Source organism: Acinetobacter sp. 12966, assembly GCF_031196995.1.
Taxonomy (GTDB): domain Bacteria; phylum Pseudomonadota; class Gammaproteobacteria; order Pseudomonadales; family Moraxellaceae; genus Acinetobacter; species Acinetobacter geminorum.
Map to the genome: position 1 here is coordinate 115343 of NZ_JAVIMC010000089.1, position 56367 is coordinate 171709.

A 56367-nucleotide genomic window follows, 5' to 3' on the forward strand; every position below is an offset into this window, starting at 1 on the left:
CCAATGCAAAATATCGAGCGATCTATATTGATTTGAAGGCAAATGGTTTGCCTTTGCCAAATGAAGATAGTAGTCATCTTCTAAAGTTTTTTAATAGTACGGACTATAATATTAATCTTGAATCTGTTGGAACAGGATTGATAGACGACAAAGTTACAAGCACGAAAAAAGACGATAAACTTTTTTGTGAATGGAATAGTGCTTTACAACAAATTATATTCTATCGGTCGGATGATATTACTACCCAAGCTGGTGATTACAATTATTGTAAATATACGGTTAGTAGTAAAGATGGTTCTATTCAATCATCTGGTCTTTTAGAAGCACGATTTGATAATGTTGCACCTGTAGCAAGTGATAGTAAAGTTGTATTTCAGTATTTAGCAAATGAAATCATTCCATTAAACTTACTTAAATATGCAAATGATGATGGAGATGGTCCAGCTAATACACTTATTACAAAGCCTAATAAACCCCAGTTTGCAGACTTGCCTATCTATTTGCCAAGTAAAAGCTCAAAAGATGGAATTTTTACGGTCGTGAAGGCAGACAGAGAAGGCCCTTGCCCAGGTGAAGATAAGGATAATACTTGTTATGGTGGTAATATTTATATTCAAGCTAAAAATAGTTTTAATAACTTCAATGATACATTAACTTATTACGTATATGATGCTGATAATAAAATTTCAAATGCTGGTACTATCAGTTTAGTGAGTAGTAATACTACTGCTGGAGGTGGTAATAGTGGAGGCGGCGGTGGTAGCTTAGGAATTTTGTCTTTAGCATCCTTACTTGGTTTAGCAGCTTATAGACGCTACCGTAAATAAACATAAAGAATAAAAAAGGCCTCCAATTGGAGGCTTTTTTATAAGAAATGAAATCAAAATAATTGAGCGATTAGTGTCTTATTTTTGCTAGCTAAATAACAAATTAGTGTTCCAAATACTTATTCATGTATTCTTCACGAATTGCTGTTCTTTCTTCACCATTCGCTTTAAGCATCCGCTGACGTAAGTCTTTTCGCTCTTGCGTACTCATTTTTTGCCATGCTTCACGCATTTTTTGTTTTTCAGCTTCAGGTAGTTGAATAAACCAGTCCATACGTTGCTGTAAGTTCGTGCTTTGATTCGCTGGTAGCTCTTTTAAACTCTGGTAACGCTTAATGACTGCACGTTGCTCTTCTTCGGAAAGGGCATCCCATGTGTCATCGACTTGTGCATTGGCATCTTTAGAAAAAATCCAAAAGCGTTCAAAACCTGCAAAACTTGTCTGCAAGAAACTTAATGAACACAGGATAAGCGCTAATTTTTTAGCTGCCATGTTGTACTTTATCCTCACCCAACACCATTAACATCTCTAAATCTTCCACCATTTGTGGAGATAATTTAGGATTTACGATCACTTGATTTTGTGGCTTATCCACAATCTCGACTGAGTTAGGCAGAATTACAAAACCTGTAATTGCTGCGGCAAGTGCGAAACCAGTCATTTTCCAGACACTATAATAAGAGGCTGGTTTTTGTTGAATATGGTCAAGCACATGATTCATGACCACTGTTTTATTTTTATGGTGATCTGCCAAACTATCAAGTTTGGATGTCACCTTTTTAGTGAAATCATCATGATTCATCAGAACCTCCCAAGGGATTTAAATGTGCCAAGTATTCTCTAAGTCCCTGAATTGCTCGGTGATAATGGGTTTTCACACTACCTTCGGTACAGTTCATGATCTGAGCTGTTGTATGGGTGTCAAACCCTTCCCACGCACGTAACATAAATGCCTGTTGTTGACGAACAGGTAGTTTTTCAATCGCTTCCCGAATTTCCTCTATGGTTACCGCTTGATCGAGAAAATCTGCAGGATTAATGGCTTTTTCATCAACTACATCGATAACTTCGTCGTCGTCATTATCCAGACTAACTTTTTTGAAGAATGAAAATGGGTTTGCTCTACGAGATTCTTTGCGGCGCCAATCCTGAAGTTTGTTATTCAAAATAGTGTAAAACAGGGGATACCATTCTTCAGTACTTTTATCGGCGTAAGATTTGTGTAAAGCAATAAATGCTTCTTGAACCAAATCCATCGCAATACCTTGTTGACCTTGGGTAGCACTCTCCATCATTACCAAAGCACGACCAGTAACATCTTGCATGAAAACTTTCAGGCGTTGCTCAGCCGTGCTGGCATGAGCACTAGATGTTTCCGATCGAGACTTTTTCGGTGCTAAATCCATGGAGATGGAAAATCCTGTCATTGGACATACCCACCTTATCTTCAATATATCTCTTATATAACGTTGAAAAGAGGTGGGAGGTTGACAACAATCGGTTATTTTTTACTAGTGTAATTGATTTTTTTCACAAATATGTGCGATGTAAAATAAATTAACGTTTTATTGGCGCTGGCGGACCATCTCAAAAAAACAAATAGATCCTGCAATTGCCACGTTTAATGACTCTTGTCCACCCGGTTGAGGAATAGTCACTGATTGTGCGTGATCTAATGCATAATCACTAGCACCTTGTCCTTCATTTCCTAAAATCCACACACACGGTTTAGAAAGGTCTTTTGAATAAAGACTGGTTGAGCGATGAGAGCTAGTAACAAAAACCGGGATTTGAAATTTCGGAAGGATATCTGTCAGCTGGAAGTTTTCAAAACAATGTAAGCTAAAATGAGCGCCCATACCTGCTCTTAAAACTCGTGGAGACCAAAGTGAGGCAGAGCCTTGTGTGCAAATAATTTGTTTAATATTTGCTGCTGCTGCTGAACGTAGCAGCGTACCTACGTTACCTGGATCCTGAATATTTTCAAGAATTAAGGTATCTACTTTATAGTCGATGGTTGAGGCAGTTTTAGGTAGATCAATAATCGCTAAACAAGGTAAGCTTGTGCCTAATGTGCTTAAATCTCTATATAAAACTTCGCTAATAACAAAGATATGGCCTCGATGTAGCTCTGTTATTTTCTTTAAATCTTCGTGTTCTAATGCTTGTTCTGTAGTAAATAAAGAAAAAATCTTTTTTTGCTGTTGCAACCAAGCCAAGCAAAGATGCGTACCTTCAAGAACTGTTTGTTGGTGCTTTTTTCGGGCGTTACTGAGTTCGATTAATCCACGCAAATGTTTGATTTTTGCATTGTCTTTTGATTCTAAAAAAATAACCGCCATAAGAAAATATCCAACAAAAGGGCACCATCATACTATGATGCCCTAAGTAATTAAAATTATTAGTGGTAGCTTGTTACGCGTTCAACTTCATTTTTAGAACCAATGATTACAGGAACACGTTGGTGAAGCTCGGTTGGTTCAATGTCTAAAATACGAACACGACCTGTAGTTGAAGCACCACCAGCTTGTTCAATGAGCATACTCATTGGGTTTGCTTCATACATTAAACGTAAACGACCTGCTTTTTTCGGATCTTTTAAGTCATATGGGTAAAGGAAAATACCACTACGACATAAAATACGGTGAATATCACCCACCATACATGCTACCCAGCGCATATTAAAATCTTTTTCACGAACAGATGTCTTGCCTGCGAGTAATTCATTAATATATTGTTTTACGGGTTGTTCCCAATGACGCTGGTTGGATGCGTTAATAGCGAATTCTTGAGTGTCTGCTGGAACTTGTACATTCTCATTAGTAAGCAAGAAGGTTTGAGTTTCTGGATCTAAAGTAAAGAATGCTACGCCATTTCCTACAGTCAACGCCATCATAGTTGATGGGCCATAAAGTACATAACCAGCAGCAACTTGCTGTGTACCCGCTTGCATGAAATCGTTTGCTTGTGTTACTGCATTTTTTGCAGGCAAAATAGAGAAAATCGTGCCTACACACATATTGATATCAATATTACTTGAGCCGTCTAATGGGTCAAATAAAACGAGGTATTTACCATTTTCTTGTGCAGGTGTGAACTCATCAAGTTCTTCCGAAGCAAGACCACCTACGTGTGGGTGTACTTTTAAAGCATCAATTAAGTAGTCATTAGAAATCACATCAAGTTTTTTCTGTGTTTCACCCTGAACATTTTCATTACCAGCACTACCTAAAATACCAGCCAGAGCACCTTTTTGTAATGCTTGGTCGATTGTTTTACAGGTCGTGGCAATAGTATCGATGACTTGAGCCAACTCAGGTGTTAGATTCCCTTTTTGTTGTTGTAAAAATTGGGACAAAGTGAGGTTGGACATAAAAAACGCTCCTGTGCTTCAAGCATCAAAATGAGTCAGATAAATACGTGGCATATTCTAGATGAGAATGTCACAAAATAAAAATTATCTTACTTTATTTGTGTTGGATTTATGCTTACAAGACCCAATTAAAATGGTATGTTGATTGCATTACAAAGGATTGTATATTTTTAGGAGAATCGAAATGACAACAAAGAAGTTTGATGCGACCCCCACGGCAGGTGAACCAATCAATCTAGATGAAATTTCGAAAGAAAATGTTCAGGAAGCTTGGAAAGATTATGAAGCAAAACCTGAATATAAAGATTTTAATAAGCATGATTTGATTGAGTCCATGCAACATCCTGAAGAAGAAAAGAAATCTTCTTAAGTAATAAAAAAACGCTCATATTATTATGAGCGTTTTTTTATGCATATCCCTTATTTTAATAAAGGAGGGACTGCTTCGTAATTAATCTCAACGCGGCGATTTTCTTTCCACGCTGATTCATCATGTCCCGCATTAACAGGAGCTTCTTTACCATAACTTACAGCTTCAAGTTGCTGTGGGTTTACACCATTGGTAATTAAATAGCTTTGTACAGCTTTAGCACGACGCTCACCTAAAGCCATGTTGTATTCACGTGTACCACGTTCATCTGTATGGCCCGTTAATGCAACTTTTGAATTTGCATTTGCGATAAGGAACTGAGCATGAGCTTGAAGTGTTTGGTAGTCTTCAGTAGATAAATCGCTGCTGTCATAATCAAAGTGAACAACGCGTTTAGCCAAAGCCGCTTTATTTGCTTCAGTTACACCTTTAGATGAAGCACCTGCCAAATTTTGAGCATTTAATGCAGCATCTTCACTTAAACCAGAAGTGTTTACCGTACTTGGATTTGTACCAGTCGTGGTAGTCGCTGCAGGTTTACGGCTAGCACAGCCTGTCATTACGAGTGCTACGCTAAGAAAGGGTAGAGCTAAATATTTGATTGATTTCATGATCATCTCCGTCAATGGAATTAAAAGTTATTTTGGTGCCCAGGCTGGTTCACGTACTTCACCTTGTTCGCTTGGTAAATTCATACGGAAACGTCCATCAGTAGACATAATAGACAACAAGCCACGGTTGCCTTCACGAGTTGCGTAGACCACCATTTGCCCATTTGGTGAGAAACTTGGTGATTCATCTAAACTAGTTGGGGTAAGAATATTGGTGATGCCAGTATTAATGTCTTGAATTGCAACTTTATAACTGCTGCCACTTGGGCGATGAACAAGTGCAATCTTTTTGCCATCTGCACTTAGAGTTCCACGTGCATTAAATGACCCTTTAAATGTTAAACGCTTTACTGAGCCATCAGCAAAGGTATAACGATAAATTTGGGCAGAGCCACCACGGTCAGAAGTGAAAATAAAGGATTTTCCATCTGGTGTATAACGTGCTTCGGTATCAATTGCCGAGTCATTTGTCATACGTTTGACTTGGCGAGTTGATAAATCCATTTGATAGATTTCAGGGTTGCCATTCATAGATGCTGTAAAAAGCATTGATTGGCCATCTGGTGAGAAACTTGGTGCGCCGTTTAGTCCTCTGAAACTGGTAAGAACTTCACGTGTTCCAGTTGATAAATCCTGTAAATAAATTGCTGGACGTTTAGTTTCAAAAGAAACATAAGCAATTTTTTTAGCATCCGGTGTCCATGCCGGAGAAAGAATTGGATCACGAGACGATAAAACAGTCTTTGGTTGTTCACCATCCGTATCTGCAATTTGTAGGGTATAACGCTCGGCAGGTGTTGTAGGATTTCTTAGGACATAAGCAATACGGCCACTAAAGTCGCCAGGAATGCCAGTAAGCGCTTGGAAAATAGCATCACTTACCATATGGCCAGCTTGACGTATGCGTGTAGCTGGTACATTTAAAAGTTCATTTAGAATGTATTGTTGCTTTTGTACATCATAGAGTTGGTAGTGAACTTCAAAACCTGTCGCAGTTTGTTTAATTTGACCCGTCACTACATATGGAATACCTGCAGTTTGCCAGTCAGAAGCTTGAATCTGATTGATTGCAGCATTGGCAGGTAAGTTTTTAGATGAGCTTGTAAAGCGCCCAGAACGGTTTAAGTCTGTTTCAACAATAGGATAGAGCCCATTGTCATTGCTAAACGGGACAATAGCAATTTTGGGGGCCTGATCTGGTGCTTTGGCAATTTCCAGATATAACTGGGCAAAAGCAGTTGTAGAGGCAATAGGGCTTAAGGCTGTGATCAGTGCTAAAGATAGCAGGTGTTTGCGGCTCGTATTCATAAGTTTAAAGTCATAGCAGGTATTTTTGTGACTGTTGATTTTGTAGCATAGTTACATGCCTTAAACTATTTAAAGCATGTAACTCTTTCAAAATTATTGCGCTCTAAATGTAGAACTAACACTTCTTGCTTCACGTCTTGCATCTGGATCTGATGGCATAGGATATGGCGCTGCGGCTTGAATTGCAGCTTTAATACTTGCGTCTAAAGCATCGTCACCGCTTGAACGCGTGATAACAATAGAATTAACGCTTCCTGAATCGGAGAGAGTGAAGCGAACACCAACTGTTTTACCACTACTGCCAGTTGGGACATCCCAAGAGCGTCGAATTTTTTGCTCAAAATCGCGTCTAGCTGAAGAAGCAACCTTTTTAGCTTCAGCTTTCTTCTGAGCTGCCTCTTCTTTTGCTTTTTGAGCAGATGCAGCTTTTGCTTCAGCCTCCGCTTCTGCTTTACGTTTAGCCTCATCAGCAGCTTTTTGCTGCTTGGCTTTAGCATCTGCTTCAGCTTTGCGTTTAGCGTCTTCAGCTTTTTGTTGCTTAGCTTTAGCGTCAGCTTCTGCTTTGCGTTTAGCCTCGTCAGCAGCTTTTTGCTGTTTGGCTTTTGCATCGGCCTCAGCTTTACGTTTAGCATCGTCATTGGCTTTTTGCTGTTTGGCTTTTGCATCGGCTTCAGCTTTACGTTTAGCATCATCATTAGCTTTTTGCTGTTTAGCTTTAGCTTCAGCTTTGCGTTTAGCCTCGTCAGCAGCTTTTTGTTGCTTAGCTTTAGCATCAGCTTCGGCTTTTCGCTTAGCTTCTTGTTGTGCTTGAAGTTTAGCTTTTTCAGCCTTTTGAGTTTCACGTTTTAATTTTGCATCAGCCTCAGCTTTACGTTTAGCGTCTTCAGCAGCTTTTGCATTTTGTTCAGCCTTACGTTTTTGTTCGGCTTCTGATTTTGCTTTAGCCTCAGCTTGGCGTTTAGCTTCAGCCTGCTGTTTTTGAGTTTCCTCTATGCGTTGCTGTTCTGCTGCTTGTTTCGCTTTCGCAGCTTCTTCAGCTTTACGCTTTTGCTCAGCTAACTTGGCTTGCTGGGCCTGTTCGGCCTTTTGCTTTTGAGCAGCAAGTTGTTGAGCTGTTGGAGGAGGAGGCGCAACTGGAAGATTTTGAGGAAGCGTTTCATCCACAATAGGGGCTAATACCTCTTTTGCTTCATTTGTAGCTGTAGTCTCTTGTTCAATTTCTTTGGCTAAAGGAGGAGGTAAATCTTCTGGCTTAACTAAAATAGTCGTTAGCTTTTTTGGCTGTTCAGGTGGTTTACTCAAGCCTAAAAAAAGCAAGCCAACAATGGCAATTGCATGAACTCCGAGTGTAAAGCTCAATGCAATCGCATTTTGTTTAAAGGGCGGCTTTTGATTTTTGTTCATAGCTTATTTTAAAGGCTCTGTCAGAAGGCCAACTTGAGTTAAGCCTGCTTCTTGTAAACTTGCCATTAATGATACGACTTCTCCATAAGGACGAGACTTATCACCATTGACTAAAACTGTGAGTTGTTTGTTTTCTTGTTCGGCTTGTTTTTGAGCATTGCTTAAAACTTCTTCAAGCTTTTCACGAGATAATGGTTCATCATCTTTGTACTCTTCATACTGAAGATAAATATTGCCATCTTTGCCAATTGTTACCATGGCTGGCATATCTTTTGATTCAATTGGATGGTTATTTGCTTGAGGTAAATCAACCTTGATACCACTGGTAATCATAGGGGCAGTTACCATAAAAATAACCAAAAGCACAAGCATAACGTCAATATAAGGTACGACGTTCATATCACTTTTTAATGGTTTTTTTATGCGCTCAAAGCGCCCTGAACGCTGAATTGCCATTATGCATCTTCCTGTGATGAACCCACAGATTGACGTTGCAATAAAGCAATCATCTCTTCAGCAAATAAAGCGCGATCAGAATAAACACTTTCACTTTTAGCAGTGAAATGGTTAAAAGCTAATACAGCAGGAATTGCGGCAAACAAACCAATTGCAGTTGCAATAAGTGCTTCGGCAATACCCGGTGCAACAGTTGCTAGAGTTACCTGATCAACCGCAGCTAAACCGATAAAGGCATTCATAATACCCCAAACAGTACCGAATAGACCGATGTACGGGGCCACAGAACCAATACTTGCTAAAGTCCCTAAACCATATTCTAAATGGCTTTGATCACGGCTCAAACCTACGCGTAAAATACGCTCCGTGCCTTCAATTGTTTGAGAGACAGGAGCTTGACGTTTTTTGAGTTTAAAAAACTCGCTCAACCCTTGATAAAAAATATCTTCAAGCCCTGAACGCTTTGAGTTGAGTTGAGCATTGTTGTAAAGCGTATTGAGTTCAGCACCAGACCAGAACATTTTTTGGAAATGTTCATCGTCTTGATGTGCTTTTTTATAACTCATATGTAACTTGGCAATCAGATACCAACTAAAGATCGATGCTAACAATAAAATTAGCATGACCAACTGAACGACTGGACTTGCTTGTAAAATAAGGTCAGAAATATGCAGGGTTGATTCAATGTTTGTTGCCATAGGTTACATATGCCGGTTGTTTTTTTAGTCTTGTTCCAATTCTTTACGAATAAGATCACGTATTTCTTCTGGAAGACGACGAGCTACAAGTTCTTTACTTAAACATGCCAACTCAACCTCGCCAGAAGCAAGCAAGATTTCACCACGATAAATATTTTGTTGCAACACAAATGACGCAGCTTTACATGAAACTACACGTGCTGTAACAGTAATTAAATCATCCATTAAAATAGGACGCATGTATTTTACGTCAATTTTGTGTACGACAAAGTTGTAGTCTTTTTGATGCCAGTAATGATCAACGCCAGAAGCACGGAGCCATTCAGTACGGGTACGTTCCATATAGCGAATATGGTTGGCATGGTAAACAATACCACCTGCGTCCGTATCTTCAATATAAACACGAATGTTGAATTCAAAATGATTCGCCATGAGAGTATTCCGTTTTTAGTTCACTATAGAGCTTTATATTTAAAATATGGCTTCGAATAAAACATTGGTTCTATTCAACAGCCATACATCTGCTTTTAAATACGGGGCAGTTTAGCAGATTGCATACTAAGTCCTATGGCACAACCTTTCAATTGCGGTTGCTGTGTTTCTAATCTAAAAACGCTATATCTTATAGCTAGCAAGCTTTTTAAGTTAAGAGGGCTTCCATGAAGTTTGAACTTGTTTTGATATATTCGGATAATCTAATACGAATCTTACATGTAGCTCGGTCCCTGTTTTTAAGGCCTTATTATCTACAATAAAATAAGGACTATGATTTGGTGCCGCCTGAGTTAAGTCCTGATTTTCTGGTGTTGCCCCTAAGAAAACAAAAAATGAGGGCATTAACTTGCCATAATAGGCAAAATCTTCACTAGCGCTTGCATTATGATCTAAAACATGGAGTTTTGAATCGCCAACAACTTTGGCTAGGGTTGGCTGAATAAACTGAGTGAGCGCTTTGTCGTTCATGGTTACTGGAGCATAAGGAGCAATTTCAACTTTGGCAGTCACGTCGTTGGCTTGAGCGTTATGCTCTATCATGGTGGGTAAACTTTTTAAGATATTTGCTCGTATCTGTTCGTTGTTAGAGCGAATGGTTCCGATCATATTGACTTGTTCCGGAATTACATTTCCTGCCGTACCACCTTGAATATTACCGATAGTGACTACGCCCATGCCTTGGGTGAGGTCGGTTCTTCGGCTAATAAGACTCTGTAAATTATTAATCATTTGTGCAGATGCATAAATTGGATCTCTGCCTAACCATGGGGTCGAGCCGTGAACCTGCTTACCGTTAACCTGAATACGCAAGTGATCTGCGCTATTTAAAATGGCACCATCTTTATAATAAAGGTGCCCACTTTGCATACCAGATATGACATGTATTCCAAAAATAGCTTCGGGTTTATAATCTTTAAATGCACCGTCTGTGATCATTTTTCTTGAGCCGATTTGATCACTCTGCTTAAAGTTGTCTATATCTGCTCCACCTTCTTCAGCGGGTTGAAAAACAAAGACAACGGTACCCGATATTTTATCTTTATTCGCAGCTAGAATTTTTGCTGCGCCTAATAGCATTGCTGTGTGTGCATCATGTCCACAGGCATGCATCACATAAGTTTCTTTACCTTGATAAATTGCTTTTTGTTTACTAGAAAAGGGAACTCCGCTTTTTTCTTCCATAGGTAGCGCATCCATATCTGCTCTAAGCGCGATAATAGGGCCGGGTTTATTACCTTTTAAAATGCCAATAACCCCTGTTTTTGCATAACCTGTTTTGACTTGAATGCCATAAGACTTCAATTCTTTTTGAACCAGTGCTGATGTTTTAAATTCCATGTTGCCGAGTTCAGGATGCTCGTGAATATGTTGTCTTAATTGAATCACCTGATTTTCATTTTGTTGTGCAGCATCTTTTACCCAATCTGCTAGGCTCAGTTGACTCATTAGAGCAAGTGGAAAAATTAAAGCGGTTTTTTTGTACATGTCCTTATCCTAAAAATATTATTGTTCATAAGATTTGATATCTACATTTCTTATAATGCAGTTTTTTAAAATATTAAAAAATCAATAAGGTATAAAAATAGACTTAAAAGGTATGGAGTGGCTAATTTATTGATAAGACGATTATTATTTCATTAGATAGAGAGATTAAATTAAAAAAGGAAGAGAAAATTCTCTTCCTTTGATTAGTTTTTAGGCTCAGGTGGTGTCATTCCAAACTGTAAATAAGATTGATTGGTTGCAATCCGACCTCGTGCGGTACGCATGACATAACCCTGTTGAATTAAATAAGGTTCAATCACATCTTCAAGCGTACCGCTGTCTTCAGCCATCGCTGCTGCAAGCGCTTCAACTCCAGCAGGACCGCCATCAAAACGTTCGAGTAGCATGCTCAAATAACGTCGGTCTAGGGTATCTAAGCCAGCTTTATCAACATTAAGCATATCAAGCGCACGCTGCGCCATTTCATGGGTCACTTCGCCTGTGCCTTTCACTTGTGCATAGTCACGAACACGTCGTAATAAACGGTTAGCGATACGAGGTGTTCCGCGTGATCGACGAGCTACTTCTTCTGCGCCTTCAACTGTAATGGGTACATCCATTAAGTTTGCAGAGCGCGACACAATGTGAGTCAAGTCTTCTACAGAGTAAAACTCAAGACGTTGCACAATACCGAAGCGATCACGTAGTGGTGAGGTCAACAAGCCTGCACGTGTGGTGGCAGCGACGAGTGTAAAAGGTGGCAAATCGAGTTTAATTGAACGAGCAGCAGGGCCTTCACCAATCATGATATCTAATTGGTAGTCTTCCATAGCTGGATACAGAATTTCTTCAATCACTGGAGAAAGACGATGAATCTCATCAATAAACAAAACATCGCCTTCTTCAAGGTTAGTCAGCATTGCTGCTAAATCACCCGCACGTTCTAATACCGGTCCTGAAGTAGATTTGAGGTTACCACCCATTTCTCGGGCAATAATATTAGCAAGTGTGGTTTTACCTAAACCCGGCGGACCAAAAATCAGCGTATGGTCGAGTGCTTCGCCACGGCCACGAGCAGCACCAATGAAAATTTCCATTTGCTCGCGTACGACCGGTTGCCCAATATAGTCAGCAAGAGAAGTTGGTCGAATAGCCCGATCAAAATGATCCTCTGGTTTTTCTGTTCCACTGATTAGACGGTCTTGCATAAGTGTTTTACTTCATCATGGATTTAAGAGCAGCACGAATAATATCGGCTGATTCTGTGTAATCGGCTTTAACCGCAGCAACAGCTTTTTGTGCTTCAAGTGGCTTATAACCTAAAGATTGCAAAGCAGCTTCTGCTTCTGCAACAGGAGAGTTTGCAGCAAATTGAATTTGAGGCATGGTCGCCGTAGTTGACGTGCCTTGAGCCAATGTTTTGAAGCGATCACGGAGTTCGATCATTAAACGTTCAGCTGTTTTTTTGCCAACACCCGGAACTTTGACTAGCGTATTAATATCATCATGTTCAATGGTTTGAACTAATAACTCAACACTTAGCGTCGATAAAATACCCAATGCCATTTTTGGACCGACACCGTTTACTTTTAATAAGGTACGGAAAATTGTTTTTTCTTGAGCATCGCTAAAACCGTAGAGCTGCTGTGCATCTTCACGGACAACCAAATGCGTCCATAACGTAACTTTCTGGCCCTTTTGTAATTGGCAAAATGTTGAAAGTGGCGTATCAATTTCATAGCCCACACCATTTACATTCAGTAAGACAGTAGGGGCTTCTAAGGCAAACACTTCGCCAATTAAACATCCGATCATAGCGTAATTTCACTTATTCGTAACTGTAAATCTGGTCGTTCTAAAATGAATTGAAAACGACACTGGTTTTATTTCTTTCTATATCAAGCCAGCTTAAAACAAGCCAATTTTATTACCTTGCAACTCTTGCGCCAAGCTATAAGCCTGATGATCTGAGAACTTACTAATAATATCGAGGACTTGCATGATATTGCTGTAGTGATTATTGCTAAAGCTAGCACCATATAGATTAAGGATAGACATTAAACGTTGTTCTTTAAAGCTTAAAGATTTATGTGGTGTTGTAAGTGGAACAAATGCATCCAAAATCGTTTGCAAACTTTGATGCGCAATAATTTCTAAACCAGACTTTTGTGGGTGCTCAAAAATTTTATCACGTGCCAGATTCTTGGCAGTTTCGATACCAATTGCAATATCTGGAGAACAATATTGCAAAAGATTGCCTTTAAGCTGACCTGTAATGATTTCATAGTGATTTTTGGCAAAAGCCGTAGTGACTTCATCAACAAGACGTTTCATGACTCGGCCACGTAATGCCGAGATCTTTTGTTGCCATGTACTATTTGGATGAGACAACTCTTCAGGTTGACCATAGTCGGCAATAAGATTTAGGAATATTGGTTCAACTTCTTGGTAACTCAGCATATTTAAGACAATGCCATCTTCTAAATCAATTAATGCATAGCAAATGTCATCGGCAGCTTCTAGTAGATAGGTGAGTGGGTGACGACAATAATGATATTCCCCGAGTTGAATCAGCCCGAGCTGTTCCGCAATCTGTTTTAAAATTTCTTTTTCAGACTGATAACAACCAAACTTTGCTCTTTGATGGGAAGGGCGGTCACCCTGCGAAGCAATTGTTTTTGAAAGCCATGGATATTTTAGATAAGCACCTAAAGTTGCATAAGTTAAGCGCATACCGCCATCATTTGGATGATAGTCAATGCGACTTAATAGACGTAATCCTTGAGCATTACCTTCAAACTGACGAACGTCAGCTTCTTCTTCAGGACTGAGTTTTTTCAAAAAATCATCATGTGAGGCATCATCGAACCATTCGCGAATTGCATATTCACCCGCATGTCCGAAAGGGGGATTACCTATATCGTGGGCCAGACAAGCTGCTTGAATAATTGCCCCGACATCGGCAGGTGAAATCCACACTGGTAATTCATCTTTTATTTTTTCTGCGGCAAGCATGCCCATTGAGCGACCAATGCAGGAAACCTCAAGGGAGTGAGTTAAGCGGGTATGAATGCCATCATGCTGTGCTAGAGGGTGAACTTGCGTCTTACGGTTTAACTGACGAAAACTTTGAGAAAATATAATGCGGTCATAATCTTTATGGAATGGGCTACGAGCCAGTTCTGTACTACTTTTTTTGCTACCTAAACGAACTGCGGAAAGCAGCTCTAACCAACGCATTTGTTCCATTTATCATTATTCAAAACTATAAAACCTGATCATGCCAAAAAAAACTTAAAAGCACTAGCTTGGTGCGACATAGTTTGTCTTAGTTCGGGTTTTATTATGTTATTGAATAAACATGCAACAATTTATTTTTAGCAAGAATGACTAAAAAAATGATTTTGAACAAAAAACAAATCACTTCTTGCAGAATTAGGTTACAGAATACTGATTCTACATCTAGCTGATTTTAGCAAGAAGCAGTAGAATATGCGCTCTCTCTAAAGTCACATTGCGGTAAGGTTCACAAGACCTGCCCGTGGAGCCAAAATCAACATGTTTATCGTGGCCGGTGCAGCAGCACATTCTTCTTTTAAGAAAGCTCAACTATTAACACGTTTATCGTCAATTAGTTCTGTTCAATCTTTTGACAGCCAATGGGTCTATTTGTTTGATCAAGCGCTCAACGAGCAGCAACATCAATCTGCTTTGCAATTATTAAATGACGGTGAGTCTTTTGAACTTCGTCAATCTGCAAGTGATGAGATTCAGATTTTAGTTACACCACGTGTGGGTACTATTTCACCTTGGTCTTCTAAAGCAACTGATATTTTCAAAAACTGTAATACACCAGTACACCGTTTAGAACGTGGTCTTTTATTCACGTTAAAAGGTGTTACTGAAATTACTAATGAAGTTAAACAAGTACTTCATGACCGTATGACAGAAACAGTTTTTGCTCAAATTGAAGATGCAAAAGCATTATTCTCAGAAACAGCTCCAAAACCATTAAATTCAATTGATATCTTGGGTCAAGGCAAAGAAGCTTTGGTTAAAGCGAACAATGAGTTCGGTTTTGCGCTTTCTGAACAAGAAATTGATTATTTAACAGAAGCATTCGGTAAGCTTGGTCGTAATCCAAATGATATCGAATTGATGATGTTTGCACAGGCGAACTCTGAACACTGTCGTCATAAAATCTTCGGTTCTGAATGGACAATTGATGGTGAAAAACAACCATTATCATTGTTCCAGATGATTAAAAACACTTACAAAGAATCACCAACTGACGTTTTATCTGCATACAAAGATAATGCTTCTGTAATTGTGGGTTATGACACGATGCGTTTTTATCCAAAAGCGGATGAAAACGGTCACTTTGTTTATAAATATAAGAGCCAAGCAGCTCATATTTTAATGAAGGTTGAAACTCATAACCACCCAACAGCAATTTCTCCATTTGCTGGTGCTGCAACTGGTTCAGGCGGTGAAATCCGTGATGAAGGTGCAACTGGTCGTGGTGGTAAACCAAAAGCTGGTTTAACAGGCTTTACAGTTTCTAACTTAAATATTCCTGGTTTTGAACAACCTTGGGAAGAAAACTACGGTAAACCTTCACGTATGGCATCGCCATTACAAATCATGATTGAAGGTCCATTAGGTGGCGCGGCATTTAACAATGAATTCGGCCGTCCTGCCTTAAATGGTTATTTCCGTACTTTCGAACAAAATGTAAATGGTGAAGTGAAGGGCTTCCATAAGCCAATCATGATTGCTGGTGGTTACGGTAACATTCGTCCTGACCATGTAGAAAAAGATGCGATTCAACCGGGTGACTTGCTCATTGTATTGGGTGGCCCTGCAATGTTAATCGGTCTTGGTGGTGGTGCAGCATCTTCTGTAGATAGCGGTACAATGGGTGAAAGCCTTGATTTCGCATCTGTACAACGTGAAAACCCAGAAATGGAACGCCGTTGTCAAGAAGTGATTGATACGTGCTGGCGCTTAGAAGACTTCAACCCAATTGTTTCTGTACATGACGTTGGTGCGGGTGGTCTATCAAATGCTATGCCTGAACTTGTGAATGACCATGAGTTAGGTGCAGTTCTTAATCTTCGTAAAATTCCTTCATTAGAGCCGGGCATGAGCCCAATGGAAATCTGGTCAAATGAAGCACAAGAGCGTTATGTTCTCGCAATTCGTCCAGAATCATTAGAACAGTTCGAAGCAATCTGTGCACGTGAACGTTGTCCATTTGCTGTGTTAGGTGAAGCGACAGAAGCTCGTCACTTAACTGTTGAAGATCCATTGTTCCAGAACAATGCAGTTGATATCCCAATGCAAGTAATGCTTGGTGGTACACCGCGTATGCAACGTTCTTATGAAACAATTGAGCGTAAAGGTAACGAGTTTGACGCTTCAAAAGTTGATTTGAAAGATGCGATTTTCCGTGTATTGAAAAATCCTACAGTTGCTTCTAAGTCATTCTTGATCACCATTGGTGACCGCTCAATTACAGGTATGGTTGCACGTGATCAAATGGTTGGTCGTTGGCAGATTCCTGTTGCAGATGCAGCAGTAACGACGACAAGCTTACAAGGCTTCACTGGTGAAGCAATGGCGATGGGCGAACGTCCACCAGTTGCATTGTTAAATCCAGCAGCGTCTGCTCGTTTGGCAGTTGCTGAAGCAATTACTAATATTGCATGTGCAAACATTGAACAAATTAGTGATATCAAACTTTCTGCAAACTGGATGGCTGCTGCTGGTCAAAAAGGTGAAGACCAAGCGTTGTTTGAAGGTGTGAAAGCGATTGGTATGGAAATGTGTCCTGCTTTAGGAATTGCAATTCCTGTAGGTAAAGACTCACTTTCAATGCGTACCACTTGGAACGAAAACGGCGAAGACAAAGCTGTAACATCTCCAATGACTGGTGTAATTACTGCATTTGCTCCAGTAACAGATGTTCGTAAAACTTTAACACCTGAACTTAAGAATTTAGAAGATTCAGTACTTGTACGTATTGATTTATCTAAAGGCCAGTTCCGTTTAGGTGGTTCGATTCTTGCGCAAGTATATAAAGCAATCGGCTCAATCACTCCAGACGTTGATAGTTTTGATGATTTCAAAGCGTTCTTCGCATTAATTCAAGATTGGAACAACCGTGGTTTAATTCAAGCTTACCATGACATTGGTGATGGTGGTTTACTCGCAACTGTTGCTGAAATGATGTTTGCTGCACGTTTAGGTGTTGCATTAGAAGACCAAACTCCAGCAAGTTTGTTTGCTGAAGAAATTGGTGCAGTTCTTCAAATCAAAGCAGCTGATTGGGAAGCTTTACAAGCAGAAGTTGCTGCTTCTAGCTTAAAAGATGCAATTGCTGTAGTTGGTCGTGTAAACAACACAGATCAATTATCTGTAAACGGTTTGACTTTAGAGCGCGCAGAGTTACAGCAAGCTTGGTCTGAAGTATCTCATCAGATCCAACGTTTACGTGATAACGTAGAAACTGCTGACCAAGAATTTGCTTTAATTGCAGATAAATCACATCAAGGCTTAATTGCTAAACCAACATTTGACTTGAATGAACCTATTGAAGCACCGTTCATTAACACACGTCGTCCTAATATGGCGATCTTGCGTGAGCAAGGTGTAAATGGTCATATTGAGATGGCGGCAGCCTTTGATAAGGTTGGTTTCAATACTGTTGACGTGCACATGAGCGATTTACTTGCTGGTCGCGTTAGCTTAAGTGATTTTGAAGGCTTGGTGACTTGTGGTGGTTTCTCTTACGGTGACGTAATGGGTGCTGGCGGTGGCTGGGCAAAATCAGTTTTATTCAATGCGAAATTACGTGATCAGTTTGAGCAATTCTTCCACCGTGAAGGTACGTTCAGCTTAGGTATCTGTAATGGTTGCCAAATGTTGTCACAATTGGCGCCGCTTATTCCAGGTGCTGAACACTGGCCACGCTTCCACCGCAATATGTCAGAAGTTTTTGAAGCTCGTAGCGTAAATGTTCGTGTTGAAAAATCAGTTTCTGTATTACTTGATGGTATGGAAGGTTCGATTTTACCGATTGCTGTTGCGCATGGTGAAGGTCGTGCTGTTGCAAGTGAAGCTAACATTGCAAGCTTGAACGCATCTAACCAAGTTGCATTGCGTTATGTTGATAGCCACGGTAATCCGACTCAACATTATCCATTGAACCCGAATGGTTCGCCAGAAGCGATTACTGGTGTAACGTCTAAAGATGGTCGTGCAACGATTATGATGCCACACCCAGAGCGTACTTTCCGTGCAATTCAACACTCTTGGAGTCCAGAAGAGTGGACTGAAGATGGTGCATGGTTACGTATGTTCCGTAACGCACGTAAGTTTATTGGTTAATAGAAAAATTGAAATAAGCCACCGTAAGGTGGCTTATTTGTATGTAGTACAATATTAATAAATAGTAGAGAAGAAAAATGAAATCAAAAATCCATTTCCGCGAGTTCGCATTGCTGATGGCATTGCTCATGTCTATTGTTTCTTTTTCGATAGATGCAGTCTTACCTGCTTTGGGGGAAATCGGACGAGTTTTTGACTTAAAAAATAATAATCAGACACAGTGGGTCATTATTGGTATCTTCTCTGGTATGACAATTGGGCAACTCATTGCAGGCCCTCTATCCGATGCGATTGGCCGTAAACGTATTTTATTCACAGGAATTGTTATTTACTTTTTGGGAAGTTTGTTGTGCTTTACCACACAAAGTTTTGAATGGTTTCTAGTTGGACGTTTCATTCAGGGGGTTGGAGTATCAGGTCCTTATGTGGCTTCTATTTCAATTGTTAGAGATAAATACAGCGGAGCTCAAATGGCCCGCATCATGTCTTTAATCATGATGGTGTTTATGGTTGCCCCAGCAATTGCACCAAGTTTGGGGCAGCTCATTATCCATTTCTTTGGTTGGCGTGAGATCTTTGTTTTATATATGGTCTATGCCACAGTTGTCGGGGCATGGGTCGCTTTACGTTTGGAAGAGACATTACTTCCCGAAAATCGTTTACCTATGCGCCTACAAGCATTTCAGGAAGGTTTTAAAGAAGTAGTGAGTAACAAAACCACCATGAGCTATTTGCTATGTGCAGGTTTTTGCTTTGGTGGATTCATTGGTTACTTAGGTACTTCTCAGCAAATTTTTATGCAGCAGTTTGGTAAAACAGGGCAAGAGTTTAGTGCTTATTTTGCTGTGCTTGCAGGTGTGATGGGCGTCGCTTCATTTACAAATTCTAAAATTGTCATGAAGTTTGGTATGCGTCCAATCTGTATTTATGGTTTTCTAGGTTTGTGCCTAATTTCTTTGGTTTTCTTAGGAGTTCAACTTTTAGGCGTGGCTGTGTCATTCTGGATGTTTATGCTTTATGCCTGCATTTTATTTTTATTATTTGGAACTTTATTTGGTAATTTAAACGCGATTGCAATGGAACCAATGGGGCATGTTGCTGGTATGGCTTCGGCCATTATTGGTGCAGCATCCTCTGTTTTGTCACTTATTCTCGCTTCCATTATTGGGCAGCTATATAACGGCACATTAATTCCCATGACTGGCGGCTTCGCAATTTTATGTGGTTTAGCATTTATGATGACAATATATGAAAACAGATATTTAAAGAAATAGAATGCTTAAACTTATAAAGATGCAGTTAGTACACTGAATTTTAAAATTTTGTTCAGAGTAAGAGCTACATATAAATGAGTGTAGCTCTTTTAAGCATTTTAGAAAAATTATAAGCCTATAGACATTCGGCTATTTAACACTTTATAGTTTGTTCAAGATTGGATCAATTTTTGCTTTCTCTGTAACAACGATAAAAATCGGAGATCAAAATGATGAAAAATAAGTATCACATAAGAACAATGTATACCAAAGATAAGGGCTGGCGCTTGTTTGGCTTGGCGCTTGCCATTCAAATCCTCTTTATTGGAGCAAATTATTTGGTAATGATGAGCTGACTTTGATTTAGAAGCTTTTTTAAAGGTATGATTTAAAGCTAGTTTACTAGTTTCGAGTCATTCTACTTATGTTAAAGCTGATTTATTACGTACCTGAGTCACATCTTGAGTCGACAAAACAAGCTATATTTTCTGCTGGTGCAGGTGGTATCGGTAATTATGAACACTGTGCATGGCAGGTGAAAGGAACAGGACAATTTAAACCAGTCAAAGGTGCAGATCCTTATATCGGAGAGCTGGGTGAACTCGAACAAGTTGAAGAATGGCGTGTAGAAACAATTGTAATTGAAGAAAATGCCAAGACCGTAGCAAAAGCATTAAAGGCAAGCCATCCTTATGAAGAGCCTGCCTTTGAGTTTATTCAAATCATAGAAATTGATTTTAATTAAACTGTGAGAAATCTGGTTTACGTTTTTGCATAAATGCTTGTACAGCTTCTAGCATTTCTGGAGATTGAACGCGCTGCATAAAGATTTCAGCTTCATGATCAATACATTCAATAATTTGATCTAAATCATGTTTCATCAATGCTTTTGTTTGTTTTAAGGATGCAAGTGGTAAAGCTGCTAAATGTTGAGCAGTTGCCTGAGCCGATGCATAAGCATCTTCAACAACTTCATTCACTAAACCTGCTTGGACGGCGGTTTCTGCATTAAATTTTTTCGCTGTAAATAGAAGTTCAACTGCTTTGTGATAACCCGCTTGTTTAATCAATAGTTGGCTTGCACCACCTTCTGGTGAAAGACCAAGACTAACAAATGGAATTTGGAAAAGAGCAGTGTTGTCAGCAAAAACTAAATCTGCGTGTAATAAAATCGTAACACCAATACCAATTGCCACACCTTTTACTGCAATAATAAGCGGCTTCGATAATCTAGCAGCAGATTTAAGGAGTACAAATGGAGGAACTTGACCTGCCGGACCAGCATTAGGATTTTGTACAAAACCCATAAAATCTTTCATGTCATTCCCAGCGGTAAAATCTTGCTCTACGCCACGAAGAACGATTACTCGTACATCTTTGTCTTGGTCAGCTTCATCAAGTGCTTTAGCAATCCATAAATAAAGTTCGCCATACAGCGCATTTTTTGCTTCTGGACGATTTATGGCTAAGGTGAGTACGCCACCTTCTAAATTTGCGTGTAAATGTTGATGAGGTTGTTGAATACAGCTAAGTGTCATCGTACTATCCTTGCTTTAAACCACGTTGTTAATTTTTAGGTTCTCATTATGGCGCATATTCTTTCTAATGCGAGTAACTGGTGAGTTCATAAAAAGTGAAAATCTAATTATGTATAAATTTGACTATCTCGTTTTTATAGGGCGTTTTCAACCATTTCATTTGGCTCATATGCAGACAATTGAAATTGCCTTACAACAAAGCCACTATGTCGTTTTGGCATTAGGCTCTGCTCAAATGGAACGTAATATTAAAAATCCATTCTTAGCAGTAGAGCGTGAGCAAATGATCTTGTCAAATTTCTCATTAGAAGAACAAAAACGCATTCGTTTTGTACATGTAGTAGATGTTTATAATGATGAAAAATGGGTAAAACAAGTCAAATCTTTAGTGAATGGCGTAATTGAACCGAACTCAAAAGTTGGTTTGATTGGACACTTTAAGGATGAGTCTTCCTATTATTTGCGACTATTTCCTGAGTGGATTATGGTTGAACTTGATAGTTTAAAGGACTCTATTTCGGCAACGCCAATGCGTGAAGCTTATTATCGTGGTGAAATCCAAACAGAGTTTTTCCCTGTAGGAACTATTCAATTTTTGGATGAATTTAAAAAAACACGCACTTATCAACAGTTGCAACAACGCTTTGAAGAAGATGATCGCTCTAATTTAGATGATTTTGAGTAAGTGCATATAAATTAAGCATCTGCCCAAAAGATGATTCGGTTTGAAAAAGGATCAGTGATACTGAGTTCAAGTGTCTCCCAATCTGTTTTTTCAATCTGAGGCTTAGAAAATCTATAATCTTTTTTGCTTAGTTCACTATGCAACTCATAAATATGTTCCCAATAAATACGGATCGCACTATGAGGACTTGCATCTCCAAAATGCTCGGATAAATGAATAACACAATCATCTTTAGAAATTTGTAAATATAACGGAAAGTTGTCTTCAAATTGGTGTTGCCAATCAAGCTGAAAACCTAAAAACTCAAGATAAAATGATTGAGCTAACCCAACATCAAAAATTCTTAAAATAGGGGTGATCGAATCTGATTGCATCTTTTTTCCTTTTAACGTGTACCAAATTGTTGAGTCCAATAGCTCTTTTGTTTTACAGATTGATCGGAAGCACAAGCAATTGCGTAAGTTGTAAATTTAGGGTTCATTAGGTTACTACAATGTAAGGGACTCGATAGCCATCTAGACATCACTTCATCTAAAGTTTTTTGTCCACTCGCTACATTTTCACCGTTGGCTTTACCGAGTGTATTATAAAGTTTCAAACGTGATTTTAAATCTAGCCCCGTGGAGCCAACATGTCCGAGAAAGTTGTGTGTTGCCATATCTTCACTATGAGAAAGTGCACCTTTATATAAATTATTACTCCAACTTAGTGGTCTGGTTGCAGAGAAATGTTGTTGTCCACATTGGCGTGATTGCTGGCGAATCTGATTAATTATTTTAAGTACAGCTTGTTGATAGGCGGGGTTTTGTAAATCTTGGCAACTTATTCTTATAGATGGAGTTTCAACTTGTGTGGTAGATGATGTAATTGAGGGCGGCATACTGGATGAACTAACAGAGCATGCAGAAATAACAAGACCACTAGACAGTAAATTACAAACTTTGAGCACACTCATGTAAATACCTTAGCGTGAATTATTCTAATGTCTTTATCATACGCCAAAGTAAAGGAGTAAGTAATTTGTTGATATACAAAAAACGAGCATTATGCCCGCTTTTTGTTTCTTAAGTTTATTAAGCTGTTTGTAGGGCTTTTAAGTCTTCTAGAACTTGCTCTGCATGCCCAGCTGCTTTAACTTTGCGATAGCTTTTAACTAAAGTTTTGTTATGGAAAATAAAAGTAGAACGTTCAATCCCCATGACTTTTTTACCATACATATTCTTTTCTTTAATCACATCAAAGTGATGACAAAGAGTTTCTTCTTTATCACTGATCAGATCAATAGTAAGTGCTTGCTTCTCTGTAAAATTTTGATGGGCTTTTACCGAGTCACGTGAAATACCGAAAATACGGGCACCTAAAGCTTCAAATTGATCTTTCAAACAAGAAAAACCAACTGCTTGTGTTGTACAGCCTGGTGTTGAGTCTTTAGGGTAGAAGTAAATGATTAACCATTCATTTTCGACTTCGGCCAAGTTCACTTCGCCGTGTGTAGTAGGGAACACCTGATTTGGCAGTTGAATATTCTCAGACATTTCTTATCCTTTAAAAGTTAAATTTGATCTAATTCAAGTGGTAAAAAAGCGTATTCCTCATGATAAACAATATTGAGTTTTCTTACAGGGATTGCTTTGTTAAAAATTGGCCCATCAATCACAGTCGTATGAAATTCACCGCCCTCACCACATGGATCAATGCCACGGTTCTCAAGCTCTTTAACAAAACTATAAAAAAGCCTGCAAAAATGCAGGCTTAATTTGGAACATTAAAATCTTATTTTTTAGGAGCTTGTTGTTGAGCTGCCTTCATTGCATCTTCAGTTAACTTTTCAAGCTTAGTTGTTAACTGAGGACCGAAACATGCTTTAAGATCGCGGTTTTGTTGTTGTACAAATCCTAGAGAACTTGGGCTTTTCTTCGCATTGATTGCGCTTTGGATTTCCCATTTTTGTGCTTCAGTCACTTTACCTTGTGCTTCAACTTGGCAGCTACAGAATTTGCTAACTTCAGATGAACTTAACTTGCCGCCTTTAGCAGTTTGTTCTTTACAAACGTTAACTAATGCACCTTTAACGTTAGTGCTTTTATATGCCGCTTGAACTGGGTTTTCAGCTGCTTGAACTGAACCAGCCATAAGTGCAGCTGCTGAGAATAAAGATGAAAGAATAAGATTTGATTTTAACAACTTCATAAATTTTACCTACTTATTACGGTATATAGCGTGTTGGATCGGTAACACCAGCATCGATAAAGCCTTCTTTACGCAAACGGCAACTGTCACATTTACCACACGCACGTCCTTGAGCATCTGCTTGGTAGCAAGATACCGTTTGACTATAGTCTACGCCATGTTCAATCCCTAAACGTATGATATTCGCTTTGGATAAATGTAACAGGGGTGTTTCAAACTTAAGTGGTTTTCCTTCTACGCCAGCTTTAGTGGCTAAACGGGCCATATTCGCAAAAGCATCAATAAATTCAGGGCGACAATCAGGATATCCTGAATAATCAACGGCATTGATACCAATAACAATAGCTTCAGCATTAAATACTTCGGCTGCTGCTAGAGCATATGAGAGGAAAATAGTGTTACGCGCTGGTACATAAGTTACAGGAATACCTTCTTGTAACTGTTCTGGTACTGCAATGTTGTGATCTGTAAGTGCTGATCCGCCTAAATTTGCTAGATCAATATTAATTACACGATGTTCAACACCTGAACGCTGAGCTAATGCTTTTGCAGCATCAAGTTCAGTGGTTGAGCGTTGGCCATACATAAAACTAATAGCAATACATTCATAGCGCGCTTGTGCCCAAGCTAGGCAAGTGGTTGAGTCTAAGCCGCCTGAAAGTAAAACAATGGCACGAGAGCGCATATTTTTCTCCATATTCGGAATGATTTATTTTATTGAGTGATTAACGACCTGATTCATCGTTCCAAAGCAGTTTATGTAACTGAAGTTGGAAACGAACAGGTAATTTATCATCAAGTATCCACTGTGCCAGATCACGTGCTAGACGTGGCAGGCCTACAGCACCTTTTTCAACTGCAAAGGCAGGGGAGAACCAAACGGTACTGACTTTGGTTTGCAATTGATATTTTTCAACTTGTTGCTTTGACCATTCATAGTCTTCACGATTACAAATCACAAATTTGATTTGGTCACGTGGTGTTAAATGGTCAAGATTACTGATGAGATTGCGATGTTCTTCACCAGAAGTTGGTGTTTTCAAATCCAGAACTCTAGAGACACGAGGGTCTACTTTTGACACATCAAGAGCGCCACTGGTTTCTAGAGAAACGTCAAAACCTGCTTCACATAAACGTTGTAATAAAATCAAACAGTTTGGCTGAGCAAGAGGTTCACCACCTGTTACACAAATATAAGGTGTTTGAAATTGTGTAGCTGTTTCAATGATATGTTCAAGTGAAAAACGTTCGCCACCTTCAAAGGAATAGGTGGTATCGCAATAGCTACAACGTAATGGACAGCCTGTTAGACGAATAAATACAGTCGGTAGGCCAGAGGCATTTGCTTCACCCTGCAACGAGTAAAAAATCTCGGTAATGCGTAAACCGGACGCAGGGTCTGAGACAGGAATTGCAGAGGAACGTAAGGAAGCCATTCTAGAAATACCACACTATATAAAAAATAAAATCTCTACGATCAGTTTGATCGTAGAGATGAGGAGCGATTAAAGCTCCGCAGGAGAGTTATAACAAATTAGTCAGCGCGTAACAAATCGTTCAAACTTGTTTTTGAACGTGTTTGCGCATCAACTTTTTTCACGATAATTGCAGCATATAAGCTGTAAGTACCACATTTAGATGGCAAGCTACCTGCAACTACAACTGAACCTGCTGGTACACGACCATAATGGATTTCGCCAGTTTCACGGTCATAAATTTTAGTTGATTGACCAATGAAAACGCCCATTGAAATGACTGAGCCTTCTTCAACGATAACGCCTTCAACGATTTCTGAACGTGCACCGATAAAGCAGTTGTCTTCAATAATAGTTGGGTTAGCTTGTAATGGTTCTAAAACACCACCAATACCTACACCACCAGACAAGTGAACATTTTTACCGATTTGAGCACATGAACCTACAGTTGCCCATGTATCAACCATGGTGCCTTCATCTACATAAGCGCCAATGTTGACATAAGATGGCATTAACACCACGTTTTTAGCTTGGAAGCTACCACGACGTGCTACAGCAGGAGGAACAACACGAACACCTGCAGCTTTAAATTGCTCTTCAGTCCAACCAGAGAATTTAGTTTCAACTTTGTCATAGAAACGAAGATCACATGACTCGATTGGTTTATTGTCATTAAGTTTAAATGATAATAAAACAGCTTTTTTTAACCATTGATGAACAATCCATTCACCATTGATTTTTTCAGCAACTCGAAGTGTACCGTTATCTAAACCAGCAATTGCTTCTTCAACAGCTTGGCGAATTTCGCTTGAACAATCTGCTGCAGTAAAATTTGCGCGGTCTTCAAATGCTTGCTCAATGATTGTAGAAAGCTGAGACATGATCTTCCTTCCATAAAAAATTTTAAAGATTTTACACTAATTTGTGACAAGAATCTTTCAAAAAACGTGTTACGTTTGATTGATGATATAAATGAGGTAAATCGAAATAAGCTTATTAGATAATCAAGTGTTTTTTACACAAAAATGATTTGAAAATAAAAATTTAACTCAATTTGTATCAAAAAATAACAGAAATCTAGCATTTTTTGTATAAAAAAGAATCTAAGCTGTCATTATTATGATTTCAGTCACAAGATGAATAAATTAAAAACAGAGCCTTTTTGAGGAGAAAACTATGAAAGCATTACGTGTTTTAGTAACAACAACAGCTTTATTTGCTGCTGGTGCTGCAATGGCAGATGAAGCCGTTGTTCATGACAGCTACGCATTTGATCAAAAACAATTACTTCCTGTGGGGGTGCGTGCTGAGGTAGGCACAACTGGTTACGGTGGTGCTTTATTATGGCAAGCAAATCCATATGTAGGTTTAGCTTTGGGTTATAACGGTGGCGATATTTCATGGACAGATGATGTATCTGTAAATGGTACTAAATATGACCTAGATATGGACAACAACAATATCTATTTAAATGCTGAAATTCGTCCATGGGGTGCTAGTTCTAATCCATGGGCTCAAGGCTTATATGTAGCTGCAGGTGCTGCTTATCTAGATAATGATTATGACTTAGCTAAACGTATTGGTAATGGTGAGACATTGTCAATTGATGGTAAAAACTATCAACAAGCAGTTGCTGGTCAAGAAGGTGGCGTAAGAGGCAAGATGAATTATGAAAATAATATTGCTCCTTATGTAGGTTTTGGTTTTGCTCCAAAAATTAATAAAAATTGGGGCGTATTTGGTGAAGTAGGTGCCTACTACACTGGTAATCCAAAAGTTCAGTTAACTCAATATAACCTTGCTCCTGTAAATGGTAATCCAACGTCTGCTCAAGATGCGGTAGATAAGGAAGAAAATGAAATCCGTAATGATGATAAATATAAATGGTTACCAGTTGGTAAAGTTGGTGTGAACTTCTACTGGTAAGATCCAAAACAAAAAACGAGCTACGGCTCGTTTTTTGTACTTAATAAAATAAAAGCGCTAAAAAGCGCTTTTATTTATTTTTAATCTTTATTCATCTGGATAAGCAATTTTCTTAAGCGCTTTAATATCCGCATCAGGTGAGCATAAAGAAATAAATTCGTAACCATAACCGCGTAATAGATGACCTTTGCGAACTGCAATCCAAGTGGTATTAACACCAAAAATATCAGTTTTGGTTTGCTTTAAACGATAATCACGTTCTGTGTCATAAGCTACGTCATTGACAATCCCGACACCCATGCCGAGTTCTACATAGGTTTTAATAACATCGGCATCAAGAGCTGACATTACGATATCTGCATCTAGGTGAGCTTCTTCAAACGCTTTATCAATTTTAGATCGACCTGTAAAACCACCATGGTATGTAATGAGTGGATATTCAGCTAAAAGTTCTAGAGTGATCTTGTCCGCCTGCACTAAAGGATGATTTTGTGGGGTAATAATACTGTGTTGCCATTGGTAGTAAGGAATACTAGCCAGATTTTCTTCAGTCGTTAAAGACTCTGTTGCAATACCAATATCCGCTTCACCTTGTAAAAGCATTTCTGAAATTTCGACAGGGCTAGCTTGTTGTAAAATTAAATGTACTTTTGGGAATAATTTCTTAAATTGATTAACGATTGGAGGCAATACATAACGCGCTTGAGTATGCGTAGTTGCGATCGTTAATGTTCCTTCGTCAACCTTATTAAAATCTTCGGCAAGTCGTTTAATATTTTCAGCATCCACTAACATGCGTTCAACAATGCTAAGAAGTGACTGGCCCGGTTCTGTTAAACCTAAAAGGCGTTTACCTTTACGAACGAAAAGTTGAACACCTAATTCATCTTCTAAATCTTTAATGTGCTTACTTACACCTGATTGAGATGTGTAGAGTGCAGCCGATGCTTCCGTCAAGTTAAAGTTTTGGCGTACTGTTTCTCGGATAATTCTTAATTGTTGAAAGTTCATTTACACTTTTCCTCAAAAGAGGTGAGGAGCGTCTAAAGATCCGCAAGATATTTCCTCACCAAATATATTTCTTAAGCAACTTGGTCTGCAAATAAGTGCAATTGAGATGCGCTCACCCAAACAGTTTGATTAGGTTTAAATGCATGTAATTTTGCAGCTTCACTGCTCAGAGCAATTTCGATTAAATGTCCATTACGATCTTGTAATTCAGCTACTACTTTCCCAGCAATCCAGATTTCACGTACAAAAGTCGCTTCAATGGTATTCGCTTGCGGTTGCGAGTGAATATGTAACTCATCTGGACGAGCAAAAGCAATCACTTTTCCTTGAGGTGCTTCAACTGCTGTTGGTAATTGAATACGGTCATTACCGATACGGATGATACCTTCCGTATGTTCACCTTCAAATCGATTTGCCTGACCCAAGAAATCAAACACAAATGGCGTTGCAGGTTTTTCATAAACTTCACGAGGTGAACCGATTTGCTCAACATTACCTTTATTCATGACAATAATCTGGTCTGCAACCTCAAGTGCTTCTTCCTGATCGTGAGTTACGAAAATTGAAGTGATATGCAATTCATCATGTAAGTTGCGTAACCAGCGGCGTAACTCTTTACGGACTTTAGCATCTAGCGCACCAAATGGTTCATCGAGTAGTAACACACGAGGTTCTACAGCCAAAGCCCGTGCTAAAGCAATACGCTGACGTTGTCCGCCTGAAAGCTGAGCAGGGTAGCGGTCTGCTAAAAAGCCCAGTTGGACTAGATCAAGTAACCGAGTGACACGTTTTTTAATTTCAGCTTCCGAAGGACGGGTTGCACGAGGTCGAACACGTAAACCAAAGGCAATATTGTCAAATACGGTCATATGGCGGAATAAAGCATAATGCTGGAATACAAAACCAACTTGACGCTCACGCACATGTACATTGGTCGCATCTTCGCCTTCAAGTAAAACCTGACCGCCATCAGCTGATTCTAGACCTGCAATAATACGGAGTAACGTCGTCTTACCACAACCAGATGGTCCGAGCAGCGCAACCAGTTCACCCTCTGGAAAATCTAGGGAAATATTTTTAAGCGCATGGAATGCACCAAAGTGTTTTTCAATATTTTTAACTTGAATACTCATGATTTCATTCCTTACGAATCAGTTGAATGCGGTTCTGGTTTATCTTGATGTAGCTCTAACCAAGTTTTTAAAATCAGTGTTAAAAGAGCTAAGAAGGCAAGCAGTGAGGACACGGCAAAGGCTGCGCTGAAGGTGTACTCGTTATATAAAATTTCGACATGAAGTGGCAGGGTATTGGTTTCACCACGGATGTGGCCAGAAACTACAGATACTGCGCCAAACTCACCCATTGCACGGGCATTACATAGAATCACGCCGTAAATTAAACCCCATTTAATGTTTGGTAGAGTGACCTTCCAAAAGGTTTGCCATCCTGATGCACCGAGTACAATCGCTGCTTCTTCTTCTTCAGTTCCTTGAGCCTCCATGAGTGGAATTAACTCACGTGCAACAAATGGAACAGTAATAAAAATAGTGGCTAAAACAATTGCGGGTACGGCATATAAAACTTTGATGTCATGTTCCATTAACCATCCGCCAAACCAGCCTTGCGCACCAAAAATCAATACAATCATTAAACCGGCAATAACGGGTGAAACCGAAAAAGGCATATCAATGATGGTTGTTAAAATCGCCTTACCTCTAAACTGGAACTTAGAGACAGCCCATGCAGCGCCAACACCAAATATCACGTTAATCGGAACAGCAATTGCTGCGGTTAATAAGGTCAATTTCACTGCCGATAGCGTGTCTGGATCAATCAACGCTTGAACATAGACTTCAAGTCCCTGTTTAAATGCTTCTACAAAAACCAGAATGAGTGGCAACATCAAGCAGCTTAAGAAAAAAATCAGAGCCACGGTAATGAGTGTGTAACGTACCCAAGTTGGTTCACGTGTCGCATCTCGTGATTGCAATTTAAGCGCAAGCGCATTGCTGTCAGTATGTAGGTTCATGTGACATTTCTCCCTGTACGACGGTTTGCCCACGCTTGAAGTAAATTAATGGCAAATAAAATGATGAAAGAGAGAACTAACATGACCGCAGCAATCGTTGTTGCGCCTGCATAATCATATTCTTCAAGACGTGAAATGATCATGAGTGGAGCAATTTCTGTTTTAAACGGCTGGTTACCCGCAATAAAAATAACTGAACCATATTCACCCACACCGCGGGCAAATGCTAAAGCAAAACCTGTGAACAAAGCTGGTAGTAATATCGGTAAAATAATTTTAGTAATCGTCTGCCAGCGATTTGCACCAAGTGCTGAAGCTGCTTCCTCAAGTTCGGTTTCAATATCGCTGAGTACCGGCTGAACGGTTCGAACAATAAATGGAATACCAATAAAGACCAATGCCAACGTAATACCGATTGGGCTATATGCGACCTGAATACCAAGTGGTTCAAGATATTGACCTAACCAACCAGTAGGTGCATAGAGTGAAGTCAGTGCAATACCTGCAACTGCGGTCGGAAGCGCAAAAGGTAAATCGACCAATGCATCAACTAGACGCTTTCCAGGGAAGTTGTAACGAACAAGACACCAAGCCAAAAGCAGACCAAACACAACATTAATAAATGCTGCGATTAAAGCTGAACTAAAGCTGAGTTGAAGCGATTTCAAAATACGCTCAGACGTTAAAATTTCCCATAATCCGTCCCATCCGATTCCAAATGATTTGATAAAGACTGCGGCTAATGGAATAAGCACAATAAAAGAAACATAGGCGAGGGTGAAGCCCAAAGATAGACCAAACCCAGGCAGCACTCGGGATCGCTGCGACATGATATTTCCTCAAAGAGAAAAGCCTTCTGAAACCAGTAAGCGAATAAATAAAGATAAACAGTGCGGTATAAAGATTGGTATTAAGCAAATTTCAAAGAGAAATGTGTTTTTACCGGGTCGATAGATGAGTGACTACACATCGAATTTTCTGGAATCAAATAATTCAGCAAATCTGGAAATGGCCCAAAACCTGAGGCAACATTAATATGGCCCACTTCTCCAAGATTAACGGGATTTAACTTCCATGATTTTGCAAGTTGTAATGCATCAAAAAAGCCGAGCCATGGATCATTTTCACTAATGAGTAGCGTTGCAGGTACATCAATTTTTAATTGATGAAAATAATCTTTGTAGTCGGTCAAGCTATGGCGAGCAAACCCTGCTTCCCCAAAGCGTGCTGGATTCGCTGGAGCGACTAAAATTAGTTTCTTAACTTGGCTTTTTAATTCTGGATGCTCAGCTAAAGCAGCTACACTCGTTAAGCATCCGAAACTATGTGCAACAATTTGAACAGGAGCTTGAGCTGCGTGAACTGTTTTAACGAATTGCTCAACCCATTCACTTAATACAGGTCTATCCCAGTTTTTTTGCTCAACACGAGAACTAGACACGAGTTGACGCTGCAACCAAGATTGCCAATGCTGATGTTCACTGCCACCTACACCCGGAACAATTACAGTGTGAATCATGTCTGTTCTCCTTACTTTTAGTGCAAAGAATCACTTCTCTGCACTATTGATTTTCACAATTTGATCGAAAACACCACCATTATCAAAGTGTTGTTTTTGTACTTTTGTCCAACCACCAAACTCTTTATCGATTGTTACAAGCTTCAATGGCTTAAATACATTGCTGTATTTTTTAAGAACAGCTGCGTTACGCGGACGGTAGAAGTTACGTGCTGCAATTTCTTGACCAGCAGGTGAGTACAAATAGTTGAGATAACCTTTAGCAATGGTTAAGTTGCCTTTTTTAGCTGCATTCTTCTCCACAATTGCAACTGGAGGTTCAGCTAAGATTGAAAGAGACGGAGTAATAATTTCAAATTTGCCGGGCTGTTCACGAATAGCTAAATGAGCTTCATTTTCCCAAGCCAGTAATACATCACCAATGCCTCGCTCAGCGAAAGTAGTCGTCGCACCGCGAGCACCAGAGTCTAGAACTTTAGTGTGTTTATAAATTTGGCGAACGTATTCTTGTGCTTTCGCGTCATTGCCGCCTGGTTGATGTTTTGCCCAAGCCCAAGCTGCAAGATAGTTCCAACGAGCACCACCAGAGGTTTTCGGGTTTGGTGTAATGATTTCTATGCCTGGTTTGATTAAATCAGCCCAGTCTTTAATTTGCTTTGGGTTGCCTTTACGCACCAAAAACACAATGGTTGATGTATATGGCGTTGAGTTTTGTGGCAGTTTTTTCTGCCAGTTTGTTGGAAGTAACTTTGCTTTTTCAGCAATTTCATCAATGTCTGCTGCAAGTGCTAATGTCACCACATCTGCATTTAAACCATCGATAACTGCACGAGCCTGTTTACCAGAACCGCCGTGTGATTGCTTAAACTCAATATCTTGACCAGTGCGTTTTTTCCAGTAAGTACCGAACTGTTTGTTGAAATCTGTATATAGCTCACGAGTAGGATCGTAAGAAACATTTAAAAACTCTTGGGCTGCAAATGATGAAACAGAAACAAGTGCAGCGATAACCCCGACTTTTAATTGAGAAAAACGCATGAGATAAATCCTCAAAAAATATGAAATGTTCAAAACTTGAACGCAGAATAGCGCTAGTCTTTATTCTAAAAAAATAATAAAAAACGAATTTAATATGAAAAAAATAGAAATATTAAAAATAGATAAACTATTCTTAAATCTTGATATATAACGAGTTTCAAAACTAGATACGAAATCGGTATAATTTTTTAAAATCAGTCATTTATTATTTAAATGAAAGGTGGTGTATTGTTGTGCGGCTTTTAGTAAAGGATGGAACAAACATGTGGTGTTTTAAAAATGGGCAACCCGTTGAGACTATTCCTTTATTAGATCGAGCCTTTCATTATGGTGATGGATGCTTTACTACAATTCGTGTTTTTCAAAACCAAATTGAGCTTAAAGAAAGGCACTGGCAACGTCTAAAACTTGCATGTCAAAAACTGTCTTTGACTGTAAATTTTGAATTAATTGAACTGAGTTTACAGCAACTGCAAAAGCAAAACCTCGTACTCAACGGCACTTTAAAAATTGTGATTAGTCGTGGGGAAGGCGACCGTGGTTATAGCTTGCCAAAACATGAGGCTGATATTTATATCTGGTTTTATCCAAAAGCTTTAGAGCCGTTTGTGCCTGATTCTATCCAGTGTGGTGTTTTAAATCAGGCCCTAGGTTTAACTATGCCGAGCTTGGTCGGACTTAAATCTTTAAATCGCCTTGAACAAGTATTGCTAAAAAAAGAAGCAGATCAACTCGGGTGGGCTGAAGCATTAGTTACTGATGTACAAGGTTATATTGTTGAAGGGGTCAGTAGTAATTGTTTTATTCGTTTAAATGATAGATGGATTACTCCTGAACTTCGTTATAATGGCGTCCACGGTGTAATGCGGGCAGAAATTCTGGCGCGTATGCAGCACCATGGTATTGCCTGTGAAGTACGTGTGATTGAATTAGATGAAGTATCTGAAATACAAAGTCTATTCTTTTGTAATGCTTTAAACCCTATGCGAGTGGTTACTCATTTAGGCGAGAAAATGCTAGATACACAGGCATGCATAGATTTATTTCATATCCTTAACTTAAATCAGATTCATTAATATGCCGAAGCCACCTGTGAATGCGAAAGCAAAAAACGCCAAGAAAAATAACAAAAAACAAGCTCCAAAATTTTCTAAGCGATTGGTTCTAATTAGCCTTTTTATTGTTTTAATCTTTACGTTTGCGATTTTATGGTCAAGTTTGTTTAAGGCTTATCCTATCGAAGGAAAAAAACAGATGTTATCTATTACATCTGGGGAAACTTATTCTGGTTTTATTGATCGTTTGGCAAAAGAGGACAAAGTTAGCTTTCCTATCGTCTTAAAGCTTTATCAGAAGTTTATGATTCATGACAGCATGAAAGCTGGTGTGTATGAAATTGAACAAGGGATGAGCGTAAGACAAGTGTTAGAGATGTTGTCTGATGCTGATAATGCTCAGATGAACCGTGTTTTGGTGATTGAAGGTACAACTTTTAAGCAGCTTATTACTGCATTAAAAAATGATAAAAATGTAAAAAATACAATATTGGATTTACCTAATGATCAGCTTATGAAAGCGCTTGGGATTCCTTACGATCATCCAGAGGGCTTGTTCGCGCCGAATACTTATTTCTTTGCCAAAGGCGAGACTGATAAGAAAATTCTGACCGATTTATATCATCGTCAAATGAAAGCCTTAGATACAGCTTGGGCAAATCGCGCGCCGAATTTACCGTATAAAGATAAATATGAAGCATTAATTATGGCTTCTATTGTTGAGAAAGAAACGAGTTTAGACAGTGAACTTACACAAGTTTCTGGAGTTTTTGTCCGCCGTTTAAAACTTGGTATGCGTTTACAAACGGATCCAACTGTTATTTATGGAATGGGTAATAACTATAAAGGCAACATTACCCGAGAAGACCTCCGTACTCCAACACCATATAATACTTATACTATTAATGGTTTACCGCCAACTCCAATTGCTTTGCCAAGCCAAAAGGCAATTGAAGCAGCATTACATCCAGATGATTCAAATAACATCTATTTTGTTGCGACTGGTAATGGTGGACATAAATTTACGGCAAGCTTGCAAGCACATAATCAAGCTGTGCAGGATTATTTATCCGTGTTGAGATCGAAGAAATAAGGAAAAGAGATGTTTATCAGCTTTGAAGGCACGGAAGGGGTAGGTAAAACTACACTCATTCGAAAAATTCATCAGCATTTTGAAGAGCAAGGCAAACGAGTTGTTTTAACTCGAGAGCCGGGGGGTACACCGTTAGCTGAACAAATTCGTTCGATGCTTTTGGCTGTGAATCATGATGAAAATATGAGTCATGATACTGAGTTATTACTCATTTATGCAGCACGTGCTCAACACTTACAACAGGTTATTTTGCCTGCTTTAGAAGCTAATAAAATTGTATTAAGTGATCGCTTTACCGATGCGAGTTTTGCCTATCAATGTTCTGGTCGCGGTTTAAGCCAAGATAAATTACAGCTTTTAAATCAGAACTTCGTTTCACGCATGCCGGAGGTGACTTTCTGGTTAGATGCACCGATTGAACTTGGTATGAACCGTGCACGTGAACGCGGAGCTTTAGACCGTTTTGAACAAGAAAAGTTAAGCTTCTTTACTAAGGTTCGTGAAGGTTATGAAACCTTGTGGAAAGCTGAACCGGAACGGATTAAGCGAATAGATGCAACACAAAGTCCTGATCAGGTGTTTGAGCAGGCTTTGCAATATTTACGGTAAGCAATTGGATGAGCCACTCTTATAAAAATATAGGAGTGGTGAAAAATGATGTTAATTCTGATTTAAATCGTCATAGAAAATATCTGTAATTTTCTTATGCTATCTTAAATATGATTTATAGATTGAAGAATAACAAGGATGAAAAGTTCAAAAGAAGAAATCGTGGCATTTCTTGAAAAGGAATTTCCACCAAGTCTTGAACATTGCACAATTGAATCAGTCACTCCCAAAGCTGCAGTTGTTTACTATCATGTCGATCAAAGGCATCAACGCCCTGGTGGTACTATATCTGGCCCAACCATGATGACTTTGGCAGACTTTGCTTTATATATTGCGATATTAGGTGAGATTGGTATTGTTGGTTTAGCTGTGACGACCAACTTTAATATTAATTTTTTAAGAAAACCTGCAGGTGATCAAGACTTACGTAGTGAATGTAAACTCATGAAAGTCGGAAAGAGCTTGGTTGTCGGAGAGGTCTGGATTTATTCGGTCGGTCTGGATGAACCTGTGGCGCATGTGACTGCGACTTATTCAATTCCACCTAGAGCATAAATATTAAACCAAATAAAAAGCACAGCCAGAGCTGTGCTTTTTCTGTAGAAGGGCACCTTAAATATCAGTATTAACCAACGGCTGTTCTACTGCAAAATTTGGAGGAGTTAAAACCGTTTTACGAATCTCGTTCGAAGTTTCCGGATAATCGAGCGTGTAATGTAGACCACGTGATTCTTTACGTTGCATAGCACAGCGAACAATCATTTCAGATACTAAAACAAGGTTACGCAGCTCAATCAGGTTTTTGCTAACACGGTAGTCTTGATAATATTCAGTGATTTCACGCTTTAACATTTCAATACGGTGTAACGCACGTTCTAAACGTTTTGTGGTTCTGACAATACCAACGTAGTTCCACATGGTTGAACGTAACTCATCCCAGTTTTGTAAAATCACAACATCTTCATCAGGGTTGGTTACTTGTGAGTCATCCCAAGTTGGTACTTCAGGTAATTTGAAGTTTTCATCAAATTTATTTTCGATGTCTTTTGCCGCACTCATACCGTAAACGAAGCACTCAAGTAATGAGTTACTTGCCATACGGTTTGCACCATGTAAGCCTGTATAAGATGTTTCACCAATCGCATAGAGACCTTCAATATCCGTCTGGCTATTTGAGTCAACCACAACACCACCACATGTATAGTGAGCTGCTGGCACCACTGGAATCATGTCTTTGGTAATGTCGATGCCTAACTCAAGCAATCGTGCATAAAGTGTAGGGAAGTGCTCTTTAATAAATTCAGGTGATTTATGGGTAATGTCTAACCATACATGGCGAATACCGAGACGTTTGATTTCGTGGTCAATTGTACGTGCCACAATATCGCGAGGAGCTAGTTCTGCACGATCATCAAAACGCAACATAAAACGTTCGCCATCAGGTAAGCGCAAATAAGCACCTTCACCACGCATAGCTTCGGTAATTAAAAATGAGCGTGCTTGAGGATGATACAGACAAGTTGGGTGGAACTGATTAAATTCCATATTGGCAACGCGGCAACCTGCACGGAAAGCCATTGCAATACCATCACCTGTGGCAATATCTGGATTAGATGTGTACAGATAAGCTTTCATCGCACCGCCGCAAGCCAGTGCGGTGAATGGTGCAAGGAAGGTATGAACCTTTTCAGTATTTTCATCTAATGTATATAAACCAATAGCGCGATTCGCTTGGTCGGTATGGCCTAATTTATGCGAGGTGATTAAGTCAATCGCAATATAATTTTCAAAAATAGTAATATTTTTACGTTCTTTGGCACGCTCAACTAAAGTGGTTGAAATGGCTTTGCCTGTTGCATCAGCAGAATGGATAATGCGACGCTGCGAGTGACCACCTTCGCGAGTTAAGTGAAGTTGCTCATCTTCATCTAAGGTAAATTGCACGCCTTGTTTTAAAAGAAAATCAACAGAAGGGCGACCACCTTCTACGGTATGTTGTACCGCGTCCATTTCACATAAATGAGCGCCTGCAATCATAGTGTCATTAATATGCTGTTGAATAGAGTCAGTCTCATCAAGAACAGCAGCAACGCCACCTTGAGCATAAAAGGTACTTGCTTCGGTTAGAGCAGCTTTGGCTAAAACTGCAATATTAAAATGATTTGGTAACGATAAAGCCAGACTTAAACCAGCGCCGCCGCTGCCCACAATAATCACGTCAAAGTGGTGAATTGTCTGTAAATTAGGCATGTCCATTCGCATCAATTTAAAACGTCCGCTAATGACACCCCTTTTTACCTAAAAAGGCAAGAGCTTAAGCGCTCTAACTCAGAGAAAAATTGCAATTGGCTTAAAAAGTTGCAATGCGTAAAATAATCCTTGTGATGATGTATTACAAATAAACATATTGTTACGCACAACCCCAAAGCGTTGTGATACAACAGTTTTATTCTTATTCTCGTAGACCAAATTGTGGGTGAGCACCGAATGAAATCTCGCTATTTACAACAAGGAATGTATGCAGCGGTATTTACAGTTGCTGCTGTTCAAGCAAATGCTGCTGTTGATTTTTCAAACCTCGTTGAACAAGTTAGTCCAGCAGTTGTGAGTGTGAATGTCGTAAAAAAAATGACTCAGGATGAACTGTTGCAGCAGCAAGTTCCTGAAATTTTAAAACGTTTCTTTGGCAATCAGGTCATCATTCCACAGCAACGAGGTCCACAAGAAAAGACAGCTTACGGAAGTGCATTCTTTATTAGTAAAGATGGCTATTTACTCACAAACCACCATGTGATTGAAAATGCCTCTCGTATCAGCATCACTCTAAATGACCGCCGTGAAATTGATGCAACCGTAGTGGGTAGTGATGAGCGTACAGACGTTGCTTTGTTAAAGGTAAATGGAACTAACTATCCAGCTTTACGAGTAGGAAATGTTGATCGTTTACGTGTCGGAGAACCTGTTTTAGCTATTGGTTCGCCGTTTGGCTTTGACTACTCAGCTTCGGCAGGTATTGTCAGTGCAAAATCTCGGAACATGAGTGGTGAAACCTCGGTGCCGTTTATTCAAACTGACGTGGCTTTAAACCCAGGTAACTCTGGTGGTCCATTATTTAATCAAAATGGTGAAGTGGTCGGGGTAAATTCACGAATATTTAGTGGTACTGGCGGCTATATGGGCTTGTCTTTCTCTATTCCGATTGATGTAGCAATGGATGTTGCGGACCAGCTCAAAACAAAAGGTAAAGTAACGCGTTCTTATCTTGGGGTGATGATGCAAGATATTGATCGAAACCTTGCTGATGCCTATAAGTTACCAAAACCTGAAGGTGCTTTAATTACTCAAATTTCTCCGAACTCACCTGCACAAAAAGCAGGGCTAAGAGCTGGAGATGTCATTTTAAAATTAAATGGTGCGCCTGTACTTCGTACGAGTGATTTACTCTATGCATTAAACAAAGTACAGCCAAATCAAACCGTTCAGTTTGAAGTATTACGTGATGATAAAACACGCAATATTTCAGCGACTTTAACGACTGCGCCAGATGAAACACCTGCTACTGGTGCACAAGGTGCTGCATCTAAAGGGCCAGTTTTAGGCATGAGTATTCGTGATCTAGCTGAACCGGAAAAAAATGCGTTGAGCGTGAAAGGGGGGATTTATGTACAAGATGTTCGCCGTGGCGGTTTAGCATCATTGTCGAATATCATTCCAGGTGATGTGATTACTCAAGTCAATAATAACCAAATTTTAAATAGTCAGGATTTTGCAAAAGTTGTTTCTAACTTGCCGAAAAATACCGTAGCACGTGTTGCTATTATTCGTCAGGGACAGCGCGCGATGCTTGGTTTACGTATTCAATAGTCCTCAACCCAATCAATAAGCCACCCTGGAAATGGGTGGTTTTTGTTATTTATCTTGAGCGTTTAGCGATATCTACCTACACTTATTTCAGTTTTAAGGTTAATAAATAAGAGTGTTCATTTGTGAGTAGTATTTTTGATTTACATATTCAGGTACAGCCACATCACATTGATGCGTTGGGACATGTAAATAATGTGATGTATGTTCAATGGATGCAAGATGTAGCTGCTGCCCATGTTGAAACTTTGGGAGTAGGGGTAACTAAGTATCTTGAGTTAAAACATGCAATGGTCGCGGTTGAGCATCATGTGCAATATCGTAAAGCTGCATTTGAAGGCGAACAAATCGTATTACGTACATGGTTAGATGACATTAATGCACTTTATTCGTTCCGCCAGTATGTGTTTTTTCGTCCATCAGATCAGGCCGTATTATTTGTTGGGAATACCAAATGGGCATGTATTGAAATTGCTACTGGACGTCCAAAACGAATGTCGCCAACTTTTACCCATGCATACAAGCCGCTTGACTCAAGCATAAATCCTTACGATTTTACCGTTTCGTATGATCGCAAGTAAAAAAGAGAGGCTGGAATTTGGAGTATTTATTTTCTATAGAAACAGATCGATTAATCTTAAGTGACCTTACAGAAACTGATAAAAATTTTATCTTTGAATTATTTTCAAATTCAAGCGTACTCGAATTTTATGATTTAGAAGCCTTTACTTTATTGGAAGAAGCTGAGGCTTTAATTGAAAAAATGCATAAAAAATGGAATCAACAGCTAGGTTTTAGGCATGCTATTTGTCTTAAAAAAGATGGAACTATGTTGGGAACATGTGGTGTAAATACTATCAAACAAATTGGTGATGATTTTGCGGTTGTTATTGGTTATGAGCTTCATCCTAATGCATGGGGTAAGGGATATATGCAAGAGGCTCTTGTAGGGCTCATCCAGTATTTGAAACAAGGCAGATTATTCCAAAAACAAATAAAATATGTTTGGGCTGAAATATTTGAACAGAACATTAGATCTCAACAAGTCGTGCAGAAACTCGGATTTGAATTGATTGGGGATATAGCTAATGAAACTGGCAATAATTTATCTGCAAGCTTACTTAAGTTCGAGTTAAAACTGTTCTGATTTAAAGACTCTTCAAAGATAAATAGTTTGTTATATTGAGAAGTTTAAAAAGCTTTTTTAAAAGAAAGAATTTATATCTTTTTCATATCGGCAATCTGTTATAATGTCACGCAATTTATTTAACCGCTTTGGCTGTGTATTAAAGCAAGCTACATAGCACTCTATATTTTCTCAAGGTAACCCATGGCGCAAGCTAAAAAATCCGTCGATATCAAAAATATACGAAATTTCTCGATTATTGCCCACATTGACCATGGTAAGTCTACATTGGCTGACCGTTTTATTCAGATGTGTGGCGGTCTACAAGATCGTGAAATGCAAGCCCAAGTCTTAGACTCAATGGAGCTTGAGCGTGAACGTGGGATTACCATTAAAGCCGCTTCTGTCACGCTGTACTACACCCATCCAAATGGTCAGGAATACCAACTTAACTTTATTGATACGCCTGGGCACGTTGACTTCTCCTATGAAGTTTCTCGTTCATTAGCTGCGTGTGAAGGTGCACTATTGGTTGTAGATGCAGCACAAGGTGTTGAAGCTCAATCAGTTGCAAACTGTTATACAGCAATTGAACAAGGTCTAGAAGTTCTTCCTATTCTAAATAAAATTGATTTACCACAGGCTGAACCTGAACGTGTAATTCATGAAATTGAAGAAATTATCGGGATTGAAGCGACAGATGCACCAACCTGTTCAGCAAAAACTGGTTTAGGTGTTGAAGGTGTACTCGAGCGTTTAGTCGATGTTATTCCGGCGCCAGAAGGTGATCGTGAAGCACCATTACAAGCATTAATTATCGACTCATGGTTTGATAACTACTTAGGCGTAGTTTCTCTTGTTCGTATTAAACAAGGTCGTATCCGCAAGGGCGACAAAATGTTGGTTAAATCGACAGGACAAACTCATCCGGTCACGTCTGTAGGTGTATTTAATCCTAAGCATACTGAAACAGATATTCTTGAAGCTGGTGAAGTAGGTTTTGTTATTGCTGGTATTAAAGATATTTTTGGTGCGCCAGTAGGTGACACAATTACTCTTGCTTCTACACCAGACGTTGCAACTTTACCAGGTTTCAAAAAGGTTAAACCACAAGTATATGCTGGTCTTTTCCCGATTGATGCCAGTGACTTTGAACCATTCCGTGAAGCATTACAAAAATTACAGATTAATGATTCGGCTTTATTCTTTGAACCAGAAAGTTCAGATGCTTTAGGCTTTGGTTTCCGTTGTGGCTTCTTAGGCATGCTACATATGGAAATTGTACAAGAGCGTTTAGAACGTGAGTACGATCTTGATCTCATCAGTTCTGCACCTACTGTAATTTATGAAGCATTAACCAAGAAAGGCGAAACGATTTACATCGATAGTCCATCAAAAATGCCAGATGGATCGACTGTAGAAGATTTACGTGAACCAATTGCGGAGTGTCATATCCTTGTTCCTCAAGAATATTTAGGGAACGTAATGACACTATGTATCGAACGTCGTGGTGTACAAAAAGATATGAAATTCTTGGGTAACCAAGTTTCTATTACATTTGAAATCCCGATGGCTGAAGTCGTTATGGATTTCTTTGACAGATTAAAGTCATGCTCTCGTGGCTTTGCATCTTTAGACTATAACTTTGTACGTTTTGAAAGTTCAGCTTTAGTTAAGGTTGATGTGTTAATTAATAGCGAAAAGGTTGATGCCTTGGCTATGATTTGTCACCGTAATGATGCACGCCATCGTGGTATTGCATTGGTTGAGAAAATGAAAGACTTAATTCCTCGCCAAATGTTCGATGTTGCTATTCAGGCAGCAATTGGTGCGCAAATTATTGCCCGTTCTACCGTAAAAGCGATGCGTAAAAACGTATTGGCAAAATGTTATGGTGGTGACGTTTCGCGTAAGAAAAAACTACTTTCTAAACAAAAAGAAGGTAAGAAACGTATGAAACAAGTGGGAAGTGTTGAAATTCCACAAGAAGCGTTCTTGGCTGTATTGAAAGTAGAAAGATAAGAAATGAGGGTGGGGGAAGTGAACAATTTCCTTTCCCCACTGTAATACAAGCAGCGAGGCTGCGAGTGAGGTCATGTGGATTTTGATTTTAATTTAATTCTTGTTCCAGTTACGCTGATTCTATTTGCAGTGTGGTTGTTAGATAAACTTGTATTAAAACAGCGTGCAAATAAAGGACGCGGGAACGAAAATTTTGTCATTACATGGGCCTATGACTTTTGGCCGGTTTTAGCTGTAGTACTTATACTCCGTTCATTTCTTTATGAACCATTTAATATTCCATCGGACTCTATGGTGCCAACTTTAGAAACTGGTGATTTTATTCTGGTGAATAAATTTGATTATGGTGTACGTTTACCTATCGTTAATAAGAAAATTATTGACGTAGGTGAACCGAAGCGTGGTGATGTAATTGTATTCCGTTATCCACCTCAACCGACTATTAGCTATATTAAACGTGTAATCGGTTTACCTGGCGATCATATTGTTTATGACCATGGGCAATTAATTATTAATGGGCAAAAAGTACCGAAAGTATTAACACAGTTCAGTCGTGAAAAAGATGTGATGGATACGCCAACGTCTATTTATCATAAAGAGACGATTGGTGAGCATACCTTTACGATGCGTGAGCTTGAAGGCGTAAATGTGGCGCGCCAAGCACCGTTTATCAACTATGTTGAAAATGGTAAATATGCGAACCAAGACGGTTTATATTGGGAAGTGACTGTACCAAAAGGACATTACTTTGCAATGGGGGATAACCGCGATCAAAGTGCAGACAGTCGTTTCTGGGGGTTCGTTCCTGAAGAAAACTTAACAGGACGAGCATTCTACGTGTGGATGCATAAAGAACCGGGTTTACACCTTCCTAACTTTAGCCGAAATGGAAAAATAGATTAAAAACAACCATTAGGAAAAAAAGAAATGCGTAAGGCACAACAGGGTACTTCGTATTTAGCAATTTTATTTGGGGTGGTTATATTTGCGATTGCAGTAAAAGCTGTACTTGCAGTTTGGCCAGCATATTGGGATGATCGGCTGATTAATAATCAGATAGAAGAGCTTTTACAAGAAAGCTCTTCTGAGATCACACCACAAAAGTTTGTAACACAAATGGATCAGCGACTCGAAATGAACAATATTCGTGATCTCCACTTTAAAGAGATCGCTCAAGTGTTTAATCAGTCAGGTCTAACGGTCAAAAAGAAATATGAAGTAAGAAAACCTTTCTTATTCAATATTGATTTAGTTTTAACATTTGAGAAGAGTTTTGATAAAACATCAGTTCAAACTAAGTGATCCTCGCTTACTGAGTCGAATCGGATATCAATTTAAGCAGCTTGAATTGTTACAGTTAGCTTTGACTCATCGTTCGGTGAGTCACAAATACAATTACGAGCGCTTAGAGTTTCTCGGCGATTCATTATTAGGCATGATAATCGCTAATTATCTATATCATGCCTATCCAAATGAAAATGAAGGTCGTCTCACGCGTATGCGTGCGACCTTAGTTCGTCAAGAAGCATTAGGTAAGATTGCAACAGATTTGCAACTTAGTCGGTGTTTAATATTAAGTACAGGCGAGTTGAAATCTGGTGGTCATCATCGTGAGTCAATATTAGCAGATACGGTAGAAGCGATTATTGGTGCAATTTATCTTGATAGTGGTGATCTCAACTTACTTAAAGATATTGTGCTAAAATGGTACATACCCTATTTAGACCATATAGAACCTACGGATCAACTCAAAGATCCGAAATCACGTTTACAAGAGTATCTACAAGCACGTAAAAAACCTCTCCCTGTTTACGAGGTTGTAGATATTCAGGGTGATGCACCTCATCAGCACTTTAAAGTGGAATGTGTGGTAGATGGTTTACCGAAGATTTATGGTGAGGGTTCAAGTCGTCGTTTTGCCGAGCAGGCAGCAGCGGCGGAAATTTTAAAGTTATTGGAGCAATAACCTGCATGTCGATGCATTCTGATCAAATCAATCCAGATTCAAATGAAAACCAAGATCCTAATAATCTGATTGATCAATTTTTTAGTTCCAAAGGCGTAACAATCCCTTCGGATTTTAAGAGCGGATTTGTGGCGATTGTGGGACGTCCAAATGTGGGTAAATCTACCCTCATGAACCATTTATTGGGTCAAAAGCTCTCTATTACTTCGCGTAAACCTCAAACAACACGTCATAAAATTATTGGTATTGATTCGCGCGAAAAGATGCAGGCGGTATATGTAGATACCCCAGGTATGCATAAAAAAGAAGTGCGTGCTATTAATAAAATGATGAACCGTGCTGCTCATTCTGCATTACGTGACGTTAACTTAGTTTTATTCGTTATTGATGCTTATAAGTGGACTCAAAACGACGATTTAGTGCTTGAAAAACTCAAGAACGCTGAAATGCCAGTTATTTTGGTCATTAATAAGGCGGACACTTTTGAAGATAAAAGAGAGATTCTTCCTCTCATTCAAGAACGTGCCAAACTTATGAATTTTGCTGAGATTGTTCCTGTTTCTGCTTTGCGTGGTGCAAACTTAGAACACTTGAGTGAAACGATTGAGAAGTACCTTCCTTACCAACCACCATTGTATTCATTTGATCAGATTACTGACCGCTCTGAACGCTTCTTGGCAAGTGAAATTATTCGTGAAAAAATCATGCGTCAGTTGGGTGAAGAGCTTCCTTATGATTTAACAGTACAAATTGAATCTTTTAAAACGGAAGAAGCAACTGTTAATGAAAAAACTGGTCGTTTAAAACCAGCTTGTACCTATATCGATGCAACGATTTTTGTAGACCGCGCTGGTCAAAAAGCCATTGTGATCGGTGAAAAAGGTGCCAAGCTTAAAACGATTGGTATGGATGCTCGTAAAGACATGGAAAAAATGTTTGAGCAAAAAATTATGCTCACACTTTGGGTAAAAGTGAAGGGTGGCTGGTCTGATGATGAGCGTGCTCTAAAAAGCTTAGGGTATAGTGATATCTAAAGGATAAGGATGCTGGTATGAAAACAATTACATCGTTAATTGCTATAGTTGGATGTACATTGATGTTACAAGGTTGTGTATATAAGCTTGTAACCGTACCAGTAGGTATCGCCTATAAAACTACTAAAGGTGTAGTTAAAGGTACAGCAGCTGTTGTAGGTGCTGTTATTCCTGATGGTGATGATGAGGATGACAAAAAAGAAAAAGAATCTGAGGAATAGATTCTTTTTATGATGCGCAATGAAGTCCTCCATGGATATATGATTCATCACCGTAAGTACCGTGAAAAAAGTCATATTGTGCATCTTTTTACTCAGGAATATGGGCGAGTCGATGGCATCTTAAGGCAGACTCCCCCCCCTCAATATCAGCCTATTCGGCTACAAGCCACGGGTAAAAGTGAACTCAAAAATTTTACTAAGCTGGAAATATTAAATCAGCCTGTTTTCTTTTTTGGTGATGCTTTTTTTGCTGGTTTTTATCTAAATGAAATTGTTCTTAGACTTTGCCCATTAGAAGAGGCAATGCCGCAATCTTTTGAGCAATATCAATTAACTTTGCTTCAATTACAGCAATTATCTTCCCATGAAAATCCTGATCTTTTTCTGAGACAGATTTTGCGTCAGTTCGAACATGTTTTACTTCCTGAGTTGGGTTATGCGATTGATTTCTCAATTGATACTCAACAACAGCCAATACAGGCTCACCAGTTTTATCAATTTCAGGTGACTGAAGGTTTTGCGCCCGTTGTTCAGGCAAGCCGTTCCTCATTGTCAGGTAAAGCAATTTTATCTATGTTGGATTATGAGCAAGGTCAGGATTTTTCTCACGAACAATTGCAATTATTAGGTAAACTATACCGTCAAATGATTACATCGCTTTTAGGAGATCGTCCCCTAAAAAGTCGACAATTGTGGATTCAAAATACTCAAACTCAATCGTAATTAGGATTTATTTATGGCTGCATTGCTTGGTGTAAACATAGACCATGTTGCTACTTTGAGACAGGCGCGCGGTACTACTTATCCAGACCCTGTAGAAGCTGCTCTTATTTGTGAACAAGCTGGTGCAGAGGGGATTACTTTGCATTTGCGTGAAGACCGTCGCCATATTCAAGATGATGACGTACGCCGTATGCGTCCATTATTAAAAACCCGTATGAACCTAGAGTTGGCTGTTACTGATGAAATGGTTGAGTTTGCGAAAGAAATTCAGCCTCAGCACGTGTGTTTTGTGCCAGAAAGACGCCAAGAAGTAACAACTGAAGGTGGTTTGGATGTAGTGGGTAACTTTGAAAAAGTTAAAGCTGCAACTCAAACTTTAGCGGCTATTGGTTGCGATGTATCATTATTTATTGATGCTGATTTAGCTCAAATTGATGCAGCAGTTGCGTGTGGCGCACCTACGATTGAGTTGCACACGGGTGCATATGCAGATGCGGAAACAGAGCAGGATCAACAAGCTGAGTTGGCGCGTATTATCAAAGGCGTTGAATATGCAGCTTCAAAAGGTTTGGTTGTAAATGCTGGTCATGGCCTTAACCTTAAAAATATTGCACCAATTGCAGCTATTCCACAAATTCATGAATTAAACATTGGTCATTCAATTATTGCTGAAAGTATTTTTGTAGGTCTGGTTCAAGCTGTTAAAGATATGAAAACCGCGATTAAGGCCGCAGGATAGTTGGTTATGTCGAGTATCAATTACGATGATTTAATGCAACCTGTGATCGCCTTTTTAGGTTGTCAAACACCAAAAGCATGGTTGGATGAAGCAATCAATAATTTAGATATCTTGATGCAAGATCATGCTAATTGTGAAAAGAAAGCAGCTAGTACAGCAATGAACTTAATGTTCCGTTATAGCTTCTTTCCTGACTTACAAATAAAACTTGCTCAGCTTGTACGAGAAGAAATGCTTCACTATGAACAAGTGCTTGAGCTTATGGCTAAGCGTGGTCAAGAGTGGACTGGTTTAAGTGCCGGACGTTATGCAGGTGGATTACGTAAAGAGATTCGTACGTATGAACCTGAAGCTTTAATTGATGTGCTGGTGATTGGTGCATTCGTAGAGGCTCGTTCATGTGAGCGTTTTTATGCACTTGCTCCGCGTGTAGATGATGAGTTAGGACGTTATTATCGATACTTGCTTAAGTCAGAGTCTCGTCATTTTGAAGACTATCTCGCCCTTGCGCTTGATGTGGCAAAAACTGCAAAAATGAAAGATCCTAAAGAGGATATTCAGCAGCGAATTGATCATATCCGTGAAGTTGAAAAGAATCTGATTTTAACGCCAGATAATACTTTCCGTTTTCATAGTGGTATCCCTGCTTAGTCTTGGATGTCTCAAACAAAAAAGTTTACCTTTCACGGTAAACTTTTTTATTAGGTGAACATTATCTCTTAGACAGTAAGCATGCTCTGCTTTTAGTTTTTTAATACATATAATTATTTAATAAATATATTTTTTATAGATTTTAATTTCTCTTAAAATTTTTAAAAAACTTTTATTTTTTTAGGCTAATAATAAATATTGTGTAAATATAAAGGCTGATATGTTCATCATGAGTTCAACTGAAATAGTTGATCATTTCTAAGGATATAAGAATGTTAGCATTAGTTACAGGCGCATCGGCAGGTTTTGGTTATAGCATTTCAAAAAAGCTGCTTGAGCTAGGATATAAAGTTATTGGCTGTGGAAGACGAGCAGAAAAACTAGAAGAACTAAAACAAGAACTTGGAGAGAAATTCTACCCATTAGTATTTGACATGACGGATACGGCAGAAAATATAAATAAGGCATTGCTTGATTTGCCAGCCGAATTTCAAATCGGTCAAATTGATTTATTGGTGAATAATGCTGGATTGGCATTGGGATTGGAACCAGCAGATAAAGCAGAATTAGATGATTGGTATACGATGATTGATACCAATGTAAAAGGGCTTGTTACGATTACCCGACTAATTTTACCAAGTATGGTAAAGAAAAAATCAGGTTTAATCATTAATATGGGCTCTATTGCAGGTACATACCCATACCCAGGGGGCAATGTGTATGGAGCAACCAAAGCATTTGTGGAGCAATTTAGTCTAAATCTTCGTGCTGATTTGGCCGGTACTGGTGTGCGCGTAACTAATATTGAACCAGGGTTGTGTGGAGGTACTGAATTTTCGCTTGTGCGTTTTAAAGGTGATGAGGATAAAGTAAACAGCCTATATGATAAAAAGAATCCACTCTTGCCTGAAGATATTGCAAATACGGTAGCTTGGATTGCTTCACAACCTCCACACATTAATATTAATCGTATTGAAATGATGCCGACCACCCAATCTTTTAATCCTTTAAAAGTGGTTGAAGTCGAATAATAACTTGAGAATAGATTCTTTAGAGTTAAATTGGACCCTTAAACCTAACAAAGACTCTAATAAAAAATTAAATCCTCTATCTGCTGATAGAGGATTTTTTTATAGTTATTGATAAATTTATGGCAAAAAAAAGCCCGCTTTAATGCTGCGGGCTTTTTAGTATTTGGCTCTCCCACCTGGGCTCGAACCAGGGACCTGCGGATTAACAGTCCGTCGCTCTACCGACTGAGCTATGGGAGAATCTGCATGCGATTATAAGGAGATTTTGAGAAGGGTCAAGTCTAAATTGCCATGTTTACTTCATTTTTGTGTCGTATGCTTTTTATTTGATCAGTTGAGTGATGAGTTAAGAAATTACTTGCACTTTAAAAAATCAATTGCTAGATTCAAAAAAGAACAAGCGTTTGGAGAAATCCAAACAGTGTGGATTTAAACCAACTTGCCAGCACTAAAATGGCTAAATCGGAGATAAGTATGAAAACGCTTACGATCGCTTCTATTTTTTCTAATTTTGATTTCTATCAACACAATTATCTGAATATCTTAAATCAATCAGAATCTTATTACACACCCGTAGAAAGTGCATGGATTAATACTTATCCTTTCAAAAAGCAGAATTTGTATTTAGGCGATTTATTGCAGCTTTGGTTTAGCTCTAAATGGAATGTGCATAATTCACTTAAGATTTTAAAAAGCTCGAAACTACTAAACTCCTCTGAATCTTTATATATTTTCCAATTAGAAGGTGAGTTATTGCTGGGTAAAAATAAAGTTTTAGCTTGGTCTGTAGAGCATCAAGAAATTATAGAGCTCCAACTTAAAAATATTTGGGCGCCGTATGTGATTGCACAAACTTGTAAACGTCCAGATAATTCAGGTGATTCAATAAAAAAGGCAGCGGTTTAAGGCTGCCTTTAATCATTATGGGCGAATAATCATGCAGGTTGCTGTTGCATAGGCATACAGTTTGCCTTCCTCATCAATGATCTTTCCTTCAGAAATACCTAAATTTTTACTTAAATTAATAACTTTGCCTGTTGCAATTAAAGCCTGATTTTGGGGAATAGGGCGGCACATTTTTACGTTAAGGTCGATTGTGCCGTAACCTACACCCGCAGGTAACATCGTATGTACTGCACAGCCAGTCACTGAATCTAGGACTGTAGCAGCAAAACCGCCATGTACTCCACCGAGTGGATTTAGATGGTTTTGATCTGCTTGGGCTTTAAAAGTAACAGATCCTTCCGAAATTTCAGTAGGTTGCATAGGTATGGTTTTACTAATACTTGCAGGTGGAATATGGCCTTCTATCATAGCTTGTAAAAATTCTAGACCAGTCATTTCCATCGGATTTTTCATTTTTTGAGTCCTTAAATCAATAAAGTTCTAAAATGGAACTTGATGTTAAGTTAGGCGTTAAAACTTCTATTGTCAAGTTAACAAATACAAGAAATATGGGCCACTTTATAGTTTATAAACTTGTAAATTTTGGTTGAGCAGAATATTTTATAACTCTAAAAATATAAATTTAGTATGGAAAATAATAATGAATGGTCAATGTTTGTGTGGAGAAACAACTTTTGAAGTTGAATTAAAAAATCATGATGTACATGTTTGTCATTGTTCAATGTGTCGTCGACAAACGAGTGGTGTCATTATGACGATTGATGTTGTCAAAGGTAGTCTTAAGTTTAATCAGCAAAAACATCTGAGTATCTTTAACTCTTCTGAATGGGGTGAAAGAGGTTTTTGTAATGCTTGTGGAACAACAATTTTTTGGAGAACAAAAGATCAAAGTTACTGCAATATCAATGCATTTTCTTTAGATGAACCAGTAAAAGACTTGAAGCTGGATATAGAAATTTTTATTGATTCAAAGCCTGATTTTTATAATTTTCAAAATGATACAAAGAAATTGACCGAGGCTGAGGTTGCCGCTTTATTTAACTTAGAATAATTTTAATTATAAAAAAAGGCCTCAACTTTGAGGCCTTTTTTATATTTTTAAATTATTTGGCAGCTTTTTCAGCTTCGATTGATGCAATCGCAGCATCAACACCTTCGATTGATTCAGCAGCTTTTTTGATACGTGCTAATGCATCAACAAGTACTTCGTCCGCAGTTGCATATGAAATACGCATAAAACCGCCTAAACCAAATGCATCACCAGGAACAACTGCTACGCCAGTTTCTTCAAGTAACCATTCAGAAAATTCTGTGCAAGACTTTAAGCCTTTTGCACGAATAAGAGGACGAATGTTTGCATAAGCGTAGAATGCGCCATCAGCAGGTAAGCAAGAGATCCCCTTGATGTCGTTTAAGCCGTTTACAACTAAGTCATGACGACGTTTAAACGCTTCAATCATTGGTTCTAAAACATCTTGTGGACCATTCAATGCAGCTTCAGCAGCAACTTGTGAAATAGAAGTTGGGTTAGAAGTTGACTGTGATTGGATCTTTTTCATTGCACCAATGATTTTTGCTGGACCGGCTGCATAGCCAATACGCCAACCTGTCATTGCATATGCTTTAGAAACACCGTTTAAAACAATTGTGCGGTCATATAAATCTGGAGCAACAGTTGCGATATTGTAGAACTCGTCTTCCCAACGAATCGGTTCATACATATCGTCAGATGCAACAAATACTTGTGGATGACGACGTAAAACTTCAGCTAAAGCTTCTAATTCAGCTTTGCTATAAATCATGCCTGTTGGGTTAGATGGGCTGTTTAATACTACTAAACGAGTGTTAGGTGTAATAGCAGCTTCTAATTGTTCAGGAGTGATTTTGAAGCGTTGATCTTCACCACATTTCACAATGACTGGAGTACCTTCAGCAATAATGACCATATCTGGATAGCTTACCCAGAAAGGTGCTGGAATGATAACTTCATCGCCTTTGTTTAATAGAGCAAGTGCCAAGTTAAAGAAACTTTGCTTACCACCACATGAAACCAAAATCTGGTTTGCTTGATAATCAAGATTATTATCACGCTTCAATTTAGCAATAATTGCTTTTTTTAACCCAGGAGTACCATCTACAGCCGTATATTTGGTGAAACCATTATTAATCGCTTCAATTGCAGCATCTTTGATGTGTTGAGGGGTATCAAAATCTGGCTCGCCAGCACCTAAACCAATCACGTTCTTGCCAGCAGCTTTAAGTTCAGCAGCTTTGTTAGTTACAGCAAGTGTAGGGGACGGTTTGATAGCATTGACACGATCAGAAAGACGTACGTCCACGGCAATATTCCTCTTATGGGATTAAAAAATAAAAAGCATACTATCTTATCGCAAAAATTAAGCAATTTGCGGATACGGGTATGTTTAGATGTAAAAAAGTTTAATTTAAGAAGGTTCTTGTTGCTGTTTTACTCAATTGAAGCTTTTTTGAAAAGAAATGATAAAAATCATTTATAATAGACCGCAATCGAAATTTCGAGAATGAATCATGACTGAGCAACAGCCAAAACAGAAAAAGGCTTTGGTGAAATTGCCATTTCCAATGCCGAATGAAAGTAATCAAGCAGATGATGCGGTCCACAATCAAGTGCGTCCAAAACCAGAGCAATACGCGGATAGAACATGGATGCCTCCACGTGGTACCCGTCGTTCTATGGGAAAACGCTAATTTTGAAAAACAGGCAATATGCCTGTTTTTTTATTGATTAAATAAAATTTCTTGATAATAACTTTTTTTCTTTTGATACATGTGATGGTCTGCTCGTTTTAGCATGTCCTCAATTTGTTCATTTGTTTGAGTGGTTGCATGTCCAATCGCAATACTAACTGGATGGCTTGAATAATATTGATTGTCGATATTAAAAAGCTCTTGAATCGTTTGAAGCATAATTTGAACGTTCGCTTCATCTGCACCTGGCATTAAGATCACGAACTCATCACCACCGATTCTAGATGCGGTATACGCTGTATTCGAAATAGCCTGACTTAAAATATTTCCAACACGGCGTAATAAACCATCTCCAATATCATGCCCAAACTGGTCATTTGTTTCTTTTAGACCATTCATATCTAAAAAAATTGAAGAAACAGGACGAATAATACTTCGGTTTAAACGATTTAGTTCCTCTGTAAAAAAAGCACGGTTATATAGTTTGGTCAGGACGTCGTGTTGCCCTAAATATTCAAGGTAGTTTTCCGCTTTTTTTCGTGCAGTAATATCTGTTAGTGCAACTTGTACCAGCCCCCAAGTATCTTCATATCCGGGAAAAACGGTAAATTGAAGCAACACATTTCTTATTTGGCCATCTAAAGCGTAGTTAACAGCCTCACGTTTATGATGGATATTCCCTTGCCACAATTCGATGAGTTGCTCCCGAAAGGTCTCAATCATTTCTTCAGCAAAAATCTTATGTGTATTTCTTAAAAGTGTGGATTTATCAGGAGCTTTAAACAAATCCATTGTGGCCTGATTAACATCTAAAATTAAAATATCTTCTATACATTGGCGCACAAATTCAGGATGAACATCTAGAAAAGTTCTGAAATCTTCAATTCCTAATAGCCTAAGTTGATCAATTCTATTTTTTATACGGCTGAAATCCTCAACCCACAACGAAGTAGGCGAGTAGATAAACATAGACTCAGCTAAGCGACGATTTTTTTCTTCCTGACGCAGTGCATTTTGATAAGGGGTAATATCTTCTGTAGTAATTAATACACGTTCAAAGGTAGATTCAGAACCAGGTAAAATGGAACCTCTTAACTGAACATCAATACGTTTGCCTGATAAGGTGTAATTCACAGTAGTGCTTGAAAAATGGGTTTTACCATTCCATAACTCTTCAAGCTCATAAATATGTGATTCGAACATTTCCTTTTTAAAAATAAGATTCAAATTCGAATATAGTTCTTCGTGTGTTGTTGCTTCAAAAAGTTCTAAAGTTTTTTGATTAACGCGAATAATTTTAATTTTATGAGCACATTCGATAACTAAATGTTTATTTTGATTTAAAAATTCGTGGAGGTTTTCAATACCTTGATTTCTCCATAAATTAAACTGTTGTTTAACTTCACTGAAATCCTCAATCCACATTGGTATGGGGCTAAGGTCAAAAATCGAAGAATCTAAAGTTTCCATATGTTTCTTTAAGTATTCAGTTTGCCTTAAAGTATAATGAGAAAAATTAAGATTTGGGAGGATAAAGAGTTAAATATATTAGAATAATTAAAAATAAAAGGATTAAATGTAAGTAAAAATAAAATAGTGAGAAAGCAGAGATTATCTGCTTAGCTCATAAATTTATAAGAAAACTTAACGATTAATAGGGTGATCAATATTTTTTTCACCACGCCATAATTTGATAAAATCTTGCTCATCAAAATCATAAAGCTCCATCAGTGCAACAACAGCACTTACAAAAATCATGGCACCTTCAGAGTTTCCATGAAGATTGAAAATTTTACCGTTCAGCTTCCCTAAAATATCACTAAGCTCATGATCACGGCCTCGTCCATAACGATCTCGTGGATATAACTCTTCATTTAAAACAATAAGTGCTATCGCTTTTTCAGCATCTGATAAATCAGTTTTATCTAAAGCTTCTTCAAAAGATTCACTGCCATGATTAAAGTAAAAAATAACTTCATCATTAATGAAACTTTGTACCATCTTTTGAGTCAAAGTCGGAAATTGAGATACCGCATTATCTTCCACGTAGGGTTTAAATGATTCCGGAAAAATAACGTTGTGATGAATCCCTCTAAAAAGAGGAGCGATTTCGGAAACTTTATAACCAGCAATGCCACAACCTAATGCCGTGACAAAATATTTCATTTTAGGATGATTTTTTGCATAAATTTTGAAGTCTTCAACATAATGCTCAATTTGTGAAAGAGGCATTTGTTGAATATGTTCATTTAAAGTTGGAATTGCAAAGCTTTGGCCTGCCCAGCCACGACCTACACCTTCAACTGCTCCGAAGTGCTGACTTGCAACACGTGCTGCACCACTACTGTGTTGTCCAGCAAGATTACTTCCAAATACAAAAACTGTATCTTCGGGAAGTTCAGTTACAATACTTTCATCATGATATTGATAGGTCATGGTTATACTTTTTGTTTAATGGTTAGCTTCATGTTGCAACCGATTAGGGTATTGGTCAAGTGTTAAGATGCTTAATCTTTTACATTGAATTTCCAGCTCAATTTAGACTTTAAATTAAGAGAAAAATCCCCATTAAAAGGGGAGACGTTAAATTCAATTTTTCATAAAGAGAGATAACTTTGAACGAAAATCAACCTTTTGATTTGGTCACTCATTATCAGCCAGCAGGTGATCAGCCACAGGCCATTGAAAAGCTGGTAAATGGTATCGAGCATGGTTTTCGTAATCAGTTATTACTTGGTGTAACTGGCTCGGGTAAAACCTATACCATGGCAAATGTGATTGCTCAAACACAGCGACCTACAATTGTGATGGCCCATAACAAAACTTTGGCTGCCCAGCTTTATGGCGAATTTAAAGCGTTCTTCCCTAATAATGCGGTTGAGTATTTCGTAAGTTATTATGATTACTATCAACCCGAGGCTTACGTTCCATCCTCAGATACTTTTATCGAAAAAGATGCAGCCATTAACGATCACATTGACCAGATGCGGCTATCGGCAACACGCGCTTTATTAGAGCGTCGTGATGCAATTATTGTGGCATCGGTTTCTGCAATATATGGTTTGGGTGATCCAAATGCTTATATGCAAATGTTACTGCATGTGGTTGAGGGCGACCGCGTAAGTCGTGATGAAATTATCCGCCGTTTGGTTGAAATGCAATATACGCGTAATGAACTTGAGTTCTTACGTGGTACATATCGAATTCGCGGCGAAATTATTGATATTTTCCCTGCCGAATCTGATCAACACGCGATTCGTATTGAACTATTTGATGACGAGGTCGATTCGATCCGTTGGTTTGACTCGCTAACGGGTAAAATGGTCCGTAAAGTTCCACGTGTTACGATTTATCCAAAAAGCCACTATGTAACGCCGAAAGATCATCTGACTCGTGCCATTGATACGATTAAAGATGAATTACAAGATCAACTTAAGTTCTTCCGTGAACATGACAAATTGCTGGAAGCCCAGCGTATTGAGCAGCGTACCCGTTATGATTTAGAGATGATGCAACAGT

General features: G+C 38.8%; 64 protein-coding genes, 1 tRNA gene and 1 pseudogene (2 of these 66 only partly in view). 30 read left to right on the forward strand and 36 right to left on the reverse strand.

The annotated features are described in order from the left end of the window. Positions 1–827, forward strand: the 3' end of a protein-coding gene (locus tag RFW85_RS13010; protein ID WP_170249548.1) for a CSLREA domain-containing protein. Its footprint begins 1591 nt before the window's first position; 827 of the gene's 2418 nt are visible here — the last part of the coding sequence; the start codon falls outside the window, past its left edge; its stop codon occupies positions 825–827. Positions 828–930: 103 nt separating this feature from the next. Here the strand turns inward: RFW85_RS13010 and RFW85_RS13015 are convergent, their stop codons facing one another. The 5 genes from RFW85_RS13015 to RFW85_RS13035 form a co-directional block, all read right to left on the reverse strand. Beyond that, positions 931–1320: a DUF3106 domain-containing protein gene (locus RFW85_RS13015; protein ID WP_170249549.1), complete on the reverse strand. Its 390-nt coding sequence runs from the start codon at positions 1318–1320 to the stop codon at positions 931–933. Beyond that, positions 1310–1630, reverse strand: coding sequence for a hypothetical protein (locus RFW85_RS13020; RefSeq protein WP_002118556.1), 321 nt, complete (start codon positions 1628–1630; stop codon positions 1310–1312). The genes RFW85_RS13015 and RFW85_RS13020 overlap by 11 nt, the downstream gene beginning before the upstream one ends. Next, a complete protein-coding gene (locus tag RFW85_RS13025; protein WP_086265467.1) occupies positions 1620–2234 on the reverse strand; it encodes an RNA polymerase sigma factor in 615 nt (204 codons plus the stop codon). The genes RFW85_RS13020 and RFW85_RS13025 overlap by 11 nt, the downstream gene beginning before the upstream one ends. A 159-nt stretch (positions 2235–2393) precedes the next feature. After that, the gene (locus RFW85_RS13030) at positions 2394–3170 is read right to left on the reverse strand and encodes an RNA methyltransferase (RefSeq protein ID WP_170249550.1); all 777 of its coding nucleotides are present in this window, start codon (positions 3168–3170) and stop codon (positions 2394–2396) included. A 59-nt stretch (positions 3171–3229) separates the two neighbouring features. After that, positions 3230–4201, reverse strand: coding sequence for a class 1 fructose-bisphosphatase (locus RFW85_RS13035; RefSeq protein ID WP_170249551.1), 972 nt, complete (start codon positions 4199–4201; stop codon positions 3230–3232). A 184-nt stretch (positions 4202–4385) separates the two neighbouring features. On the opposite strand from RFW85_RS13035, the gene RFW85_RS13040 reads away from it, so the two are divergent. After that, complete coding sequence (locus RFW85_RS13040; protein ID WP_002118730.1) at positions 4386–4571, forward strand: NF038105 family protein; 186 nt, start codon at positions 4386–4388, stop codon at positions 4569–4571. A gap of 50 nt (positions 4572–4621) precedes the next feature. Here the strand turns inward: RFW85_RS13040 and pal are convergent, their stop codons facing one another. The 10 genes from pal to RFW85_RS13090 all read right to left on the reverse strand — a co-directional run bounded on the left by pal (position 4622) and on the right by RFW85_RS13090 (position 14277). Next, positions 4622–5182: a peptidoglycan-associated lipoprotein Pal gene (pal, locus tag RFW85_RS13045; RefSeq protein ID WP_002118513.1), complete on the reverse strand. Its 561-nt coding sequence runs from the start codon at positions 5180–5182 to the stop codon at positions 4622–4624. Positions 5183–5209: 27 nt separating this feature from the next. Next, positions 5210–6490 (reverse strand): Tol-Pal system beta propeller repeat protein TolB, encoded by a 1281-nt coding sequence (gene tolB / locus RFW85_RS13050; protein ID WP_170249552.1) that lies wholly within the window; start codon positions 6488–6490, stop codon positions 5210–5212. A gap of 93 nt (positions 6491–6583) precedes the next feature. Continuing rightward, the gene (tolA, locus tag RFW85_RS13055) at positions 6584–7894 is read right to left on the reverse strand and encodes a cell envelope integrity protein TolA (protein WP_170249553.1); all 1311 of its coding nucleotides are present in this window, start codon (positions 7892–7894) and stop codon (positions 6584–6586) included. Between the two features lie 3 nt (positions 7895–7897). Further along, on the reverse strand, positions 7898–8350 hold the full coding sequence (gene tolR, locus RFW85_RS13060; RefSeq protein WP_170249554.1) for a protein TolR: 453 nt from the start codon (positions 8348–8350) through the stop codon (positions 7898–7900). Beyond that, positions 8350–9048 (reverse strand): protein TolQ, encoded by a 699-nt coding sequence (gene tolQ / locus RFW85_RS13065; RefSeq protein WP_016140259.1) that lies wholly within the window; start codon positions 9046–9048, stop codon positions 8350–8352. The genes tolR and tolQ overlap by 1 nt, the downstream gene beginning before the upstream one ends. 24 nt (positions 9049–9072) lie before the next feature. Beyond that, complete coding sequence (gene ybgC / locus RFW85_RS13070) at positions 9073–9480, reverse strand: tol-pal system-associated acyl-CoA thioesterase (RefSeq protein ID WP_004699892.1); 408 nt, start codon at positions 9478–9480, stop codon at positions 9073–9075. Positions 9481–9693: 213 nt separating this feature from the next. Then, positions 9694–11028, reverse strand: a complete 1335-nt coding sequence (locus tag RFW85_RS13075; protein WP_170249555.1) for a M20 family metallopeptidase — start codon at positions 11026–11028, stop codon at positions 9694–9696. Between the two features lie 203 nt (positions 11029–11231). Beyond that, on the reverse strand, positions 11232–12236 hold the full coding sequence (ruvB, locus tag RFW85_RS13080) for a Holliday junction branch migration DNA helicase RuvB (RefSeq protein ID WP_002052424.1): 1005 nt from the start codon (positions 12234–12236) through the stop codon (positions 11232–11234). Between the two features lie 7 nt (positions 12237–12243). Further along, complete coding sequence (gene ruvA, locus RFW85_RS13085) at positions 12244–12843, reverse strand: Holliday junction branch migration protein RuvA (protein ID WP_170249556.1); 600 nt, start codon at positions 12841–12843, stop codon at positions 12244–12246. A 93-nt stretch (positions 12844–12936) separates the two neighbouring features. Then, positions 12937–14277, reverse strand: coding sequence for a deoxyguanosinetriphosphate triphosphohydrolase (locus RFW85_RS13090; RefSeq protein ID WP_014207388.1), 1341 nt, complete (start codon positions 14275–14277; stop codon positions 12937–12939). A gap of 309 nt (positions 14278–14586) precedes the next feature. Here RFW85_RS13090 and purL point away from each other — a divergent pair, with 309 nt between their 5' ends. The 4 genes from purL to RFW85_RS13110 all read left to right on the forward strand — a co-directional run bounded on the left by purL (position 14587) and on the right by RFW85_RS13110 (position 20418). After that, positions 14587–18420, forward strand: a complete 3834-nt coding sequence (gene purL / locus RFW85_RS13095) for a phosphoribosylformylglycinamidine synthase (protein WP_170249557.1) — start codon at positions 14587–14589, stop codon at positions 18418–18420. Positions 18421–18497: 77 nt separating this feature from the next. Further along, positions 18498–19694 carry a multidrug effflux MFS transporter gene (locus RFW85_RS13100; protein WP_309171596.1) on the forward strand — a complete coding sequence of 399 codons (1197 nt, stop codon included), beginning with the start codon at positions 18498–18500 and terminating at the stop codon, positions 19692–19694. Between the two features lie 209 nt (positions 19695–19903). Then, positions 19904–20029: a KGW motif small protein gene (locus tag RFW85_RS13105; RefSeq protein WP_002118600.1), complete on the forward strand. Its 126-nt coding sequence runs from the start codon at positions 19904–19906 to the stop codon at positions 20027–20029. 68 nt (positions 20030–20097) lie between these two features. Next, entirely contained in the window at positions 20098–20418 is a 321-nt protein-coding gene (locus RFW85_RS13110) for an NGG1p interacting factor NIF3 (protein ID WP_086265458.1), read from the forward strand. On the opposite strand, the gene RFW85_RS13115 is transcribed toward RFW85_RS13110, so the two are convergent. After that, a complete protein-coding gene (locus RFW85_RS13115; RefSeq protein WP_170249558.1) occupies positions 20411–21211 on the reverse strand; it encodes an enoyl-CoA hydratase in 801 nt (266 codons plus the stop codon). The two genes, RFW85_RS13110 and RFW85_RS13115, sit on opposite strands and share 8 nt — an antisense overlap. 109 nt (positions 21212–21320) lie before the next feature. Here RFW85_RS13115 and RFW85_RS13120 point away from each other — a divergent pair, with 109 nt between their 5' ends. Further along, a complete protein-coding gene (locus tag RFW85_RS13120) occupies positions 21321–21896 on the forward strand; it encodes a nicotinate-nicotinamide nucleotide adenylyltransferase (RefSeq protein WP_002119001.1) in 576 nt (191 codons plus the stop codon). A gap of 11 nt (positions 21897–21907) precedes the next feature. On the opposite strand, the gene RFW85_RS13125 is transcribed toward RFW85_RS13120, so the two are convergent. From RFW85_RS13125 to dapD, 8 genes and pseudogenes are all read right to left on the reverse strand, one after another. Then, complete coding sequence (locus RFW85_RS13125; RefSeq protein ID WP_170249559.1) at positions 21908–22270, reverse strand: glyoxalase superfamily protein; 363 nt, start codon at positions 22268–22270, stop codon at positions 21908–21910. An 11-nt stretch (positions 22271–22281) separates the two neighbouring features. Then, positions 22282–22851 carry a CAP domain-containing protein gene (locus tag RFW85_RS13130; protein WP_170249560.1) on the reverse strand — a complete coding sequence of 190 codons (570 nt, stop codon included), beginning with the start codon at positions 22849–22851 and terminating at the stop codon, positions 22282–22284. A gap of 118 nt (positions 22852–22969) precedes the next feature. Further along, a complete protein-coding gene (locus tag RFW85_RS13135) occupies positions 22970–23431 on the reverse strand; it encodes a peroxiredoxin (RefSeq protein WP_017480568.1) in 462 nt (153 codons plus the stop codon). A gap of 17 nt (positions 23432–23448) precedes the next feature. Then, positions 23449–23613, reverse strand: a pseudogene (locus RFW85_RS13140) (ATPase); the annotation flags it as partial. 56 nt (positions 23614–23669) lie between these two features. Further along, the gene (locus RFW85_RS13145; RefSeq protein WP_002118993.1) at positions 23670–24086 is read right to left on the reverse strand and encodes a hypothetical protein; all 417 of its coding nucleotides are present in this window, start codon (positions 24084–24086) and stop codon (positions 23670–23672) included. Positions 24087–24102: 16 nt separating this feature from the next. Continuing rightward, complete coding sequence (queC, locus tag RFW85_RS13150; protein WP_002118843.1) at positions 24103–24771, reverse strand: 7-cyano-7-deazaguanine synthase QueC; 669 nt, start codon at positions 24769–24771, stop codon at positions 24103–24105. Between the two features lie 40 nt (positions 24772–24811). Beyond that, positions 24812–25522 carry a 7-carboxy-7-deazaguanine synthase QueE gene (gene queE, locus RFW85_RS13155; protein ID WP_170249561.1) on the reverse strand — a complete coding sequence of 237 codons (711 nt, stop codon included), beginning with the start codon at positions 25520–25522 and terminating at the stop codon, positions 24812–24814. 98 nt (positions 25523–25620) lie between these two features. Beyond that, entirely contained in the window at positions 25621–26442 is an 822-nt protein-coding gene (gene dapD, locus RFW85_RS13160) for a 2,3,4,5-tetrahydropyridine-2,6-dicarboxylate N-succinyltransferase (RefSeq protein WP_170249562.1), read from the reverse strand. Between the two features lie 295 nt (positions 26443–26737). Between dapD and carO the strand changes: the two genes are divergently transcribed. Further along, positions 26738–27487, forward strand: a complete 750-nt coding sequence (carO, locus tag RFW85_RS13165) for an ornithine uptake porin CarO type 1 (RefSeq protein WP_086265453.1) — start codon at positions 26738–26740, stop codon at positions 27485–27487. Positions 27488–27574: 87 nt separating this feature from the next. Here the strand turns inward: carO and RFW85_RS13170 are convergent, their stop codons facing one another. From RFW85_RS13170 to RFW85_RS13195, 6 genes are all read right to left on the reverse strand, one after another. Continuing rightward, a complete protein-coding gene (locus RFW85_RS13170; protein ID WP_002118601.1) occupies positions 27575–28498 on the reverse strand; it encodes a CysB family HTH-type transcriptional regulator in 924 nt (307 codons plus the stop codon). A gap of 71 nt (positions 28499–28569) precedes the next feature. Then, complete coding sequence (locus RFW85_RS13175) at positions 28570–29631, reverse strand: sulfate/molybdate ABC transporter ATP-binding protein (RefSeq protein ID WP_170249563.1); 1062 nt, start codon at positions 29629–29631, stop codon at positions 28570–28572. Positions 29632–29642: 11 nt separating this feature from the next. Continuing rightward, the gene (gene cysW / locus RFW85_RS13180; RefSeq protein ID WP_170249564.1) at positions 29643–30527 is read right to left on the reverse strand and encodes a sulfate ABC transporter permease subunit CysW; all 885 of its coding nucleotides are present in this window, start codon (positions 30525–30527) and stop codon (positions 29643–29645) included. After that, entirely contained in the window at positions 30524–31357 is an 834-nt protein-coding gene (gene cysT, locus RFW85_RS13185; RefSeq protein ID WP_034679088.1) for a sulfate ABC transporter permease subunit CysT, read from the reverse strand. Before cysT ends, cysW begins: the two co-directional genes overlap by 4 nt. Positions 31358–31437: 80 nt before the next feature. After that, positions 31438–32046 (reverse strand): alpha/beta hydrolase, encoded by a 609-nt coding sequence (locus tag RFW85_RS13190; protein ID WP_309171597.1) that lies wholly within the window; start codon positions 32044–32046, stop codon positions 31438–31440. A 30-nt stretch (positions 32047–32076) separates the two neighbouring features. Continuing rightward, entirely contained in the window at positions 32077–33084 is a 1008-nt protein-coding gene (locus RFW85_RS13195; protein ID WP_170249566.1) for a sulfate ABC transporter substrate-binding protein, read from the reverse strand. A gap of 263 nt (positions 33085–33347) precedes the next feature. On the opposite strand from RFW85_RS13195, the gene pabC reads away from it, so the two are divergent. The 4 genes from pabC to RFW85_RS13215 all read left to right on the forward strand — a co-directional run bounded on the left by pabC (position 33348) and on the right by RFW85_RS13215 (position 36396). After that, positions 33348–34160, forward strand: coding sequence for an aminodeoxychorismate lyase (gene pabC, locus RFW85_RS13200; RefSeq protein WP_060464847.1), 813 nt, complete (start codon positions 33348–33350; stop codon positions 34158–34160). Position 34161: 1 nt separating this feature from the next. After that, positions 34162–35232: an endolytic transglycosylase MltG gene (gene mltG, locus RFW85_RS13205; protein ID WP_170249567.1), complete on the forward strand. Its 1071-nt coding sequence runs from the start codon at positions 34162–34164 to the stop codon at positions 35230–35232. A gap of 9 nt (positions 35233–35241) precedes the next feature. Continuing rightward, the gene (gene tmk / locus RFW85_RS13210; RefSeq protein WP_170249568.1) at positions 35242–35841 is read left to right on the forward strand and encodes a dTMP kinase; all 600 of its coding nucleotides are present in this window, start codon (positions 35242–35244) and stop codon (positions 35839–35841) included. 138 nt (positions 35842–35979) lie between these two features. Beyond that, a complete protein-coding gene (locus RFW85_RS13215) occupies positions 35980–36396 on the forward strand; it encodes a PaaI family thioesterase (RefSeq protein WP_000842533.1) in 417 nt (138 codons plus the stop codon). A 57-nt stretch (positions 36397–36453) separates the two neighbouring features. On the opposite strand, the gene nadB is transcribed toward RFW85_RS13215, so the two are convergent. Further along, positions 36454–38097 (reverse strand): L-aspartate oxidase, encoded by a 1644-nt coding sequence (nadB, locus tag RFW85_RS13220; protein ID WP_170249569.1) that lies wholly within the window; start codon positions 38095–38097, stop codon positions 36454–36456. Between the two features lie 231 nt (positions 38098–38328). On the opposite strand from nadB, the gene RFW85_RS13225 reads away from it, so the two are divergent. The 13 genes from RFW85_RS13225 (at position 38329) to RFW85_RS13285 (ending at position 49215) form a co-directional block, all read left to right on the forward strand. Further along, the gene (locus tag RFW85_RS13225; protein WP_171545314.1) at positions 38329–39705 is read left to right on the forward strand and encodes a Do family serine endopeptidase; all 1377 of its coding nucleotides are present in this window, start codon (positions 38329–38331) and stop codon (positions 39703–39705) included. Positions 39706–39827: 122 nt separating this feature from the next. Next, positions 39828–40283: a thioesterase family protein gene (locus RFW85_RS13230; protein WP_086265445.1), complete on the forward strand. Its 456-nt coding sequence runs from the start codon at positions 39828–39830 to the stop codon at positions 40281–40283. A 17-nt stretch (positions 40284–40300) separates the two neighbouring features. Further along, the gene (locus RFW85_RS13235; protein ID WP_170249571.1) at positions 40301–40849 is read left to right on the forward strand and encodes a GNAT family N-acetyltransferase; all 549 of its coding nucleotides are present in this window, start codon (positions 40301–40303) and stop codon (positions 40847–40849) included. A 183-nt stretch (positions 40850–41032) separates the two neighbouring features. Next, positions 41033–42850: a translation elongation factor 4 gene (gene lepA, locus RFW85_RS13240; RefSeq protein WP_002118606.1), complete on the forward strand. Its 1818-nt coding sequence runs from the start codon at positions 41033–41035 to the stop codon at positions 42848–42850. Between the two features lie 75 nt (positions 42851–42925). Continuing rightward, positions 42926–43753, forward strand: a complete 828-nt coding sequence (lepB, locus tag RFW85_RS13245) for a signal peptidase I (protein WP_130173523.1) — start codon at positions 42926–42928, stop codon at positions 43751–43753. A gap of 24 nt (positions 43754–43777) precedes the next feature. Continuing rightward, positions 43778–44152 carry a DUF4845 domain-containing protein gene (locus RFW85_RS13250; RefSeq protein ID WP_005067828.1) on the forward strand — a complete coding sequence of 125 codons (375 nt, stop codon included), beginning with the start codon at positions 43778–43780 and terminating at the stop codon, positions 44150–44152. Beyond that, complete coding sequence (rnc, locus tag RFW85_RS13255) at positions 44124–44816, forward strand: ribonuclease III (protein WP_005067830.1); 693 nt, start codon at positions 44124–44126, stop codon at positions 44814–44816. The genes RFW85_RS13250 and rnc overlap by 29 nt, the downstream gene beginning before the upstream one ends. 11 nt (positions 44817–44827) lie before the next feature. Beyond that, a complete protein-coding gene (gene era, locus RFW85_RS13260; RefSeq protein ID WP_079381034.1) occupies positions 44828–45850 on the forward strand; it encodes a GTPase Era in 1023 nt (340 codons plus the stop codon). 17 nt (positions 45851–45867) lie between these two features. Then, the gene (locus RFW85_RS13265) at positions 45868–46071 is read left to right on the forward strand and encodes an NF038104 family lipoprotein (RefSeq protein WP_005067833.1); all 204 of its coding nucleotides are present in this window, start codon (positions 45868–45870) and stop codon (positions 46069–46071) included. Between the two features lie 9 nt (positions 46072–46080). Next, positions 46081–46794: a DNA repair protein RecO gene (locus tag RFW85_RS13270; protein WP_016146115.1), complete on the forward strand. Its 714-nt coding sequence runs from the start codon at positions 46081–46083 to the stop codon at positions 46792–46794. Positions 46795–46807: 13 nt separating this feature from the next. Further along, positions 46808–47533, forward strand: a complete 726-nt coding sequence (pdxJ, locus tag RFW85_RS13275; RefSeq protein WP_170249572.1) for a pyridoxine 5'-phosphate synthase — start codon at positions 46808–46810, stop codon at positions 47531–47533. Positions 47534–47539: 6 nt separating this feature from the next. Next, a complete protein-coding gene (locus RFW85_RS13280; protein WP_170249573.1) occupies positions 47540–48184 on the forward strand; it encodes a tRNA-(ms[2]io[6]A)-hydroxylase in 645 nt (214 codons plus the stop codon). A 272-nt stretch (positions 48185–48456) separates the two neighbouring features. After that, a complete protein-coding gene (locus tag RFW85_RS13285) occupies positions 48457–49215 on the forward strand; it encodes an SDR family oxidoreductase (protein ID WP_170249574.1) in 759 nt (252 codons plus the stop codon). A 164-nt stretch (positions 49216–49379) separates the two neighbouring features. Here RFW85_RS13285 and RFW85_RS13290 read toward each other — a convergent pair. Continuing rightward, positions 49380–49455, reverse strand: a tRNA-Asn gene (locus RFW85_RS13290). A 46-nt stretch (positions 49456–49501) separates the two neighbouring features. Between RFW85_RS13290 and RFW85_RS13295 the strand changes: the two genes are divergently transcribed. Together RFW85_RS13295 and RFW85_RS13300 are read left to right on the forward strand one after the other, a co-directional pair. After that, positions 49502–49648 carry a hypothetical protein gene (locus RFW85_RS13295; protein ID WP_170249580.1) on the forward strand — a complete coding sequence of 49 codons (147 nt, stop codon included), beginning with the start codon at positions 49502–49504 and terminating at the stop codon, positions 49646–49648. A gap of 41 nt (positions 49649–49689) precedes the next feature. Next, positions 49690–50121 (forward strand): hypothetical protein, encoded by a 432-nt coding sequence (locus RFW85_RS13300; RefSeq protein ID WP_017399262.1) that lies wholly within the window; start codon positions 49690–49692, stop codon positions 50119–50121. 15 nt (positions 50122–50136) lie between these two features. Here the strand turns inward: RFW85_RS13300 and RFW85_RS13305 are convergent, their stop codons facing one another. Next, positions 50137–50574, reverse strand: a complete 438-nt coding sequence (locus tag RFW85_RS13305; RefSeq protein ID WP_068565491.1) for a PaaI family thioesterase — start codon at positions 50572–50574, stop codon at positions 50137–50139. A 187-nt stretch (positions 50575–50761) separates the two neighbouring features. Between RFW85_RS13305 and RFW85_RS13310 the strand changes: the two genes are divergently transcribed. After that, a complete protein-coding gene (locus RFW85_RS13310; RefSeq protein WP_170249575.1) occupies positions 50762–51172 on the forward strand; it encodes a GFA family protein in 411 nt (136 codons plus the stop codon). A gap of 52 nt (positions 51173–51224) precedes the next feature. Here RFW85_RS13310 and RFW85_RS13315 read toward each other — a convergent pair whose 3' ends face one another. Beyond that, a complete protein-coding gene (locus RFW85_RS13315) occupies positions 51225–52460 on the reverse strand; it encodes a pyridoxal phosphate-dependent aminotransferase (RefSeq protein WP_019457670.1) in 1236 nt (411 codons plus the stop codon). A 208-nt stretch (positions 52461–52668) separates the two neighbouring features. Between RFW85_RS13315 and RFW85_RS13320 the strand changes: the two genes are divergently transcribed. Further along, entirely contained in the window at positions 52669–52848 is a 180-nt protein-coding gene (locus RFW85_RS13320) for a hypothetical protein (RefSeq protein WP_002118942.1), read from the forward strand. 30 nt (positions 52849–52878) lie between these two features. Here the strand turns inward: RFW85_RS13320 and RFW85_RS13325 are convergent, their stop codons facing one another. Continuing rightward, positions 52879–54318 carry a sensor domain-containing diguanylate cyclase gene (locus RFW85_RS13325; RefSeq protein ID WP_170249576.1) on the reverse strand — a complete coding sequence of 480 codons (1440 nt, stop codon included), beginning with the start codon at positions 54316–54318 and terminating at the stop codon, positions 52879–52881. Between the two features lie 174 nt (positions 54319–54492). After that, complete coding sequence (locus tag RFW85_RS13330; protein WP_069123836.1) at positions 54493–55284, reverse strand: hypothetical protein; 792 nt, start codon at positions 55282–55284, stop codon at positions 54493–54495. Between the two features lie 179 nt (positions 55285–55463). Here RFW85_RS13330 and uvrB point away from each other — a divergent pair, with 179 nt between their 5' ends. Further along, on the forward strand, positions 55464–56367 hold the 5' portion of the coding sequence (uvrB, locus tag RFW85_RS13335; protein ID WP_170249577.1) for an excinuclease ABC subunit UvrB. The gene runs 1118 nt beyond the window's last position; 904 of the gene's 2022 nt are visible here — the first part of the coding sequence; it begins with the start codon at positions 55464–55466; its stop codon lies off the right edge, out of view.

Coding starts and splice junctions, on each gene's coding strand:
- RFW85_RS13015 (WP_170249549.1), bottom strand. CDS start 1,320: ATGGCAGCTAAAAAATTAGCGCTTATCCTGTGTTCATTAAGTTTCTTG.
- RFW85_RS13020 (WP_002118556.1), bottom strand. CDS start 1,630: ATGAATCATGATGATTTCACTAAAAAGGTGACATCCAAACTTGATAGT.
- RFW85_RS13025 (WP_086265467.1), bottom strand. CDS start 2,234: ATGGATTTAGCACCGAAAAAGTCTCGATCGGAAACATCTAGTGCTCAT.
- RFW85_RS13030 (WP_170249550.1), bottom strand. CDS start 3,170: ATGGCGGTTATTTTTTTAGAATCAAAAGACAATGCAAAAATCAAACAT.
- RFW85_RS13035 (WP_170249551.1), bottom strand. CDS start 4,201: ATGTCCAACCTCACTTTGTCCCAATTTTTACAACAACAAAAAGGGAAT.
- RFW85_RS13040 (WP_002118730.1), top strand. CDS start 4,386: ATGACAACAAAGAAGTTTGATGCGACCCCCACGGCAGGTGAACCAATC.
- pal (WP_002118513.1), bottom strand. CDS start 5,182: ATGAAATCAATCAAATATTTAGCTCTACCCTTTCTTAGCGTAGCACTC.
- tolB (WP_170249552.1), bottom strand. CDS start 6,490: ATGAATACGAGCCGCAAACACCTGCTATCTTTAGCACTGATCACAGCC.
- tolA (WP_170249553.1), bottom strand. CDS start 7,894: ATGAACAAAAATCAAAAGCCGCCCTTTAAACAAAATGCGATTGCATTG.
- tolR (WP_170249554.1), bottom strand. CDS start 8,350: ATGGCAATTCAGCGTTCAGGGCGCTTTGAGCGCATAAAAAAACCATTA.
- tolQ (WP_016140259.1), bottom strand. CDS start 9,048: ATGGCAACAAACATTGAATCAACCCTGCATATTTCTGACCTTATTTTA.
- ybgC (WP_004699892.1), bottom strand. CDS start 9,480: ATGGCGAATCATTTTGAATTCAACATTCGTGTTTATATTGAAGATACG.
- RFW85_RS13075 (WP_170249555.1), bottom strand. CDS start 11,028: ATGTACAAAAAAACCGCTTTAATTTTTCCACTTGCTCTAATGAGTCAA.
- ruvB (WP_002052424.1), bottom strand. CDS start 12,236: ATGCAAGACCGTCTAATCAGTGGAACAGAAAAACCAGAGGATCATTTT.
- ruvA (WP_170249556.1), bottom strand. CDS start 12,843: ATGATCGGATGTTTAATTGGCGAAGTGTTTGCCTTAGAAGCCCCTACT.
- RFW85_RS13090 (WP_014207388.1), bottom strand. CDS start 14,277: ATGGAACAAATGCGTTGGTTAGAGCTGCTTTCCGCAGTTCGTTTAGGT.
- purL (WP_170249557.1), top strand. CDS start 14,587: ATGTTTATCGTGGCCGGTGCAGCAGCACATTCTTCTTTTAAGAAAGCT.
- RFW85_RS13100 (WP_309171596.1), top strand. CDS start 18,498: ATGAAATCAAAAATCCATTTCCGCGAGTTCGCATTGCTGATGGCATTG.
- RFW85_RS13105 (WP_002118600.1), top strand. CDS start 19,904: ATGATGAAAAATAAGTATCACATAAGAACAATGTATACCAAAGATAAG.
- RFW85_RS13110 (WP_086265458.1), top strand. CDS start 20,098: ATGTTAAAGCTGATTTATTACGTACCTGAGTCACATCTTGAGTCGACA.
- RFW85_RS13115 (WP_170249558.1), bottom strand. CDS start 21,211: ATGACACTTAGCTGTATTCAACAACCTCATCAACATTTACACGCAAAT.
- RFW85_RS13120 (WP_002119001.1), top strand. CDS start 21,321: ATGTATAAATTTGACTATCTCGTTTTTATAGGGCGTTTTCAACCATTT.
- RFW85_RS13125 (WP_170249559.1), bottom strand. CDS start 22,270: ATGCAATCAGATTCGATCACCCCTATTTTAAGAATTTTTGATGTTGGG.
- RFW85_RS13130 (WP_170249560.1), bottom strand. CDS start 22,851: ATGAGTGTGCTCAAAGTTTGTAATTTACTGTCTAGTGGTCTTGTTATT.
- RFW85_RS13135 (WP_017480568.1), bottom strand. CDS start 23,431: ATGTCTGAGAATATTCAACTGCCAAATCAGGTGTTCCCTACTACACAC.
- RFW85_RS13145 (WP_002118993.1), bottom strand. CDS start 24,086: ATGAAGTTGTTAAAATCAAATCTTATTCTTTCATCTTTATTCTCAGCA.
- queC (WP_002118843.1), bottom strand. CDS start 24,771: ATGCGCTCTCGTGCCATTGTTTTACTTTCAGGCGGCTTAGACTCAACC.
- queE (WP_170249561.1), bottom strand. CDS start 25,522: ATGGCTTCCTTACGTTCCTCTGCAATTCCTGTCTCAGACCCTGCGTCC.
- dapD (WP_170249562.1), bottom strand. CDS start 26,442: ATGTCTCAGCTTTCTACAATCATTGAGCAAGCATTTGAAGACCGCGCA.
- carO (WP_086265453.1), top strand. CDS start 26,738: ATGAAAGCATTACGTGTTTTAGTAACAACAACAGCTTTATTTGCTGCT.
- RFW85_RS13170 (WP_002118601.1), bottom strand. CDS start 28,498: ATGAACTTTCAACAATTAAGAATTATCCGAGAAACAGTACGCCAAAAC.
- RFW85_RS13175 (WP_170249563.1), bottom strand. CDS start 29,631: ATGAGTATTCAAGTTAAAAATATTGAAAAACACTTTGGTGCATTCCAT.
- cysW (WP_170249564.1), bottom strand. CDS start 30,527: ATGAACCTACATACTGACAGCAATGCGCTTGCGCTTAAATTGCAATCA.
- cysT (WP_034679088.1), bottom strand. CDS start 31,357: ATGTCGCAGCGATCCCGAGTGCTGCCTGGGTTTGGTCTATCTTTGGGC.
- RFW85_RS13190 (WP_309171597.1), bottom strand. CDS start 32,046: ATGATTCACACTGTAATTGTTCCGGGTGTAGGTGGCAGTGAACATCAG.
- RFW85_RS13195 (WP_170249566.1), bottom strand. CDS start 33,084: ATGCGTTTTTCTCAATTAAAAGTCGGGGTTATCGCTGCACTTGTTTCT.
- pabC (WP_060464847.1), top strand. CDS start 33,348: ATGTGGTGTTTTAAAAATGGGCAACCCGTTGAGACTATTCCTTTATTA.
- mltG (WP_170249567.1), top strand. CDS start 34,162: ATGCCGAAGCCACCTGTGAATGCGAAAGCAAAAAACGCCAAGAAAAAT.
- tmk (WP_170249568.1), top strand. CDS start 35,242: ATGTTTATCAGCTTTGAAGGCACGGAAGGGGTAGGTAAAACTACACTC.
- RFW85_RS13215 (WP_000842533.1), top strand. CDS start 35,980: ATGAAAAGTTCAAAAGAAGAAATCGTGGCATTTCTTGAAAAGGAATTT.
- nadB (WP_170249569.1), bottom strand. CDS start 38,097: ATGGACATGCCTAATTTACAGACAATTCACCACTTTGACGTGATTATT.
- RFW85_RS13225 (WP_171545314.1), top strand. CDS start 38,329: ATGAAATCTCGCTATTTACAACAAGGAATGTATGCAGCGGTATTTACA.
- lepA (WP_002118606.1), top strand. CDS start 41,033: ATGGCGCAAGCTAAAAAATCCGTCGATATCAAAAATATACGAAATTTC.
- RFW85_RS13250 (WP_005067828.1), top strand. CDS start 43,778: ATGCGTAAGGCACAACAGGGTACTTCGTATTTAGCAATTTTATTTGGG.
- era (WP_079381034.1), top strand. CDS start 44,828: ATGCATTCTGATCAAATCAATCCAGATTCAAATGAAAACCAAGATCCT.
- RFW85_RS13265 (WP_005067833.1), top strand. CDS start 45,868: ATGAAAACAATTACATCGTTAATTGCTATAGTTGGATGTACATTGATG.
- RFW85_RS13270 (WP_016146115.1), top strand. CDS start 46,081: ATGATGCGCAATGAAGTCCTCCATGGATATATGATTCATCACCGTAAG.
- pdxJ (WP_170249572.1), top strand. CDS start 46,808: ATGGCTGCATTGCTTGGTGTAAACATAGACCATGTTGCTACTTTGAGA.
- RFW85_RS13280 (WP_170249573.1), top strand. CDS start 47,540: ATGTCGAGTATCAATTACGATGATTTAATGCAACCTGTGATCGCCTTT.
- RFW85_RS13285 (WP_170249574.1), top strand. CDS start 48,457: ATGTTAGCATTAGTTACAGGCGCATCGGCAGGTTTTGGTTATAGCATT.
- RFW85_RS13300 (WP_017399262.1), top strand. CDS start 49,690: ATGAAAACGCTTACGATCGCTTCTATTTTTTCTAATTTTGATTTCTAT.
- RFW85_RS13305 (WP_068565491.1), bottom strand. CDS start 50,574: ATGAAAAATCCGATGGAAATGACTGGTCTAGAATTTTTACAAGCTATG.
- RFW85_RS13310 (WP_170249575.1), top strand. CDS start 50,762: ATGAATGGTCAATGTTTGTGTGGAGAAACAACTTTTGAAGTTGAATTA.
- RFW85_RS13320 (WP_002118942.1), top strand. CDS start 52,669: ATGACTGAGCAACAGCCAAAACAGAAAAAGGCTTTGGTGAAATTGCCA.
- RFW85_RS13325 (WP_170249576.1), bottom strand. CDS start 54,318: ATGGAAACTTTAGATTCTTCGATTTTTGACCTTAGCCCCATACCAATG.
- RFW85_RS13330 (WP_069123836.1), bottom strand. CDS start 55,284: ATGACCTATCAATATCATGATGAAAGTATTGTAACTGAACTTCCCGAA.